Source organism: Chlorogloeopsis fritschii PCC 6912, from assembly GCF_000317285.1.
GTDB classification, from domain to species: Bacteria; Cyanobacteriota; Cyanobacteriia; order Cyanobacteriales; family Nostocaceae; genus Chlorogloeopsis; species Chlorogloeopsis fritschii.
Window position 1 is genome coordinate 57,672 of the sequence record NZ_AJLN01000040.1, and the last position, 57,671, is coordinate 115,342.

Genomic DNA, 57,671 nt, shown 5'->3' on the forward strand with positions numbered 1-57,671 from the left:
GAGCCTTGCTAGCGCCATCCCCCGTTTTAACCAGATTGCAGGCTCGTCTGATTTGATTTTAATTGCTTGGTCGTATTGAGCGATCGCCTGTTCATAGCTTTTTTCTGAAAACAGAAGTTCTGCTTGTTTAAAGTAATCATCAGCAGTTAGCGTATCTTGCACTTGGTGCGTTTCTGGCTCTGGTGCTGGTTGTGGTGCTTCTTCTATTTTTTCTTCTACTTCTGCGGTAACAGTATTTGAGGAAGAAGGGGGTGTAATCTGAGAAAGTTGTTCTAAGATGTGCTCTTTTCGTTGTTGAGCATCTGTTTGTAAATCTGAGAGTTGAGATACAAACTCAGACTCTAATCTTCCTAGCTTTTCTAAAATTAAAAGTTTTTGTTCTTGTGCATTCCACTGCAATTGCGAAAATTGTGAAGCAAATTCAGAACCAGATTTTTCCAAATTCTCAATTATCAGTTCTTTTCTTCTTTGAGCATCTACTAGTAGTTCATTTATTTGTGAGGCAAATTCTACTTGTAATTTTTCTAAACTTTCAAGAATAATTTCCTTTTGTTGTTGAGCATCCAACTGCACTCCAGACAGTTGAGATTTTACCTCAGAGATTGAATTTTCTAAATTTGTAAATACTTGTTCTTTCTGTTGTTGATTTTCTAACTGCAATTGTGCAACTTGCCTAGTAAATTCTTCTTGTAATTGTTGCAAATTTTCAAGAATTTGTTGCTTTTGCTGTTGTACTTCTGACTGCCACTCAGTCGTTTGTGAGTCAAGTTGAGAGATAAATTCCTGTTTAGTTTTTTCTAAGTCTGTAAATACTTGTTGTTTTTGTTGTTGAGTCTCTGATTGAAATTGTGCAACATATTCAGACAATTCTGCTTGGAGTTGTGAGAAGCTTTCTAAAGTTTGCTGTTGCTGTTGCTGTACTTGAGATTGCCATTCTAATAGTAGAGATTTAAATTCATGCCGCGAATTCTCTAATTCTGCAACAGCTTGCTGATTATATTGTTGGTTCCCTAATTTTAATTCAGCTATATGCTCTGCTAATTCCGCTTGCAATTTTTCCAAACTCTCAAAAGTTTGCTGCTTTTGCTGCTCGGCATCAGAATAAATTCCACAAAAGTGGGATGACAACTCAGATAATACTTGCTCTTGATTTTGTTGAGCACCTAATTGCAATTCGGCAAGTCGTAAAGAAAATTCTGTCTGCAAATTATCCAAATTCATTAAATTTTGGTCTTTGTGCTGTTGAACTTCCTCCTGCCATTGGGCGAGTTGAGATGTCCATTCCTGCCGAGAATTTTCCAAATCAGTAAATACTTGCTGCTGTTGCTTTTGGTTTTCTAATTGCAAAGCAGTAATTTGTGAGATTATTTCTGATTTTAAATTACCTAATGTGTCTAAAGTTATATGCTTTTGTTGTTGAGCATCTACTTCTAATTCAGCTAATCGAGAATTAAACTGTGATTCTAAATTTTTTAATTCTTGTTTCGATAAATTGATTTGTTTTTCTAATTCTGCTATCATTTGCGCTTTTGACTGAGATATTTCTGATGGAATCACAGAAACTATCTGTTGTCGCAAGGCTTCTGCTTGTTTTTCCAATTCATCAGTAATATTTTTAGCTTGCTGAATGTTGATTTCAGCTGTTTTTTTGACAGTATTTAGCTGGTTTTGTAAATCTTCTAGCCCTTGAAACTGTGCGATCGCACGATCGACGATTTCACGTACCACAGCTCGGCGCAGCAGCCAAAAGGAAGCAATTACCGCCACCGGAAACAGAGTTAGTATAACTACCCAAACATTAAGCAGAGTACGTGTACGTCCAAAAGCGCGATCGACTTCTGTTTGGATTAAATCTCGCGTTTGCTGTTCTGGTTGCAGTTGTGCTAATTCTTGTGGCTGCTGATTTGCTTGGGGAGATGAGGTAATTTGAGCACCAGCCTCACCAACAGATAGCAGTAAAGGAGAAAAGACTATAGCGCTTTTCAACAAGAGTGCATAGACGAATTGATGCTTGCTCTTCATAAAACCATCCTCATCTGTTGGTTAGTTTTTGAGCTACGTGCCTATCTCCAATCTACCAGCTGCTACAGTTCTCAGAATCCTTCCCAGGAATCGATATACTCACCTGAAAAGAGGGAACGGGGAACTCTTAACAGGGAACAGGTATTTTCAACCCTTAGTCGTGAACTTGAAATATAGCTTATGGCACAATCAATACCGGACAGGGGGAAAGGTTAATCACCCGGTTGGTAACACTTTCAGTCGCTCCTTCTTCCGTCAATCCCAATCCCCGACAGCCCATGACAATTAAATTTGCTTCTATTTCATCGGCAACATCGCAGATGACAAATGCAGGTATTCCTTGCCGTTCAATGGTTTCGGTTTGTATTCCTTGCTCGGCAAACATAGATTTAGCACTTTCTAGCAGTTGAGCTACTGTCTCTGGTGAAGCCATTACCTCCTCACTTGATGTATCTTTGTCGGGTTCTTCCACCACACTAATCAGCACCAAGCGGCTGCCGTACTTTTTTACGATCTCAATTACTACATCAGCCGCTTCCCGTGCTTCGCGGCTTTGATCGATTGGGAACAGAACTGTTTTGAACATGGCATTTACCTGCTGCTCTATATTTGGTGATGCAAAGTTAATCTAGAAAGATTGCTTTACTGTTTACTTCCTGCTTTTTGATTTTGGTAAGAGCATGGGAGTGATTATCCCTCCACAGGCTTAGACAAGCGAGTTGAGCGCTTCGATTTGAAACAGGACTATCTATTATTTCCCCGTATTGTTTGCATTTTCGCAATACTCCATCGAAGTAGACCAAATGAATTGAGTTAATTCTATGCAGTGTCAAGCTTTGGGAAGATATTGCCAAGAAACTCACAGCTTAACAATTCTTTGCACCCCTCACTCCGGTACAATTCTGGATGAGTCTAATTACAAAACATAACAAAAAGGCAATCAGGAGGTTTGCGCCGTGTCAAAAAAAACTTTAGCAAATTTATCTGCATCAGACTTGTCTGGAAAGCGTGCCTTCGTGCGGGTTGATTTTAACGTGCCAGTAGATGATTCAGGTAATATCACAGACGATACTCGTATCCGCGCCGCACTACCAACCATCAAGGATTTGATGCAGAAGGGAGCTAAGGTAATTTTAGCCAGCCATTTTGGGCGTCCTAAGGGTGTAGATGACAAATTGCGTCTCACTCCGGTTGCCAAACGTCTTTCTGAGTTATTAGGGCAGGAAGTAGTTAAGACTGACGACTGCATCGGCGAAGAAGTTGCAGCCAAGGTGAGCGCTCTGCAAAATGGACAAGTACTGTTACTTGAGAATGTCCGCTTTTATAAAGAAGAAGAGAAAAACGATCCAGATTTTGCCCAAAAATTGGCAGCTAATGCTGATTTGTATGTTAATGATGCTTTTGGCACTGCACACCGCGCCCATGCTTCTACTGAGGGTGTGACTCATTATTTGAGTCCTTCTGTTGCTGGATATCTGATTGAAAAGGAATTGCAGTACCTGCAAAGTGCAATTGAAAGCCCCCAACGTCCTTTAGCAGCCATTATTGGTGGTTCAAAAGTTTCTAGCAAAATTGGCGTGATTGAAACGCTCTTGGAAAAGTGCGACAAACTCATCATCGGCGGTGGAATGATTTTCACTTTCTACAAAGCCCGTGGTTTGAATGTCGGCAAATCTTTGGTGGAAGAAGACAAGCTGGAGTTGGCGAAGTCTTTAGAAGCTAAGGCGAAAGAAAAGGGTGTTACCTTCCTGTTGCCTACAGATGTGGTAGTAGCAGATAAATTTGCTGCTGATGCTAATTCTCAAACCGTCAGCATCGAAAATATTCCCGATGGTTGGATGGGTTTGGATATTGGCCCCGATTCAGTCAAATTGTTCCAAGAAGCCCTTGCTGATTGCAAGAGTATAGTTTGGAACGGGCCGATGGGTGTGTTTGAATTTGATAAGTTTGCTGTTGGTACAGAAGCGATCGCCCACACCCTCGCCGAGGTAAGCAAACAAGGTGCTACCACTATCATTGGTGGTGGTGACTCTGTAGCGGCTGTAGAAAAAGTTGGTTTAGCCGAGCAAATGAGCCACATTTCCACTGGTGGTGGTGCTAGCTTAGAGTTGCTCGAAGGTAAAGTATTGCCTGGAATTGCAGCGCTAGATGAAGCTTAAAATACTTCTTGTTTTTACTTCAATCAACTAAAAAACGGCTCTAGCTTTAATAAAAAACCCGGTCATTGCGATCGGGTTTTTTATCGTAACACGGGGACAGGGGACAAGGGGAATTGTGATTTACGTTCAACTAGCGGCGATCGCCACTAGCAACAAATGAAAGAAACACCTTCTTCCCTCATACCCGTTCCCTGTGTTTCTTGAGAGCGATCGCGCTTATGTTGCCAGAGAATGCTGAAAGTACGCGATCGCTTTTCTAAAAGTTATTGATTTGACTTAAGTGCGATCGGCTATTTTTTTAGCTTTTATAAGTTTCTTAGATATATAACTATAGAGTTTAGCGCTTATATAAAATACAATTATCCTAATTTTAAAGCAGTTATTAAATAGTAGAAAATCTATCTGTGGACTGGATTATAGAGGCATTACATTGCACAATTAAGTGTATTTTACTCAAATAAAAACAACTAGCACTAAATTTAAGAGCTACCTAATAAATAGTCACGATTTTTGCTCAAATTTTCAATTTATTGCCCGCTCATTCTCTTTGTGCCTTTGACCACTTGTATGTTTAGATGTAAAAGTTTATTCTCAGTGGCTATAGGACGAACTCTTGATGAATCAAAAAACCATTTTCAGTATTGCTTTAGGAGCCTGTGCCTTAAGCAGTGCAACAATGGCCATTTATACACCCAGCCAAGCTTATACCAAGAAGCACTTAGCGCCTTCTAATTCACAAAGTCATAGCTTTCAGATCGCACAAACTCTCAGCACCAGTGCAATAGAACAGTCAGTTCACGAGAAAATTAATGCTCACCGTGCTACCAAGGGGCTATCAGCTTTGACTCGTAACTCTTCTATTGACAGTCAGGCTAGAACTCACAGTCGGAACATGGCTAATGGTAGTGTCCCATTTGGACATCAAGGATTTTCTGATCGAGTCAAAAATACTGGTCTTTCATACAGCGCAGCAGCAGAAAATGTTGCTTACAATTGTGGATATAGCGATCCTGCTACACAAGCTGTAAAAGGCTGGCTAAATAGTTCAGGGCATCGCCGCAATATCGAGGGTAATTACAAGCTTACCGGTATTGGTGTTGCTGCCACCAGCGACGGCAAATGTTTTTACTTCACGCAGATTTTTATGCGATAGCGATAGGCGCTCTTGCTCTATTTTCTGAGTAATAACGCCGTGTCCGTAACTTTTTTATCAACACTGCATGGGGGCAATCTAGCCCCCTATACTATATTCACATTACAGCTATTAACGGAACATCAAGTGCGTACAGAAGAGGACACGGAGATGCGGTGACACGGGGAAATTTTAATGAGGTTCTTGCTCCAAGTCTTGTTGTTCTAATTTCCTCCTTCTGCCTTATTTTCAACCCAAACACCCATGTGATTAAATCACACAACAAATGATGAAAATACCTCTTGTTCCCTGTTAAGAGTTCCCTAAATCTACACCATGACTACTGTCACCATTCACTTAGTTGTTGGCATCGAGGAATTTACCTTAATAGTGTTTTATACTAAGGATGACGAATGGCAGTTTCGAGTCTTGAGCGGTGGCGGTGCAGTGTTTGGGGAGCGCAAGCTTTATTATTCTGCCCACGCAGCTGAAAAAGCAGGAAGAGAGTGGATTGCCAAGGGAAATTGATTAAAACTGCCGATATTAACTTCCGTTGGTGATTGGTATAAAATAGCGATCGCTACTGTAGTAAGTAGGTGGACATAATTAAACGTAAAATACTTATCACCAGAAAGTCAGATAGGATAAGCTTCTGCCTTCTACTTAACAACAGCTATGCAAGAAATTGGCACTAACACTCCATCATTAGGATACATTCTCGCACTGGATTTGGGTACTACAGGCAACCGCGCTTTTGTGTTTAATGCCCTTGGCAAAATAGTTGGGCAAGCATACAAAGAACTAACACAGTATTATCCTCAGCCTGGATGGGTAGAACATGACGCCTGGCAAATCTGGCAGGATACTTGCTGGGTAATGCAAACGGCAATTGAGAATGCCCAAATTACTCTCAGTGAAATAGCTGCAATTGGGCTAACTGTACAGCGAGAAACCTGTTTAATTTGGGATAAAACCACCGGACAACCACTGCATCGAGCAATTGTTTGGCAAGATCGCCGCACTGCTCCTCTATGTCAACAATTGCAGCAACAGGGATATGCTGAGGAGATTTACAATCGCACTGGTTTAGTTATTGATGCCTATTTTTCTGCTACAAAACTCAAATGGCTGTTAGATAACGTCGTAGGTGTTGAACTAAACAATGTCTTGGCAGGTACAATTGATACTTGGATACTGTGGAAATTAACAGGCGGAAAAGTACATACCACCGATCACAGTAACGCCAGCCGCACGATGTTGATGAATTTAGCTACCTGTGAATGGGATGAAACTCTTCTAAACTTAATTAAAATTCCCGCTCATATCCTACCCCAGATTCAACCTAGTCTAGGAAAATTTGGTGTTACCGATGCGACTGTAGTAGGTGCAGAAATTCCTATTACTGCTATCTTAGGCGATCAACAAGCAGCTTTATTTGGACATGGTTGCGATCGCCCCGGTTTGATGAAATGCACTTATGGCACAGGTAGCTTTTTGGTGGCTCACACTGGCTCAAATATAGTCCGTTCTCAACATCAACTGATTTCCACAGTGGCATGGACGCAAGTTAATCATAGTAGTAACTTAGACGTAGGCTATGCCTTAGAAGGCAGTATGTTTACTAGTGGAGCTTGCATCCAATGGTTGCGGGATGGCATCAAAATAATTAAAACAGCTGCCGAAACAGAAGCGATCGCCACTCAAGTTGCAGATAATGGTGGTGTATATTTTGTACCTGCGTTTAGCGGACTAGGCGCACCCCATTGGGATATGACTGCCAGGGGAGCATTTTTGGGAATTACCGCAGCAGTGCAACCCCAGCATTTAGTCAGAGCTGTCTTAGAAGCGATCGCCTACCAAGTTAAAGAAGTAGTGCAAGCAATAGATGCATCTTCTCGCACTCCAATGCAACGATTAATCGTGGATGGTGGTGCGTGTGACAACAATTTTCTGATGCAGTTCCAAGCAGACGTATTGGGTATTCCTGTAGAACGCCCGGTAATGCGCGATATAACTGTGCAAGGTATAGCGTTTGCAGCAGGATTAGCGGCTGAATTTTGGCATAGTTATGAGGCACTAGTGCAACAGCGGCAAATTGATCGTGTATTTGAACCTGGCGTGGGTAGAGAATATGCAATAGCTAACTTTGCTACCTGGCAAAAAGCGGTAGAACGGGCTAAACATTGGGTGGAATAAAAGTGGGGATAGGCGATCGCTTTCCCATGATTGTGCGATCGTGAGAAAATTTATTTTATTTATGATGCGATTTTATCTCCCAAAAACAACAACACCCAAGCTCTTAGTAGCTTAAATATTCCCTCTCCTTTGTGATGCTATCTAGGCTTGCTGATTAATAATTAATAACCAGCCACATTGCCTCTTGATACTACTAATATGAGGAAATATAAGCGTTTGTCTTGGGTGTTGCTGTTAGTTGACAAGACAGATGCTTCAACAGCGTTTTTACCTCTTAACTAAATTGAACCATTGAACTTTTGGAATCGAGGCTGTTTTATCTGCCAAGGAAGCTTATTAGCTTCTACTCTTAGATTATCACCAATAATTATGTACGGTATTTTTTGAAACTAAACTTTACTTTTGTTTTGTTTGCTTCATAAGAATATAAACACTTCTTAATACTCCTAGTGCCAATTATATTAGCACTGCTGCTCACATTTTTAGATATTTCTTTTTCGCTTTTTTGAATATTGTCTGTATATGTAATTTTGCCAGACGCATTCTTGTCAAATTTTTGATATTAGAAGAAAAGTGAGCTTTGTGGTCAAAGAAAGCGTTTAGCTCATCCAAAATTACTTGTAAACGCTTAGTAAGATTTTCAGTGCGATATTCTGCAAAAAAATCTGGATGCAACGCTGGTAGATTGACAGATGTTAGCGCTTTCAGAATTCTTTGAACATCGTACTCTTTTGAATATCCAGCAATTTTATAGCAATTAAATCCAGGATCTAAATAATCAGACAACCCACCATTGACACTAGAGAAAACCTGACAACCACAAGCAAGAGCTTCCATCGGCTGCAAACCAAATCCTTCGCTTACACCTTGTTGCGCCCAATATTCAGCAGAGTCATATAAGTAAATCTTGGTGCGATTGAATAACCCAACTAAATCTTCTACATAGGAATCAACAACAAATACTCGACACTGCTGCTGCAAAGCTGGAATTAATTCCTGCATTAAATATTCAGAAGATTTTCTCGCTTGGACTAAAACATCAATATCTCGTTCCAAATTTAAATTTTGAAATTCCTCAGATATTTGATTGGGCAAATAATAAATTAGAGAGTTGGGAGAGTTCTGTCCCCAATACCCCATTGTATTTCGGCTAACAGTAATAATTGGAATACTTGCAGGAAGTTTAAATCCATAGCCTGTACTGTGGGCATGGTAAACAACATTGTATTGCTTGAGTTTTGCTGCAAGTCGAGCTACATCAAATCCCCAGCTAACCACAAAAATAGCATCATTTAAATTTTGTGCTTGAAGTATGTCATCTAGAAAAAGCTTGCCTCCTTCCCGTTGACGGTAAGTTACAATTTCAGCACTACAAATTTTTTTAGCAAGATTTAGTGTTTTTAATTCTGCCCAAAGACCTCCACAAGCAAACTTGCCATCTGTCCCAGGAAGTAAAAAGTACAGTTTTCTCATTACGCAATTTTCCTAAATGCAAGGGATAAGGGACAGGGTGCTGGGGATTGGGGATTGGGATTTTTCATTCCTAGTCCCTAGCCCCTAATTCCTATTCCCTATTCCCGCCAGCCCACTTTCACGAAATGGGCTTCACGTCCCCACATATCTCGTGTAGGTGTGATGTTTTCTACTTCTACATTAAAGGGAATAGCTGTTGTTAAATAGCGCTGTGCCAAAGCACCCATATTAGGAGCTAATTCTGCTGCGGTTGTGGCTGCCAACCCCAAACCTATAAGTTGTTCAATTGGTCCTCGCGGTAGCAACAGATGCGTACCTACTGCAAGTCCGGCTGTTAGCAACATTGCCACTGATAAATTTGTACCACAACGGGGATGTACAGCTAAATGCCATTCTCCATTAGTAAGGCGATTGAGGGCAAGGTTGACTGCACGCCGTAAATCGCTGATATTTACCTGACCATAAAGATAAAATCCCCGTTCTGTAGATAAACCGCTCAATAGTGCGTTGTCTATCTGAAAATTGCTAGGGGTTCTTTGAAGGAAATTGGTTGTTTTTGATTCACTTAAAACCCATACAGTAGCATGTTCTAAAGCATGAACTTGCCGCAGCATGAGAATTTCTTTCAAGCCTGGAATAAAAGATAATAGCCTCAGTAACTCAGCATCTAACGTAGGTTGAGGTGCTGTCAAATCAAAATTAAAAAAATCAAAGGTAAACCCGCCAGTTTCGGCAGAAGCAGAAATATTCATAGGAAAACTGCTCCTAATGCTGATGGAGCAATATGGTTTTTTTCAAATGTACCTTTTCAACTTGGAGATTGTTGCTAATTTTTGTTGACTAGCCTAAAAATAGGGGCTAGGGGCTAGGAGCTAGGGACTAGGGCAAGGGGCATAGGGCATAGGAAAAATACAATTCCCAATGCCCGATCCCCGTTCGCGTAGCGTCTCCGTCAGGAGAATCCCCAATCCCCAATACTCTGTTACGCTTGACTTTGAACAGGTTCACACTGAACACGAGGCGTGAGGAGGGGAACAAAAGACAACCTATCAAAATTTGCTTAACAGCATACTAGTAATTTGTTGATTCTCCATTTTGATTGGGCAGAGAACAGCAGTTGACATCATCTAAGCAAACTTTGCCCCAGTGCAACGCCCAGCGAACAAGAGCTACTCGATTATCTGTCCCGGTTTTGGTGAGAATGTTGCTGATATGATTATCAACTGTACGTTTGCTAATTTCAAGTTTACCTGCAATCTCTTGGTTAGTTAAGCCAGCGGCCACCAAGTCAATTATTTGCAGTTCTCTGTCTGACAGACTAACAGGGGTCTGAGACTCGCCACCAGCCATGCGTTATTTTCTCCTCCTTGGTATATGTACTTAATGCTCTCTCTCATTCTAGAAGATTCTTTAGCTGGTAGGCATTTCCAGTATAATTAAAAGTGCTTTATGTTAATACTTTACTGCTTAACTTAAGATTGGCAGCAATACCCGATCGCGCTACAATGATTTTTTTAGTTTTGTGTAGAATTAATAGAAAATTTTACTGGTCTAAAAAGCATTATGCGCAAGCATTTTCAGCTATTTTAATTAGCAAAAAATGCTGTTGAATTGTATGAATGACTGCCGAAAAAAATAGAAAGTATTGTAGATTTTATACTGGATAATTCCTCTTCCAACATCGAAAATCAAAAATCAGATGAGTAATCCCCGTGTTTTGTGCCTGGGTGAAATTTTGTTTGATTGTTTGGCCGATCAATTAGGGCGATCGCTCTCAACAGTCGAGTCTTGGACTCCCTACCCAGGGGGAGCACCAGCTAATGTAGCCTGTGCTTTGGTAAAGCTGGGGATACCAGCAGGATTTATCGGATGTGTGGGTGAAGACGAGCCTGGTAATGAACTGGTAGAGCTATTGCAAAAAATAGGTGTAGATACGACTGGTGTACAACGACATCCTACGGCACCAACGCGGCAGGTTTATGTTGTACGCTCTTTAGAAGGCGATCGCACCTTTGCCGGATTTGGACATTATAACACCACAGAATTTGCTGACACCCGCCTACAAGCAGAACGATTACCAATCCAGCTATTTGAAGCAGCAGATTTTTTAGTTTTGGGCACTCTGGAATTAGCCTATCCAGAAAGCGGGCAAGCAGTTAAGCGTGCCTTAGAATTAGCAGAAGAATATAACCTCAAAGTTTTGTTAGATGTCAATTGGCGTCCTGTATTTTGGACTGATCCTGAGATTGCACCGCAAACTATTCGGGAATTATTCCAAAAAGTCGATTTTCTCAAACTCTCACTAGAAGAAGCTGAATGGCTGTTTGACACCAGTAAGCCCAGAGAAATTCTCAGTCGCCTCGACTCAGTTGAAGGAGTAGTAGTAACGAATGGGGAAAAGGGTTGTAGCTACTCTTTTGAAGAACACGACGGTGAGTTACCAGCCTTTGATGTTTCTGTTGTTGATACCACTGGGGCAGGAGATAGCTTTGTTGCTGGGTTTATCCATCAGTTGTTAACTCATGGAATTAAAAGCTTGAGCGATCCACAAACAGCAAAACAAGTAGTCACCTATGCTAGTGCTGTGGGGGCGCTGACGACGATGAAACCAGGAGCGATCGCTTCTCAACCAACAGCAGCGGAAGTGGAAGCTTTTTTGTTGAATGTGGGTGTAAAGGGGTAGCTCTGTAAAGGTTGATTATGGGTTTGTGCGTCGGTTTACCCAGTGTACTGCCTCAATTGCAGACGCGATCCGCAGCGGCACCCAGTAAACGCGCACTTCCCCAGTGGTGGAATTTGTCGCCTTCAGAAACTGCATGGGCTGAACATTAACTCGCTGCCTGATAATACGTAACAAACTGTATTCTTCCCAAGAGTCTATTTCAACTGTGTTGACTTTTTCCAATAGGCGTACCCACTCGCTATCATCCATTGGCTTGCGCGTGCGCTCCAGTTTAATTCGTCCGTGATCTGCGTATAGGCTATACCCATCCGCAAACGCGATCGCGGGTGCATTGTCGGCGTGAAGGTGATTGTCGCTATCAATACTTATTTTGGTTGGATGGTTGGAGATAATCGCGATATTCTCAAAAAAGAAAGTCCAGCCGCAATTCCTGACAAAATCTTCTAAAATCGCTACTTTGTCTTGAAATTGGTGGTAGTTTAAAATGTGGACGCAAAAGTCAAAATAACTACACCCTGCAATTAAACTTTCGGGCTTCCGGCACGAGGAGAATATATCTTTAATCGTGTTGCGAGCTTGTTTGCCAAGGTGCTGGCAAAAAATATCTTGCCACTGGTACTCTAACTGACGTTTTAGTAAAGAGGCATACTCATTTGCAAGATGGTTTTCAAACAAGGAATTCAAATTGGTTTGTAGAGCAATGGGTAGTCGTGCAAGCAACTGCGATTGCAAATTACTGTAGATTCTACTCCAATCCGAATTTATGATGACATCGCCCAGCATTGTATAGGAACCGAGTTGGAGTAAATTCCAGATATACTCGAACGCGGCGTTAGGGCTATCAACGATAAGTATTTCGGGTTCGCTGAGTTCGAGAACAGTATATATTGCTCGAACTGCATCAATGGCGTGTTGTTGGCTCAATTGCTCGGTAGATAAGCCGAGATGTTGCCATTTTTCTCGATAACGGGATATCAATGCGTGTTGTTCTGGTGTTAGGCGATCGGCGAACATAGCAATGATGCGATACAGTAGCTATTTTGTATTAAACCAGACTGTAGGGCTTGCTCTGTATTAACAAAGCGCGATCGCTGTTCGATGTCCTTTATTGGAAGGAAATTATTACTCTACGAGTATTTTACGGGAGTGGTGGGTGTTTTAGTGGCGAGAAAACTACTCAAAATCTTGGAGATGACGAACAAAATCAGCAAATCTGATTTTGCATCTTTAAGCTATTGTTGCTTACAGATTGTTTTTTGTATCTGCTTGCCACTTCACCCATAGTAAAAACGGAATAGCCATGAACTGGCTAAAAACAGAAAAGACAACTAGTACAGTAATCGACCAATCATATAATACTCCCATTAAAGTACTACCCAAAAACCACGCCAAGCCATAACCTGCACTGAAAATACCATAGGCAGAAGCGCGTTTATCTTTCGATACTAAACCCGCGATCGTTGCTTTTAAAATCGATTCTTGTGCGCCCATGCCCACACCCCACAAAATCATTCCTGCTAATGCCAGGTTGGTACTACCAGAAAAAGCTAAAGGCGCAAACAAGCAAGAAAGAACGACTGCAAGCATGAGAATCGAAATTCCAATGCGATCAAACAGTTTCCCAAATATCAATGCAGCTACAGCATCTACTCCCATTGCCAAGGCATAAAATAGTGGAATTGTTAGCCCAGAGGCAATCTGTTGCTTTTGAAAGTGATAGGCAATCAGAGGAAAATCTGCATAGCCTGCTGCCACAAGAGCCACAGCACCAAGATAAATCCAAAAAATTTGTGGCAATCCTTTTTCTGCATCTGCTACTGTTTCAACTTCAAAATCTTGGGGATTGGGGTAAAGCTTTTGTAACACCAACAGCATAAGCAATCCCAGTATAGCTGGCACAACCAGAATCACAAAGCCATTCTGATAACTTCCCCACCAGTAAATTACAGCTGCTACTGCCAAAGGGCCAATCACTGCACCTGTTTGATCCATTGCCTCATGCAACCCAAAGCCAAAGCCCCTACCCATTTGACTGACACCATGCGAAAGCAAGGCATCACGGGGCGGAGTACGAACTGCTTTGCCTGTACGTTCCGCAATCATTAACCCAGCAGCAACCTCCCATCTTCCTGCTAAGGCTAAAAATGGCACTACCGCTGTGTTTAAAAAATAACCTAAAGTTGTAATTCCCCAATATTTACGTGTTTGGTCACTTAAATAACCAATAACTAAGCGAAAACCATAGCCAATCAATTCTCCAAAACCCGCTATTAGACCAACTAATGTGCCGTTAGCTCCCAATACTTCTAAATAAGCACCTGTTATGCTACGCGCTCCTTCATATGTAGCATCAGCACAAAGGCTGACAAATCCTAGTAAAATAACAAACTTTAAAGCAGCAGTTTCTTGTGGCATTCCCTGTTGTTTTTTTCAATCGCTCTTTAGATTGAAGCATTGGGTAATACTAAAAAACTGCTTGCATAAAACATCAAAAATAGAGCATTCATTATCTGTCTTGTCGGTAATACCGTTTCTTTGTGAAGCTGCGCCAAATCCTAACTTTTTTTAATGCCAAGGTACGCGGAGGTTAGCGTATTAGGCGTTTCGCCTTCCCGCAGGGTAGGTACGCAGAGGTTTTCTCAAGATAATTCGCTATGTCCCAAAATAATTAGGTGCATCTTCATGGAGAATTGATACAACTATTTTGTAGATTGCTCCATTAACATCAAACGTAAAGGCTCTAATTGAACGTGCCACGGCAAGGGCTGATCTTTGAGGATTGCCCATTTCTCCTTAAATACTTCTGCTTGCAAGTGGTAATCGTGGGAATTGGTAGGAGAAGAATGCAATTTCAAAAATAGCGTCATCCGGTGTGGTGTTTCGCTGGTTCGTACCAACCAGCAAGGAAAGGTATTCTCTTGGTTGGGTTCATTAGTGAAGTTAATTTGATGAGCGCGGATACCAACGTGAGAGAAGGAGTTGGGAATTGATTCAATGACTCGTAGAGTGCAATCCCAATCAACAGCTTCTACTTGACGATCGCCTTTAAGAATTGCGGGGGAGAAGTTTTTGCAACCTGTTAATTTGGCAACGTTAACGGTAGTGGGATGCTCAAAAATCTCGTATTTGGAGCCAGATTGAACTGCTCTGCCTTGTTCCATCACCAGAAGATTTGGACAAACTCGGTAAGCTTCTTCCATGTTATGCGTTACAAACAGTGTTACACCTTGGTAATCTGCTAACGTTGCCATCATTTGTTGTTCGAGTTGGCTGCGTAAATGAGTATCGAGAGCAGAAAATGGTTCATCTAAAAGTAAAGCTTCTGGTTGAGAAGCCAAAGCTCTTGCGAGGGCAACTCGTTGCTGCTGCCCACCAGAAAGTTGATGCGGATAGCGATCGCCTAATCCTTCTAACTGCATTTGGACTAATTGCGCTTCTACTTGCTGCTTGATGGCTACTGGAGATAATCCTGGCGGTAAACCAAAGGCAATATTCTGAGCCACACTCATGTGGGGAAACAAAGCATAATTCTGGAATAAAAAACCGACACGGCGATCGCAGCTAGGAACATTAATACCCTTTTGGGAATCAAACAAAACCCTGCCATTTAAAATAATAAAGCCTCTAGTTGGTGTTTCTATCCCAGCAATACAGCGCAAAATCATACTCTTACCAGCACCAGAACCTCCCAACAATCCCAAAGGTTGTTCATCAGTGCTGAAGGAAACTTTTAAATCAAAACCAGCAAGTATTTTCTCGATATCTACTCTTAGTTCAGTTGCAGAGAATCGTGGAGGTAAGGCAGAAACCTCACTCTCTTGTTCCCTTCTCCTTCTCTCCCCTGTTCTACTTTTTTCTCTCGGCTCTTGCCAGAAGTTGACAGCAATAATGCCAGACAGAGAAATCACCATAATGGTGATCGCCCAGAACCAAGCTTCATTCATTGCTCCTGCTTCCACGGCAAAATAAATCGCCATTGGAATCGTCTGAGTTTGTCCGGGGATATTACCTGCTAGCATCAGTGTCGCACCAAATTCACCCAACGCACGGGCAAAAGCCAAAGTTGTTCCGGCTAAAATTCCAGGCAGTGCCAAAGGTAACCCGATTCGCCAAAAGATAGTTGCTTCGCTTGCACCCAAAGTTCTGGCTACCTGTAAAAGATTCCGATCAATTTGTGCAAACGCTCCTAAGGAAGTTTTGTACATCAAGGGAAAGGCTACCACCGTGGCAGCGATCGCCGCACCATACCAAGTGAAAACAATGGTAAAGTCAAAAGGTTCCAGTAGTCTTCCGATTGGGCCATTTTTACCAAAAAAGACCAGTAATATAAAGCCTACAACTGTCGGGGGTAAAATCAGAGGAGCAATAAAAATACTTTCAATCAGTGATTTCGCCTTACCCCGATACCCCAACATCCAATAGGCAGCCGCAATGCCAAGGAAAAAGGTAATAAATGTAGCCAGTAATGAAGTTTTGAGCGATATCCAAAGAGGAGATAAATCTTGTGGCATGGTTATAGAAGACAGCAGGAGATAGAAATTATCCAGCCAGCGAAAATCCTTGCTTTTCAAACACGGTTTTCGCTTGATTGCCAGATAAAAATTCCTCAACTTTTTGGCAGCTTGGATGTTACTTGAGCTACCTACCAACCAATCTATAAAAAAGTTGGTAGGTAAAAAGGTAAAAATAAAGACAGTTTTGCAAAACAGCCAAAAAATTTATTTATTTGCTGTCACCAACTGTTTTAGCCACTCAAGTGTAATTTTTTACTTCTTACGACTCCTAGCTGCTGACTAAGGCAAGACAAACCCATATTTTTTCAGTACACCCTTTGCTTGGTCGCTTGATAAAAACTTGACAAAATCCTGAGCTACTTGAGTATTTTTACTTCTTTTTAAAACTCCTACCGGATAGATAATCGGAGAATGGTACTTTTCATCAGCAGTTGCTACAACTTTTATCTTGTCAGAAATATTGGCATCAGTGATATAGACTAAGCCCGCATCAGCATTACCGCTTTCGACTGCTGCTAAAACTTGACGCACATTGTTAGCATAGACAAACTTAGGTTTGATTTGTTGGTAGATACCTAATTTTTGCAGAACTTGTTCAGCATATTGTCCGGCAGGTACGCTTCTTGGTTCGCCAATGGCAATTTTTTTAATTTTAGGATCTCGGAGATTGTTAAAGCTGCTAACACCTGTAACATTGTTCGGCACAATCAGAACCAAGCGGTTTTTTGCTAAGATACTGCGAGTATTAGCAAGTAACTGTCCTGATTGCTCCAAAGTATCCATCTGCTTGTTTGCAGCAGAGATGAAAACATCCACAGGCGCTCCCTGTTGAACCTGTTGCAATAAAGCACCAGAAGCTCCAAAGTTATACTTGATGTTGATGTTCGGTTTACTTTGCTGGTAAATTGACTTGATTTCTTCCATTGCATCTTTCAAACTAGCAGCAGCAGACACAAGCAATTCGCTGTTGGACTGTGCTACAGCAGAAGGAGCTATGAACGGCAAGCTAACTGTTAGAATCAAGCTAGAAAGCGCTATGCCAATGAAGGCAAAAAGTTGTCTTCTTTTCATCGAAAAACTACTTGTGCAGAAAATTTATAGAATTGAAGATTGGTAGTATCGTACCAAGACAACCAACAAATTACCAATTAATTTGGTAAAATCTATGCCAAGAAAAGAACAAGGGTGGATTACATTTCAAACATCAGAAGAAGAGCGGAGAATTTTAGAGGAATTCTGTCAACAGTCTCAGCGCACTAAAACAGAAATCCTCAGAGAGTTAGTCCGTAATCTCAGTCAACGCTCTTCGCCGTCACCACAGCCAATACCAACCAAGCGCAGGGATCAGAAAGATACTGATACCCCTGAGATAACAAATAATACTCAAAAAAGACCTCTCAAAGTTAGTTCTCGCAATCTTCTTAAAGGTGTAGTCACAAAAGTTGTCAAGGGAGAAGTGAGCAGCCAAGTAACGATTAAAGTCATCCACGAAGTTGAATTAACTTCGATTATTACTACAACGTCAGTGGAGGAGTTGGAGCTATATGAAGGAACAGAAGCTTATGCAGTGATCAAGTCTAATGATATTGCTATTGCTAAGGATTAGTGCCAAGCTCATCTTTGCAAATGTCTTTTAAAGCCTTACTTTGTAAAGAAGTTTTTGGTATCTTGGTTTTACATAGCTTACAGCAATTTCCATACGTAAAAATAGAATTTTAGATATCAATTTTGGCTTAATTAAATTTTAAAGAGCTAAAGCAATAATTAATTTTTCGGTATCTGTTAAGTCGCCAATCAGCTTCTTGATAGGTGGTGGAAATTCCTTTATAAGTGTAGGAATTGCAAAAATTTGGTCTTCTTCTAAACGTTCAGGTTGTTGATAAATATCAATTACCTCTAGTTCATAGCGCCCTGGCAGACGCTCTTCGCAAAGTTTTTGAATCTTTTCAAGAGCACTTAAAGACTTTTGATTATAGTTAGCAATATACAGTCGCAAGACATACTTGTCTAATTTTTGGTCAGCAAACAAATCTAATGTATCTTGGGAGTTATCTAAGAAGTCGTTCGCCTTATCCTTGTCTTCTATAGAATTATCCATAAATATCCTGATTAAATTGGCTTTTACATTCAAAACTTAAAACTATATCTATTTTTTGACCTCTATCTTAAGAAAGTGAATTTAAATCTACAGTAGGATAAAGGCGTCGTACCGTTTTATAAATAACAGTAGGAGAACCAGTGCGTTCTTGGAATCGTCGGCTCCGCTTTGTTGTAGTATCTAGTGTAGTAGGAAGCAAATCTGCAAACAGTAAATGTAGAGGGGGCAAACCTAGAGATTACTAATTTAGAAAATACAACAGTACACAGAGAAATCGCGATTCAGTTATTCAATACTGTTGTTTCACTTGTTTCACTCGTGAGTATTTTTATTTACTTTAAGTAACTTGTATGACATTACCGCAATGTTCATTAGCAGGAACTGCTTCCATCATCTTCTTCGGATTGGGTAAGTTTAAAGCAGACATTAATTCAATAAAATTTTCGCGGCTACGTCCCACGAATCGAGGATTCCAATGCTTTTCTTCTCCAATAGTAGATACTGTGTAACCACGATAATCATGCCCTGGATACACTAAAGTTTCATCTGGCAAAGTAAATAAACGCTGTGTCACGGAATCATACAGAGTTCCTGCATTGCCACTTTGAAAATCTGTACGACCACAACCTCTGATAAACAAAGCATCTCCGGTAAGTACTCGGTCATTGTTGAGTAGGTAGGCGTAATGGCTATCAGTATGACCTGGAGTAGCAATGGCTTTAATAAATACTTCCCCTAATTGTAATATTTCCCCGTCTTTAACGTAGCGGTTAGCACAGGATACATGAGAGCTATCTGGAACAATACTTAAACAATTGGTAGCGGCTCGTAATTTATCACTTCCTGTGATGTGATCTGCATGAATGTGAGTTTCTAAACAGTAACGTAGAGTCAGTCCTAGTTCTTGAAGTAATTTTAAGTCTCTTTCCACCTGTTCCAGCACCGGATCTACAATCATAGCCTCTTTGGTGTTGGGATCAGCAATCAAGTAAGTGTAAGTGTTAGATTCCGCATCAAATAATTGCCGAAATAACATTTTTACCATACTCATAAAAATAGAAAGCCTGTTTTTCTCTGGATCTAATATTTCTATATAGGAATATTCTTATATTCTAATCTATTCAATAAATTTATTTTTTAGAGAAAATGTTACAAAGCCGCAATCACTGAAATCGAGACTATTTGCAATCTAATTATGAAAATTTGTGTGCGATCGCGTCGTCATCCATTCCCGTTGATTGTAGCCAGCATAGTATTTCAGGCAAATACGATTTTTATTAACTCACTATAAATATTTGCAACACAATCTTACAAAAGGCTAAAAGTCTTTGACTTTTTCTCATACTCATTTTCTTGAGAAAGTATAGAGGGAACACCAAAAATAACTTTTTGAAAATATTAAGTTAAAAAGATAGAGTTGTCTTTGCGTAAGGATTTGAGCGATTTAAAATTCCATTTTTGAACATCCCAAACCCTTGGCTCAAACTAAATCGGTGCACTTTCCCTTTGAAAAAATAGCGAAAAGTGTTAGTCTAGCCACAGTTAATTTGCGTGTAAAATTTGATTCAGTTACAAACCAAGGAGGCGATCGCTATCAAAGTAGTATGTTTAGGTAACAAAAACGCTAGGTGAGTTGCTTGTACATCAGTATCGGTTTTGAAAGGACTTGGCGGTCGGAAAAACCAAACTGTTGATTGCAGATGCAGGCTCAACACCCAAACCCTATGGGCAATAGGTTATCACATAGGGGTAGGGAAAATGTATGCCTTTTTTTAAAGAAACTGTAAAGTAAAAAAGGCATTATCTTTACAGTCTTACCTACTCAATACTGAGTTGGATATAACTTTGAAAAAACAAATGTAAAGATGTTAACTTGACCACAGCAAGATTGAAAGAATATACTGATCCCGACAAATTTGAGGAGGTGATAAGTATCGAACCCGTATATTACAAGTAGCAAGGAAGTTAGGTGAGTCGCTTGTGCATCAGCATTGGTTTTGAAAAGACTTGGCGGTCGGAAAAACCAAACTGTTGACAGCTAATAAGCCTCACGACTCAACCCCTATTGGCAATATGTTAGCACATGGGGGCGGGGGAAGTATATGCCTTTTTTTAAAGAAACGGTAAAGAAGGCATCTGGCTCTACAGTTTCTCCCGACTCAATATCAAGTTGCAATCAAGGAGCATACGAGAACACCAAGTGAACTCTGTCTTCGTATAATCTTCACGTAAATATCAAGTTGAAGTTAAGTGAGAACTACTATCAACGCAACTTTGTATTGACTCGAAAGCGGCAAGAAAAAAGCGCGTTAGCTATTTATTAAACCGCAAATATCTAAGGGAGGAATCTCACGGCTGGGTGCCTGATATGGAGGATAACTGTCGTGAATTCAAAAAAGAAAAACAAAAGTAACGCATCTCAAGGATTTCTCGTTGCTGTCTCATGTTTGTTGGTTCGCTTCTGGAGAAATATCTGTGGTAAGAAGTTTCGGTTTGCTTTAGCTAAAAACGTGAGCAGGTGGGTAATCCTGTTTTTTGTAGTTTTTTTCGCTACTACTGCATTCGCTCAAGATACTTACTCCGTGTCTGGTAGCCGCATACTTAAAAACTGGTCGCCAACATACTGGCGAGGGGTAAATGCAATGCACGTCTTCGGAGGCGGAAGCAGCGGCATGAATAGCTGGGGAATCGATATGGTGCGTGAATTCATTGGAAATATGCGCGATAACCCGCTTACTGGCTCGGTACAGCAAATCAACGGTGAATGGCTTTATTCTCTCCAGTCAATTGCAGACAATAATCGGGCGAACGGGAAAATAACTATTTTTTGTCCCTTCGGGTGGGATGGAATGTCTTCAACACCCCTGCTTGGGAACAACCCCTCGCAAACCTGGTGGTGGGATGAATACAAAGCTCGATATCGCGAGATTGCAAACCAATTCAAAGACCAGCCTGATGTATGGTTAGAATTATGGAACGAACCTTACTGGTGGGATCGTTCGCATGGATATTCCGATGACTTATGGCTGAGTGATATGCAACAGATGGTCGATAACATTCGATCTACTGGAGCGACTAACATAATTGTTGTTCCTGGAGCTGAAACTGGGCAAGACGAGTCGGTAATTCTCGCCAAGGGAAAGAAGCTTCTAGCTGGGCGAAAAAATATTATCTTTGACATACACGCCTACGAGAATTGGCTTAAAGATTCTCAGGCAAATATCGAAGCGAGAATGCAAAAATTATCTGACTCAGGCTTTGCAGTGATATTTGGTGAGGTAGCTCCCCGCAATGCAGAGTTCATGAATCCTCTAACTTTTTTAAATGCAGCACGAAACAAGCGCGCTTCTGTCCTTGCATGGCTTTGGAAGCATAACGGAAACGATAAGAATGCACTCCTTGACAGCAGTGGCAACCCGAATGACAACAATAACTATAATTGGGGATCAACTTATAAGGCGTTCGCACAAGAAAAACGAGCTGCCAATCCTTTTACCAATTGGATAGCTGCAAATGGAAAACCCAACTCATCAATGGCAACACCTTCAAACAACGAGGAATTGAGTTTGTCGCCAGAAGCCTAACAAAAGGTATCTCAATGCAGCAAAGCGTCTTTGGGACGACTGTAGGATGTAATACTAAATCCGCCTTCACAACCACTCTTTTCCTTGGCGACTGGAAGTCGCAGCTAAACAAACCAAGTCCGCCTATGCGGACTAAAGAATAAAGAGGGTAATTTAACCTGATTTGGTATAAGGTAAAGAACTAAAATAGCAGCACTCAGAAATTTCATACAATTTCTGAGTGCTGTGTTATTAGGAGTAAAAGACAACTTCAAGCTATGTCATTTAGGTAGAATATGCTAAACAGCAGGTTTGAGATGAATTGCGAATTATCAATTATTTGACTGAACCTTGTCCAAAAAATTTGGGGGGTTCGGCAAGAGTATAAACTTGAGTTTCTTGGGCGATCGCTTGGCGCAGGTGTAGAGGCAAATTCAGCATACCCAAAAGTGCAACTCCATCTAACATCCGCAACCCACCGCTCGTTTTTTCCTGCAAAAGCTGATCTATATTTTCTGGATTTGGCCGGGTGTTAATTTCCTGCTCTGAAGTTAATATAAAACCCCAAGCTCTACCATAAGTACAGGTAGGACTGCTGTAAGATTGTACGTTGGGAAAAACTGTGGTCAAAGTTTTTGCTAACCGGGCATGAAGAACCAGTTCTCCCGGTGAAACAGGGCCTGCTTGAACAACAAAAAAACCTTGCGGTGCTAAGACTCGACGCGCTTTCTCAAAGTATTCTTTGGTAAATAATTGAAATGAGGGCCCTGACTCAATGGGATCGGAAAGGTCAGAGATAATTACATCCCATTTCTCATCAGTGGTATCCAAAAAGTTGAGTGCATCTGCTATGACTACATTTAGACGTGGATCGTCAAAAGCATTTTGATGCATTTCGCTCAGGTGTTGCTTGCAAGCTTCCACCACTTCGCCATCAATATCAATCATGACAACTTTTTCCACTGTCTGCCATCGCAATACCTCCCTAGCTGTGGCTCCTTCACCACCACCAAGAATCAGTACCTTTCGCGGTGAGCCATGAAAAATCATCGCAGGGTGGACTAGCGGTTCATGGTACAAAAATTCATCACCAGTACAAGATTGCCATTTACCATCTAGAACCAGGGCCTTGCCGTAGGTTCCAGTTTCCACAACGTACATTTCTTGATATGCGGTTTTCTGATAAGCGAGTACCTTTGTTACTCCATGAGCATAAATGTCCCAAGGAGTAATATACTCGTTCATCCAGAAATCTGCACCCACATCGCTACCTGGCATAATTTTACTCTCTCTACTTCACTTAAAAATTGCCAAATGTTATGTTTTGTTGGTGATTTTTTGTAAGGTCAGACCCGGTGATCATTATCCCCCATCTTAGACTGGCAAAAAAAAGCCCACAAATAAAAATCTGCCTCGATCTGCTTGCAGTCAAGGCAGCAGTTTTTATAGTTCATACCAAGTCTAGACTGGCAGTTTGTAGGTTGTCTTTACCCTATTAGGGAGCCAACAATATTACGTATTCACCAGCAGAGCTTCCTCCAACTGTTTGATAGTTGGTTGAATAGTTGGTGAGAATTTACCTCTAGGAAGCGTCATGAGTACGTGCGTGCTTGCTTGAAAAGCTTTTATTAGGTATTCGCAAGCTTTCTCCGGTTTTGTATGTTGACCGCAGGTAAATATATCCACTGCTATGTAGCCTGTTTCTGGCCAAGTATGAATCGAGATATGAGACTCGGCTAAAAGCGCCAGTGCAGTTACTCCATAGGGTTCAAATTGGTATGATATTTCTTTGAGTAGAGTAGACTTTGCTATTTTAGCCGCTGTTTGTAAAGCCTCTCTAATGAACCCAATATCATTGAGTAAACTTGTTGGACAGTTATACAGTTCTAGAATGCAGTGTCTGCCAACCGGAACCGAAGATAACTCTTCGGGAGGGTAAGATTGCTTTTCCAATTCTTTCACCTTTACATCAACTAGAGAAAAATCAACCCCCAGAAAAAATGGGCTACTTCTTTAAAATTTGAAGTTCGCCACAAGAGAATGTTTATGCATTTATGCACAGACCTACAATTATCACACAAATAAAGTCTTTTAAGGGGTGTGATTGAGAAAAAATTGGTGGAAATTTTCGATCAAATTTACGTATTATCTTCAAAGTTCTTCTGAACGGCGCTTTATGGGCTATTTTGTGGTGTAGATGTTGGTTCGGGTGTTGGCGTGGTTGTTTCACCAGATGTGGGTGTAGGTGTAGATGTTGGCTCGGTAGTTGGTGTAGGTGATGGAGTTGGGGTAGGATTTACCACTTTCAAGCTGAGTCTGTATTCTAGTGGTACCGATGCTCTTGACACTAGAACAAATTCATAAAATCCGCTTTCTGGGAGTTTCTGTGACAACGAGCGTTTTTGCGAATCTTCTAAAAGCTGATATTGACCGCTAGGAGAATAAATTGACCATAAAATTTTAGAATTGCCTTCTAGCTTTGCTTCCATCAACTGATCTTGGTTAAGTTCAGCAATAAAAACTTTGCCAGCCGCACCTTTAAGAGTGCCACTGACTGTTTTACTATTAGTACCAGGACTGAAAACAATTTTTTGGAATGCACTTTTGGCAACAATAGCGGTGAGTTTGTCTGCAACAAAGGCGTGCCACACTTGTCCTATGGGTTGCTCGATAAAATCTTTGCCCTCTTGGGCTGGAAATTGCTCAAAGAAAGCCGCATCTCCTAAATCATATAAGGCACGGCTGGATACGTTAAGTTTGTTGACGTCCACTTTCCAGCGATCGCGATCGGCTCCACTATAAGTACCTAGCCGCTGTCGTGCTTCGGCACTCAATAGGGTGATCGTTTGTAAAACTTGGGCAGCGGTTTTGTCCCATTGTTTGCGCAATTCGGCATCTGCGGGATCGTCTTTGAGGCTGCGTTTTTGTAAACTGGGATTTTGCTCCCAAAAAATTTGATTTACCAAGCTGACATAAAAGTTTTCATCCACACCCAAGCGTTGGCGGCGCTCTTGTAATTTTTGTTTGCGCGATCGCTCTTGGGGTGAATATTTCGCTAAGGGATCGACGGGTTGCTTGGCTGGGCTAAATGTGGGTGTTGGTTGCGGTGTAGTACCGTTACCATCATCAGGATTGGATGATATTAAGTTACTTACTCCCCAATAGCTAACGCCAGCAGCACAAGCAAAGAATAACAGCACGAGAATGATTTTTTCTGGTGTCCACCAAGATTTGGAGGAGTTGGGTGCAGGGGGAGATTGAAAGAGGGGGGAGGAGGGAGAAGGGGAGAGTGGGAGAGTGGGAGAGTGGGAGACGGGGGGAGGGGGAGAAGGGGGAGACAGGGGGAGTTGGAGCAATAGGTGGTGGCGTGAGTGCTTGCAAAACTTGACGGGCACTTTGATAGCGTTCAATCGGAGATGGAGAAAGCATTTTATCCAACACTGCCCCGAAAGCGGGACTTAAGCTAATTTCTCGTCGCCACTGCCAAGTTAGGGTGTGATTATCAATTAATTCTGATGGTTGTTTGCCTGTGAGCAAAACTAATACTGTTGCCGCCAAAGCATACAGATCGCTGTGAGGCTCTACCAATCCTCTTTGCATCTGTTCTGGGGGAGCATAACCAAACTTGCCCAGTAAAGTTGGTGGTGGCGTTGTTGCATTTACACCAGGTTGATAATACTGGGAAACGACAACTGCCGCTACTTGTTTGACACCACCAAAATCAATTAACACTGGCATACCCCCCGCAGCCCCTCCTTGATAAGGGGCGGTTTGGGGGGGATTACTAAGCATCAAGTTATCTGGAGAAATATCGCGGTGGATTACTCCTAAAGAATGGATGTATTCTAATACGGGTAAGATTTGCTGTAGTAGTTGGCGTACTTCTGCTTCTGTAAACCGCAAACCCTGTTTTAGACGAGCATCTAATAAAGAACGATAAGTTTGCCCTTCTACATAATCCTGCACCAAAAATAAGTATTCTTTACCATCTAAACTACTGCGGAATAATTCACGAAAGCGAGGTATTTGGGGATGTTTTAGTTTGTAGAGAACGGTTGCTTCTCGCTCAAACAGTTCTTCCGCTTTTTGTAAGACGTAGGCACTTTGCACTTGAGGAGAAAATTCTTTTAAAACACACAACTCTCGGAAGCGGTTGACATCTTCAGCTAAATAAGTGCGTCCAAATCCTCCTTGACCGAGTTGACGTACAATTAAATAGCGATCGCCTAAAGTTCGTCCCGGTTGAATTTCCTGACTCACCGTTGCATCTAACTTCTCACCGCAATGAAGACAAAAGCGACTACCAGAAGGATTTTCGTGCCCTTGGGAACAATAAACAGAATTCATAGTGAATTAGTTAATAGTCATTAGTCAATAGTCATTAGTGATTAGTCGGTTTTTGGTTGTTAATTGTTGTTGGTTGTTGATTGATGTCCACTAACCGCTAACTACTAACTACTGTACGGGCGGGTTTAGAAGATAAATCGTCGGTTTTAACCCAAAGATTATCAACAAAACCCGCCCCTACCAACTACTAACCACTTTCTCTGCTTGTTTAATTAGTAGATTCTAGTTTACTAACTTGATCGGCTGCGATCGCATACCAAATTTGACCAAAATTCTTTGAATCTGGTTTCTGGTTGCCACGCCGCTGTCCCGGAAATAATCGGTCAAATTTTCGATTTGTTTGTGTATTGAGCTGTTCAATTGTATAGTTCCCAAATTCTCCGGCTTGCGCTCGTCTTCTCCAAATTTCGTAATCTCTGCTGCTATAGCTGCCTAATTTTCCACGTACTGATGTACTGAGATTAGCTTGTTCTATTTTGTTCAACAAGTCTTCAGCAGTATTAAACCATTCTTTTCGCAAAGCTTCATCATTAGAATCAGAACTGAGAGAGCGCCCGCCTAGTTCAGGATGTTTAGTATAAAAAGCGTTATCTACAGTCTGAATAAAAAACCCTTCTGGAATTTGGAGTTGTTGGCGGCGATTGAAAATTTGACTGATGCGGCTTCCTTCTTGAGAATTTGATGGCTGATTGGGGGAATTGGAACCATCTGGTAATTTTGGCAATTCCGGTAATTTTGGTAGTGAGATGCTAGGAATAGTAATAGATGAGACACCTTTGATCACAGCATTAACTAGCGCCCAAGAGCCGACAAAAGTTATGGCAACTACACTTGTTCCTACCAAACTGATTGCAAAAGGACGCAGCCAGGCAGGTAAAGGAACCTTTTGGGCGATCGCTTTTGTTTGGTTATGGAATTTACTAGTAATTACTCGGATTTGCTTTCGCCCAGGTGCAACTACCATCGTCCGAATTTTGCTGATTTGAGGATTGAGAGTTTTGACAGGAACAGGAGACTGTAAATCTTTCAAAACTTGCTCTGCTGTTTGATAGCGATCGCTTGGTTTATAAGCGAGCATCTTTTTTAACACTGCTTCCAGGTTGGGACTGGTTTTGATTTCCTTGCCCCACCGCCAAGTGCCCTGATAGGAGTCGTAGAGTTGTTGCGGTTCTTTACCTGTCAGTAACACAAGCGTAGTTACTGCCAAAGAATACAAATCGCTGCTGGGAAAAGCTTTACCCTGTCGTAATTGCTCTTCTGGAGCGTAACCTTTCTTACCTAGCAAAGTGCGTATTCCACCTAATTGGGTAAACCAAAAACCCGCAGATGCAGGTAATTGTTTCACACCGCCAAAATCAATGAGCACTGGCAAATTATCAGAATGCCGCCAAATCAAATTATCAGGAGAGATATCGCGGTGAACTACATTCTGAGAGTGGATATAAGACAAAACAGGTAAAAGTTTTTGTAGGAGTGCGATCGCTTCTTCTTCGCTAAAAGTTTGTCCTTGAGCTAGGCGTTGTTCTATTAACTCAAGGTAGTTATCACCCTCTACATAGTCTTGCACCAAAAAGAAAAAATCCTTACTGCCGATTTGTGCTTGCAGTGAAGCATGAAAGCGAGGAATCTGCGGATGCTTGAGTTTTTTTAGTACACTTGCTTCTCGCTCAAATAACTCTTTTGCTTTTTTTAAATCCTGTTGTTCTTCTACTTGAGGAGCAAATTCCTTCAGCACACACTTTTGATGAGATTGTTTGATATCTTCCGCCAAATAAGTGCGCCCAAAGCCACCTTGCCCCAATAGCTTAATAATCCGATAGCGGTTGGCGATGGTCTCATCTTGATGAATGGGCAAAGGTTCACCACACTGGGTGCAAAAGCGGTGACTCCCAGGATTGGCGTGTCTTTTACTACAGTAGACCTGCATGGTGCTGAAGGAATGATAAAGGATTTTTATAAGTAGCTACAACAAAGGAAGATGTAATTACAGAAATCTAACTTCACTCTTTTAGTAGAGGAAGTAGGGGAAACTAACTATTAGGGACTAGAGGCTAGGGGCTAGGGCGTGTTTTCAAACTGTTTCGTTTAGCCTCCTAATTTTTTAGATCCCCCTAAGTCCCCCTTTTTAAGGGGGACTTTAAGAAACTCTTAGCCCCCCTTAAAAAGGGGGGTTGGGGGGATCAAAGAGTTTGAAAACACTCTCTAGGGGTTAGGAATAAAGAAATCTTAATACCCAATCACCAGTACCCAATCCCCAATCCCCAATCACCAATCCCCAGTACCCTATTTTTACAACCATATAATGTTATGAATACTGAATCACAACAGCAGCGGGCAGTAAGCGCATATACAGCTTTTTTAAACACCCCCTTAGACACGCTACTACAAGAGCATCTTCACGCTAAAGCGGAATCGGCAGTCTTGTCTTTATTTCATGATGTAGTTACTAGTGTACCTGCATACAAAAATTTCGTGGCAGAACGTGCGATCAATCCAGACTTGATCCAAACAATCGAGAATTTTCAAACACTGCCGTTGATTACTAAAGAAAATTATTTACTGCGTCATCCGCTTGCAAACCTGTGTCGCTACGGACAATTAGAAAAGTGTGACATGATTGCGGTTTCCTCTGGTTCGACGGGCAAACCGACATTTTGGCCCCGTTTTTTTACAGATGAACTGCAAATTGCCACACGCTTTGAGCAGATATTTCACGACAGTTTTGCTGCTGATACTAGACGAACTCTCGCTGTAATTTGTTTCACTTTAGGAACTTGGGTAGGGGGAATGTTTACTACAAATTGCTGTCGCTATCTTGCCAGCAAAGGTTACCCCATTACCGTGATTACTCCAGGCAATAATAAAGAAGAAATTTTACGTGTTGTACAGGAACTCGGCACAGCTTTTGATCAAGTTGTCCTGCTAGGATATCCACCATTCCTTAAAGATGTAATTGATACAGGTATAGCTCGTGGAATTGAATGGCAGCAGTATCAAATTAAATTAGTCATGGCAGGAGAAGTGTTTAGCGAAGAATGGCGAACTCTTGTGGGTGAAAGAGTTGGTTTTCAACATCCCTGCTTTGACTGTGCATCACTCTACGGTACGGCAGATGCTGGTGTATTGGGGAATGAGACTCCCTTAAGTATCTGCATTCGCCGTTTTTTAGCAGCACATCCAGATGCGGCACGTACTTTGTTTGGGGAATCCCGCTTACCAACTCTCGTACAGTACGATCCAATGAGTCGCTTTTTTGAAGTCAAAGAAGGCGCATTGCTATTTTCTGGAGATAACGGTATTCCTTTAGTGCGCTACAACATCTTGGATAGCGGCGGGATAATTTCTTACGATGCTATGCTGCAATTTTTAGCTGAGTGGGGTTTCGAGCCAGTAACGGAATTACAAGCTCATCGTGGCAGAGGTGTTCGGAATTTGCCTTTTGTTTATGTTTTTGGACGCTCTAACTTTACAGTTTCTTACTTTGGTGCCAATATTTATCCAGAAAATGTCAGCGTGGGATTAGAACAGCCAGAAATTAGAGATTGGGTAACAGGTAAGTTTGTTATGCAGGTAAAAGAAGATGCAGACAAAAACAAATTTTTATCTGTAGTTGTAGAATTAGCACCAACACAAGAAGGTAGCGAAGAAAAAAGACAAGCTATAGCATCCTCGATTTTGAGCCAACTCTTACGCCTCAACAGCGAATTTGCTAACTATGTTCCTCCTGAATATCAGATGCCACAAGTTTCGCTAACCCCAACTGGCGATCCAGAGTATTTTCCCGTAGGGGTGAAGCATCGTTATACACGTCGGTAAGTAGAAGGCAGAGGGCAGGGGGCAGTAGACACGTAGACGCGTTCGCCGTAAGGCGTTGCGTTAGCTAGCGGCTTCCAAAGGTAGTGGCGTATCCGTTGGTAGGCAGAAGGCTATATTTACCGTTGGTAACGAATGTTTTGATGTTAGCAAGAAACGTCAAAATGTTTGTTACAAGTGCTTTAATGTTTTCTATGAAGGATTGATCGTGAATAAGAAACGTCAACACGTTTGTTACAAATGATTTAATCTTCTCTATGAATGATTTAACGCTAACAAGAAACGTTAACACGTTTGGTACAAATGCTTTAATCTTCTCTATGAATGGGATAACGTTAATAAGAAACGTTAACGCGTTTGTCACAAATGGGTTAATGTTCTCTATGGATGGGTTAACGTTAATAAGAAACGTTAACGCGTTTATCACAAATGGGTTAATGTTCTCTATGGATGGGTTAACGTTAATAAGAAACGTTAACGCGTTTGCCACAAATGGGTTAATGTTCTCTATGAATGGGTTGATATTGGTAACGAAAGCTTAGTTTGCAAGTGCGATCGCTTCGATTGTTTTTGTTTTCTCTTTAACATTTGTTATTTATAAGTGGTAAAGATGAGAAATTATGGAAGCGAACAGGCCATGATTACTAAAGAAGAAATTACTATCAAAGTTCCCTTTGAGGTAGCAGAGGCATATCGCAATACCTCTGAAGAAGAACGTGAACAATTGCAACTTAAGATTGCGGCAATTATGCAGTCTCAATTTACCACTGATAGACAAGAGGCGATCGCCCGCTTGAGAAACACGATGGATAAAGCTAGCATTGAAGCACAAGAGCGAGGATTAACGCCTGAAATCTTAGAATCAATTTTGAATGATGACGAATAAACAACGGTTTGTTTTTGATACGAACGTGCTGATTAGTGCATTTTTGTTTAGTCAAAGCAAGCCACGTCAGGCATTAGATCAAGCTCAGGATATTGGCGTTCTCATATTCTCCAGTTCTGTCTTTTTAGCTGAAACCGACAGAAGCCCCACGTTTCCAGTTATGTCGTTTACGCTCGTTAAAACAGAAACCTTACTTACTCGTTGCTGCGGTGATGCGATCGCCCTCTTAACATAAATTTATAATAATAAATCATCCAAGTGGTGGATGTTTTTATACATATATTTCTCTCTTAAGGGGATTACACTTTATTGATTGGCAAAGGCAGTTTAGAGAAGGGGTGTTCGTTCCAGAGTTTTGTTGTTAACGGGATGAAAGACCTGTAACCGACTGCGTTTAAGCTTTCCAAATTGCCTTGGAGAAGCTTTTTAAAGGAGGAATATATATGAGTGATTTTTGCCCAATCAAGCGATTTGACCACCTAGAATTTTATGTTGGGAATGCTAAACAGGCAGCGCTCTTTTATTCTCAGTGTTTCGGATTTACTAACACAGCTTATCGAGGGTTAGAAACGGGTAGCCGCGAAATAGCATCCTATGTGATGCAGCAAGGCAATATCCAATTTGTTTTGAGCACAGGGTTGACTCCAGAGCATCCCATCTCCAAAAGTGTCCTTAAGCACGGCGACGGAATAGCCGTTGTTGCTCTAGAAGTACCAGATGCGGTTAGTGCTTATAAAGAGACAACTAAACGAGGTGCTACAGGTGCTATTGCTCCCACAGAAGAAGAAGATGCTTATGGGATATTGCGTTACTCTGCCATTCACGCCTATGGTGACGTTTTAATTAAGTTTGTAGAACGGAGTGATTATACAGGTGTATTTGCTCCTGGTTTTCACGCCCAAAGTAAGGCGCATCTCAAGAGTAATGGTGTGGGACTAAATACCATTGACCATATAGTTGCTAATGTAGAACTAGGTGCGATGGAGCGATGGGTACAGTTTTTTGCCGAAACAATGGGCTTTAGTCTTTTGGTGCATTTTGACGATAAAACCATCTCTACAGAATACTCTGCCTTAATGTCGAAGGTGATGCAAGATGGCACAGGTAAAATCAAATTACCAATTAACGAACCTGCTCAAGGCAAACATAAATCCCAGATAGAAGAGTACCTTGAACATAATTATGGCCCTGGTGTTCAACACGTAGCTTTGGCAAGCGAGAACATAATTGAGACAGTGACTCGTATGAAGGCAGCAGGTGTTGAGTTTCTGAGCGCCCCACAAACATATTATGAAGACTTAGAGGAGCGAGTAGGAAAAATTGATGAACCTATAGACAAACTAGCAGAATTAGGAATATTAGTAGATAGAGATCAAGACGGATATTTACTTCAAATTTTCACTCAACCCGTGCAGGATAGACCAACGCTGTTCTTTGAAGTAATTGAACGGCATGGAGCGCGGGGTTTTGGTGAAGGAAATTTCAAAGCTTTGTTTGAAGCTATTGAACGCGAACAGGCACGTCGGGGAAATCTTGTCACCGTTTAGAAACGGGGCGAATTATGACTTATTACTATAAGTTGGGAAAAATTCCACACAAGCGGCACACCCAATTTCGGCAACCCAACGGCTCTTTATATCACGAAGAGTTAATCAGTATTCGCGGCTTTTCTGGGGTGCAATCTCTGCTCTATCACTTACGTCCACCAACTCAAATTCAGAAGATATTGCCGGAGCGATCGCTCTCACTCCCTTTTGAAGAATCAGGAGGTTTACGTCCCTATCACCTGCAAACGGCAACTGTAGCAGCGGGTGGGGATGCAGTGGAAGCACGTGTTCCTCTGATGGCGAATGCAGATATCTGCATTGGTGTCGCTCGTCCCACGCAACCCATGCAGTATTGGTATCGGTTTGCTGATGGTGATGAGGTAATTTTCGTCCACGAAGGCAGTGGTGTATTGGAAAGTCAGTACGGCACTCTTCGCTATAAGAGCGGTGATTATGTAGTCATTCCTACAGGCGTGCTATGGCGAATTATTCCCGATCAAGGAATTGAACAACGAATGCTCGTAATTGAAACCTACGGACACATTGAGCCTCCAGGACGTTACCTGAATAATTACGGTCAATTCCTCGAACACTCTCCCTACTGCGAACGCGACATTCGCCCACCGGATGAACTCATTACCCATGACGAAGAAGGGGAGTTTGAGGTACGAGTTAAAGCAAGAAACCAAATTACTAGTTATATTTATAACTATCACCCCTTGGATGTAGTGGGCTGGGATGGACATCTTTGGCCTTTTGCTTTCAACATAGAGGATTTTGAACCAATCACAGGGCGCATTCACCAACCTCCGCCGGTACATCAAACTTTTGAAGGGCCGGGATTTGTTTTGTGCTCGTTTGTACCGCGTCTTTTTGATTATCACCCTCTATCAATTCCGGCTCCTTATAACCATTCCAATGTTGATTCAGATGAAGTCCTCTACTATGTTCAAGGCAACTTTATGTCGCGCAGAGGAATTGAAGTAGCATCAATCACACTTCATCCCAGGGGAATCCCTCATGGGCCGCACCCAGGAACCTATGAAGGGTCAATCGGGAAAGAACGGACTGATGAACTTGCAGTGATGATTGATACTTTTCATCCGCTCGTGCTGACAAAATATGCGCTGGCATTAGAAGACAAAGATTATCCCCACAGTTGGATTTCATCATTAAACGAACCAATTCACGGCGTACAGCCATAAATTTATTAAATAAGGTGTTAATTATGACTCAAGTTTTTATAAAAGCACCCAGTAGTTTGACAATTTCCTCTCGCATAGAAGAACGTTTGCATCGAGGTGAACTCACTCAAGCTCAAGTTGACGATTTCCGCGACTTCCTTGCTGAGGTTGAGCGTGAATTTTTGCAGCACCGAATTATTACTGATAATACTTACACTCGTTGGTTTCGTGAAGGTAAGGCTACAGACGACGAGTTACGGTATTTCATCAAACAATTCTCAGTTTTCTCTAACCAGTTCCTCATCGCAGCTTTGTTGAAAGAAATTAACTCACCCACTCTTCAGCAGTCACGAGCAAGTCGGGAGATTTTGTTAAACGAACTAGGGGTTATCTATCGCAAATCTGGACAAGTGATCGCCACTCCTATCGCTCAGACAGAGGAAGAAAAAGATAGAGAAGGCGATCCTGAACTGGTTAGTACTGAAGGTACGGTAGATGGTGGTATCTGTCGTTTCCGGGCAGCCCACTTTGAATGGTTGTTGGGTGTGGCTGAAGGGCTGGGGCTACACTATGAAGATATTGGCAAGCGCAAGCACGGCAGTTCTACGACTTTGCACTTTTGTGATGAATTGATTCGCCTTTACGGCAGTGAAGATCCAAATATAGCCGAGGGGGCTAGCTTTGCCGTCGAAAATTGGGCTGCAGCAGGCTTTTGGCAAGATTTGGAAGACGGATTAACAGAGATTAAAAAGACGCGGCATCCGCAGCTGCATTTAGCTTTCTTTAGCTGGCACAACCGCGTTGAAGGGCAGCACGCCGGACATACACTCTTAGAATTGGAGGAAGTGTATTTTCGGCCAAGCTTTGATCAAGCTAAGTTCATGCAAGGAGGGCGAGAGATTTTGGATGCGATCGCTGTTTTTTGGGATGGATTGAATAATGACAGGGAGACTCGGTGAGCAGTCCGTCCCGGAGGGGGACGCAAAGATGTGGAGATTGAAGATTAATGTCTAAAAGAATTTTGGAGAATTTGTATAATCAGGAAGAAAGCCGGAAATAGTAAGTAATCTTGCTACAGCTAACAGTCTTTTGGTCGGATGTCTGCTTGCTTCTAATCCGTCCACGTCCTTGACTAACTGCCCTTTGACCGTTACACCTTCCATCATCAGCAGAAACTTCTGAAAATTCCTCAAATAGCAAAAAAATTCGCGCTCAGTTAATTTTTGAAGACATATCTATATTAAATAGTCTTTATATGACTTTCAATAAAAAGATTACATTTAAAAATGATACACCTGCTGAATTAGCTATGAATTATCTCGAACATTGGGATTGTTGATCTAACTCTATTTACTATAATCGACAACTATTTTCAACTACTCCTCAAACGACACCAAAAGCTTACGAAGCAACTGAGTGAAAGTTTCACGTTCCGATTCTGCTAAAACGCTCAGAATACGATGTTCATTAACCACATGAGCTTCAACCGCTTTTTCAATCAAATCAAAACCTTTATCCGTTAACTCAATGAGTATCCCTCGGCGATCGCGAGGATCGGGGATACGCCTAACGAGTTCAGCTTGCTCTAAGCGATCAATACGATGTGTCATCGTCCCCGATGATACCATCAGAGTGTTAAATAACTCGGTTGGCGACAGTTGGTAGGGTTGACCAGAACGACGGAGAGCCGCTAGTACGTCAAACTCTCCAACCGTCAAGTCGAATTCTGAAAACGTCTCTTGGATGGCTCGTTCTAAATGCTTGGCTAATCGTCCCATCCGTCCAATAATGCCCATCGGAGAAACGTCCAAATCTGGGCGCTCACGCCGCCATTGCGCCAAAATTTTATCGACTGGATCAGGCTTCATCCTGAGACTTACCTCCCTATTTTCTTGATACTAAATATCTTGACATCAAAATAATTGCTATAATCTTGATATTAAGTATCTTAACTTCGAGATAAATTAGACGAGAGGTTTTAAAATGGGTGGACGGACGATTTACCTGCTAGCAGCACTTGCAGGCGGGGCAATTCTACCTGTTCAAATTGCTCTTAACACACTGCTGCGACGTTATGTCGGTGAACCCATGCAAGTTACTTTTGTTTCATACCTGGCAGGGACTTTAGCATCACTTGCAATCTGCTTCGTTGCTCGTTATCCACTCCCCGCTTCGGCTTCCCTTGCTCAAACCTCTTGGTGGATGTGGATTGGCGGTTGTTTGGGTACGTTGTATGTGTGGTCAACCATTTTCGCAACACCCAGGATTGGAGCTGCGCTTGCGCTTGCTTTGATGATCGCAGGACAGATGATCGCAGCACTGTTTTTGGATCACTACGGTGCGATCGGGCTGGCAAAGTATCCAGCCAGTCCAATCAGAATTGCGGGAGTGGTACTGGTAGTGTTGGGCGTTTCCTTCGTTGCATATACCAAGCGGTGATTGCATCATGACTTAAATTTGATGGAGTTACACGCGATCGCACAGTGACAGGCTCGCCCGACGAACCCTTGCAAAATTGACTCATACTGTTTGCGATCGCTAATCATGCAACCCAATTCTGACCTACCCAATTCTTTAAATTTTTGCCCAACCTGCAATTTCAAAATAACTTAATTTTGGAGGCTCTCAGTGGTATAGCGCTGCTGTTCAGCAGTTGGTAATTCCTCGGCATTTTCAGCACTCATCCCAAAAATCGATGAGAACAGCCGAGCTTTGTGCTTACCATCATTATGTTCTAGATTCAGGCAATAATCATGCCATTTACGAATATCAGCAATAGTATTTTCTGCATTGGGAATTAGCATCTCCACCCGCCGCTAGTGATTTCTCTAACTCAACCAGCAACCTTTATACATACGGTTGGTGTGCAAGCGGATTGTTATGCGGCGTTTCGGATTTGTTGCTACTACTGCCAAAAATGTCAGTGGTTTTCCCATATCACTTTCTCAAAAGATGCTATAACAGTGTTATGAACAAAAACAGTGTTATAGCTAAAGATAGCGTTACGAACTATCGCAGCGCTCAAGAACTCCATCAGCAGGAACTCCGCAAGGGCATCCTGGATGATACAAGCAATCTCCTAATGCGTGAGGGAGCTACCGCCCTGAGTATGAGGCGGATCGCACAACTGGTTGGTTGCTCGACAACGGTGCTTTACACCATGTTTGGCAACAAACAAGGATTGATTGATGAACTCTATCTGAGGGGCTTTGAGATGGTACGCCAAGCTCTAGAAGCTGTCCCTCGTTCAGGTGATCCACAAAACTACATTTATGCCTTGTGTTATGCCTATCGAAATTTTGCTCTCATCCACTCAACGTACTACGCCATCATGTTTCTCAAAGTCATGCCGGAGTACACTCCCTCACAAGCAAATAGTCAGTTAGGTCAAAAAAGTTTTCAACTCCTTGTTGAGGCAGTGCAAGATTGCCTTGCACCTGGATTGATTACTGAAGATGAAGCTTGGGAAATCGCTCGGATTATTTGGGCAACAGTTCATGGTCATGTGGGGCTGGAGTTAGCTGGTCATTTTGACTATCCTGGTGTGTCACCTCAACAGATGTTAGAGCGAGCCTTGCAAGCCGTTGTTAAACAACTCTTATCAACTCCTAATTGCATCCAATGAGTCAACTTGTACAACTGCCCTGGTTATTCATGGCGGGATCTGCTTGCTGCAACAGTGCTGGGTCGATTCTGCTAAAGCAATCACGTCTGGTGGCAGTAAACTCTAGCTTCCTGGAAACTTTGTTGTCTCCGTGGTTCCTTTCCGCTCTGGTTATCTATAGTACTGGACTGCTTTTATTCGCCAAAGCACTCGATCGCCTTCCTGTTTCAACGGCAGTTCCGTTCTCGACAGGATTTGGATTCATCTTAACTACAATTCTTTCCCATTATCTGTTCGGTGAACGTTTGACTGTTAACCAGCTAACCGCTGTAAGCCTGATTTTTTGCGGAGTGATCGTGATTACCCGTTGATGTCTCTATCAATCTCAAGAGGGCAAAGCAATGGCTCATTTTGGTATTCTCTGTTTAGGAGCCACTGGTCATTTGAATACGATGTTCCCGCTAGGACATGAACTGCAACAACGTGGGCACCGCGTCACTATTTTTAGTGCTCCAGATACTCAAAGCAAAGTGCAAGCAGCAGGGTTCAATTTCTACGATATTTATTTTCAGTCTGATACAACCAATAACCAGGAACAAACTTCAACAGACAAGGCAGGAGCACTGACTAATTTAATCAACATCCGACGTACCCTGAAAAAATTTGCTCAAAATGCACAGACTCGGCTCCAAAAAGCACCAGCAATTATTCGAGAACAGGGTGTAGAAGCACTGATTGTCGATCTATCTGTTTTTGAGGGAGGAACAATCGCTGACTATCTCAATCTGCCCTATGTAACGATGTGCTGTATGCTCCCCTTCTACCAAGATCCAACCATTCCTCCGATTCCAACAACCTGGCAGTATAGTCCTGCATGGTGGGCACAACTCCGAAACCGCACTGCTTACGGTCTACTCAACTTGATGGCACAGCCTGTTTTGCAGGTCGTTTCCCGCTATCGTCAGATGTGGAATCTACCCGCGTACACCCACCCTAACGATATTTTTTCCAAGCTTGCGATTATCACCCGTCACATTCCTGAATTTGAGTTTCCGCGTCAACTCCCACTCCATTTTCATTTCACTGGATCGTTCCATCAGTCGATCGCAAGACAACCGATCGCTTTTCCCTTCGAGCGATTAGACGGTAGACCGCTCATTTATGCCTCAATGGGAACAGTGCAAAACCGCTTTAGTTTTATTTTTCGCACCATTGCAGAAGCCTGTGCTAGCCCAGACACTCAACTGGTCATTTCTTTGGGAGGTAGACTTGACCCAGAAGCATTTTCAAATCTCCCTGGAAATCCTATTGTTGTGAAGTACGCTCCACAATTGGAACTTTTGCAAAGAGCTAGCCTTAACATTACCCATGCTGGACTCAACACAACTTTAGAATCACTGAGCTATGGGGTGCCAATGGTTGCAATTCCAGTCACGGATGACCAACCTGGAGTTGCAGCGCGAATTGCCTGGACAGGCACTGGTGAAATAGTCACGCTTTCTCAGTTAAGTGTTCCTAAACTACGAGGGGCGATCGAACGGGTACTCACTGAAGGATCTTATAAACAAAATGCTGTTCGATTACAAGCACTGATGCGCCAAACTAGAGGAGTCAACCGAGCAGCCGATATTATCGAACAAGCTGTCTCCACAAAAAGTCCAGTTATCTATTGAATAGGCTCGTTACTGCTCTTGATTATTTATTGTTTACTAAAGTAGAGCCTTCGTACCCTGTGACTACAACGATATAAACCGACAACTCGACCTTCTGGATCTCGCACAAATTCAAACTTATCTGCATATATATCTGCACATATAGGGTATATAAGAAAGAGGTCTTGCCCAACAATTCTGAGATGAGATGGTGAATAACCTTTGCTCTTAAAATATAATTTATTATTTGCTAAAATTATTTGAAATTCAGACTCTAATTCTGCGGAATAATAAGTACCAAGATAATCTGTCAATAAATCATTTGGAGAATCTAGCGTTTTTTCAAGAGTAGAAGTTGTAATACCATTTGCGAGTTCTACTTTCACTATCATTCGAGTCAGATCTTCAGAAAACTCAATATCATAGTCAATCTCATTATCAACAGATTGAAAATGTTTGGTATCAATTGGAGCAAGTTGAAAATACATCCATGCTAGTTTAGCCATTAATTTTTCATTTTTTATCTCTAGCTTCCATATGCTTCCAGTTGTGGAATTATAATAAAATCCAGTTTTGAGTTGTAGCTCTACTACGGGTAAATTAATAGAGCTAATAGAACACGAAATAGGTTTAACGATATCTTCAATATAATCATTTTCTAAATATATATCAGCAACTTGAAAAGCTAATTTCGTTGGGTTAATCGTACTTAAATTAGCCAGACAGATAACAGAAAATTGGCAATCGGGAAATCGAATAAAGTCACTCCGATAACCTGTCCAAGAGCCTCCATGACTAACTGTTTTCAAGCCGCCGCGATCGCCAATCTGTAAACCAAATGAACCTGATATAACTTCGCCATTATTGAGTTTGCGTGGAGTCGTTACCTCTTCAATTAAATCTTGTCCATAGCCACCTAAGATATTGTGGTAGAAGTTTCGATCCCAAAGTAGTAAATCTTCGATAGTCGTGTAAAGCTGTCCGTCTCCACAAAAATCGTGAAAAGACATATCGAGCTGGAAACCACCTCCATCTTTTGGAGCGTATCCATTGGCTCTATTTTCCACAATTTCCTTGAAGTTATCGTGAAAATGGGTGTTTTTCATCCCTAGCGGGGCAAAAATGTGTTCTTGAGCGAATATACGTAAAGATTTGCCAGAGACGCGTCTCACAATTTCTGCTAGTAAAATGTAGCCAGAATTGCAATATAATTGCTCGGTGCCAGGCTCAAAATTTAAGTTTTGTTGTCGAGCAATTAAGGCAATAATTTCTTCATTGGAATACTTATTTTCAAATATCATTCCAGCAAAGAACATCAAAGTCAAATAGTCGCGCAAACCGCTGGTGTGATCGAGCAAATGGCGAATAGTAATGGGCTGGTTATATTGAGGAATCTCTGGAATATATTTTTGCAATTCATCATCTAAGTTAAGCAAATTTTGCCTGGCTAGTAAAACAATACATATTGCTGTAAATTGCTTGGAGTTAGAAGCGATATCAAAGACAGAATTAAGAGAAATAGTAATTTCATATTCCAAGTTAGCCATACCATAACCGCGCTGGTAAATTATCTCCCCATTCTGAATAACAGCAAGAGCACATCCGGGAGAATCAGGTTTATCCCACTGGATGAATAATTCATCGACTTTAGTAATGAGCGACATTATTTGTTGACTGCTGACATATTTCCATCTGCCCAGTTTAGCGAATTCTCAATATGGACAGACAAATGTGATCGAGGGCTGGCTGCGGTAGGTATTTGAGTTGAGCATTGGAACCAGCGTACAGAGTCATGTTTACCAAAATGTATAACCAAGGCAGCGCGCCCTTGGAGGTTAACAGGAGCTTTCGGATTCTCCGGCTCCGCTCCATTGTAGCGACTGCCGTGCACCCTTTAGGGTGTTGGCTAGTTTGAAACAGGCTACATTTTGGCAGAGTTTTCCTAACTTCTCACCAATTGTTCAGCAGGCTTGGCTCTACTCCAAACAGATTGCCCTGTAATTAGTTCAGCAACATCCATACCATTACCAATTACGCCCGGTACGCTAGGATAACCTGCACTAGCTCCGACAAAAAACAAGTTCGGTAGTTCGGTTGTGTAGCCCAAGCGATTTAAACCAACCTGACGCGGCACCAATTTAGCACCATAAATGTTACCTTGCGGCTGCCCTAAATAAAATTCGCTTGTAGTTGGCGTTCCGTAAACCTTCATGCGGGCATAAGCATCCACATCCGGAATTAAATGCCGCACGCTAGCCATAAGTGCTTGATAAACCTCTCGCTTTTGGGCTTTGTAAGCTTTGAGATCTGTTTCGTGCAATTGTTTAAAAGGCTCATAGGGGCAGACAGTCGCAATTTCTAACACGTGATGTCCTTCTGGAGCCATTCCCGGTTCGCGGGATTTCATCGTTGGGCAAGATAAAAAGATCCAGGGATTTTGGAAGTTGCCTTGTAGTTGTTGCTGATATTCGTGATTGAGATCGCCTGTCGGATAATACCAGATATTCCAGTTGCCAATGCCATAGCGTTGCGGATCAAAGCGGCTGTCTAATCCTAGATAAATGTTGAAGGCGCTAGCTGAGTATTCGTAACTGGTGAGGCGATCGCGTTCTTTGGCACTTAAGGCGTTGGCATTATGCATTAACTGGACTGTTAATTTCGGATCTAGATCGCTAATATAAGCTTTTTTCGCTGCATAGGATGTTCCTAAAGCAGTGACAAATTGCACAGTGCGATCGCGCACTTCAATGTGTTCTACCGGGGTTGAGAACTTAACTACACCTCCACCAGCAGTAATAGCTTCTACAATTGTGTCCACAAAATGCTTGAAGTGATGCCTGGGATAGTAAGCACCTTCAGAATAATCCCAAACCAGAGAAGTGTGGGTAAGCAAGGCAATTTCATTTGGAGGTAGGGCATAATCACCGCTTTGCCCTGCCAGAAGTGCTTGCAATTTGGGCGATAATCCAACGTGATCGTACAGATCTTGTAACGTCCAATTGCGCCTTAAAAACAAATGCCAATACTTTGGTAACTTTAACCAATCACTCCATTTTTGATCGTACCAGCGCACCTCTCGCACCAAGTCATGAATCTGCTGATGCAAAAGTTTGATTTCGTCACAATATAGATTGATGGCTTCTGCCTCATCTGGAAAACTTGCCAAAAGGCGATCGCGCAAAACTTCCCATCCTAAAGGAATGCGAAAATCAACTTCGGGTGTGACGATGCGATCAATGCAGTTTGGATCGAGAGAGTTAAAGGGAACATTCCGTTCTATATAATTGAGAAATTGCCCAATAGTTTCCCCAGAACCGCATTGAGAAATATAGTGAACATCTGCACAAAAACGATAGTCGCCATAGTCAAAGGTGTGGCAACATCCACCTGGTAAATAATGTTTTTCTAAAACAGCAACTCGATAGCCCTGGCGTGTTAGACAAGCAGCTGCTGCAAGTCCACCTAATCCCGCCCCTAAAATCACATAATCAAAGCTTTCCATATGCAGTCTCCTTCAAGACAAACATCTAAGAGACTTGTATGGCAGGCACTGCTTGGAATTGATTATTAATGATACAGTCGATACTGGTAGAAAATGCCTACCCTACAACCTAATCGTAATCAGATGTATGCAGTTGTGCCTTACACCTTATGCATAGTTTTCTTGGCGTTGCTGAATCGCGGTATGAATTTGATGTGTAGAGACGCGATATATCGCGTCTGGGCAGGGGTTTTGGCATTACGAAAAATTATTTTCATAGCCTAAATCAGCAACGCCGTTTTCTTTATTTTATTTGCTGAATGGAAAGATGAATATTTTGATTTTAGGTGGCACTCAATTTCTGGGACGACATTTTGTTGAGATTGCTCTTAATAATGGGTATCAGATAACACTTTTTAATCGAGGACAAACTAACAACAGCCTTTACCCAAATGTGGAAAAGTTGGTAGGCGATCGCCTCAAAGGCAATCTTGCTGCTTTGCGGGGAAGAAAATGGGATATTGTGATTGATACTGCTGGCTACTTTCCAAATTTAGAGCAACTGGTTCGAGATACGGCAGAGTTATTAAAAGATTCAGTAGAATTTTACATTTTTATCTCTACAATCAGTGTTTATGCTGAACTAAAAACTAATGGTGATGAAACATTACCCCGTTATGGCATTGATCGAAATCCGCCCGAAAAGACAGACGCAGAGATATACGGCACTCATAAAGCTCTTGCAGAATCAGTGGTTCAAGAAATTTATGGTGAGCGAGGGCTAATTGTTCGACCTGGATTGATTGTTGGCCCCTATGATAATCTTGGACGCCTACCGTACTGGGTGCGGCGTGTTGCTCAAGGTGGAGAAGTTTTGACTCCAGAGTCTCCTAACTTACCAGTTCAATTCATTGATGCACGAGATTTAGTGGAATGGATTTATCGAATGGCATTAGCTCGCAAAGGAGGGGTGTATAATGCTGTTGGGCCGGATTATTCCCTTAACTTAGGTCAGGTATTAGAAACCTGTCGGCAGGTGAGCGGAAGTGACGCAAAATTTATTTGGGTTCCAGGAAAATTTTTAGAGTCGCAAGGTATAGGACACTGGCAAGAGTTACCTTTATGGTTGCCATCATCACTACAAAATACCTTTCCTTGTTTGAACAACAGGAAAGCGATCGCAGATGGTTTGAGTTTCTCCCCCTTAGCCAAAACTATTCATGATCTTTGGCAATGGGATCAACTGGAACAACCAGAATATCCTAGTGGATTGTCGCCAGAGAAAGAAAAGAATGTTCTGCAAGCATGGCGTAGAGCGGCTGAAGAAGGCATAGATCACTAGTTATGAAAAAAGTAAATTGGTTAATTGAAAAAAATATTATTGATGCCGAAGAACAGTTTTTAGAAGAGTTGAGAAGACAAGGATACATTTACAAAGAGACAAAATATCTTCACTTTCGTCCCCAAGAGGCAAATAAATATTTCCCAGATCATGATTGTGTTTTGTTTAGAGGAACCCTAAATTTAGGGCGAGATATCTTAAAAACTTCTTGGATTCCCGGAGCTTATATGGATGAGAGGAATCTTCGCTGTTCAACTTACTACACTTATTTTGGTCAATATCTACTTAATAACAAATATTTTATTCTCTCTTTGGGTGAATTAATTAGAAGAAGAGAAGAAATTCTTGAATATTTTAAATCTAAGGGCGAACTATTTGTTAGACCTGACAGTAATATGAAATCGTTTCGGGCTGGAGTTTTTAATCTGAATGTTTTAAATACCATGCAGTCTTTGGGAAGTGAATTGAGGAGAGATGAAACAACTTTAGTGCTAGTAAGTGGTAAGCGAATAATTACTAGAGAGTGGAGATTTTTTGTGTATAAAAATCAAGTTATCACCGGTTCACTCTACTTAGTGGAAGAAGAAAGAGTAGATGAAACAATTAAGGGAGGTGATCTAGAGGATTACTTGAGTGAAGTATTAAAGCAAGTGAATTGGTATCCAGAATCTCTCTATACAGTAGACATTTGTGAGTCAGAAGGAGAGCTTTACGTACTAGAGCTTGGTTCTTTTAGTTGTGCTGGAGAGTATGGTTGTGACTTGAGTTTGATTGTAGAAGCTGGTGCCAAAGCAGCTTGGGAAGATTATGAAGCTGTCAATTGTTAGCCATCACCTAATAATTATGAGTGTCTTTATTCCAAAGTTATAGTAGTCCCAATGGAATTGTGAGAAAATACATTTTCAGAATTTACTTGCATCTTAGGATGCTCAAATATTTCTTATATAAAAATTAAATTCGGGTAAACAATTTGTATGAATACTCTTTTCTTATTTCAAATTAAACAGAAAATCTGCACATTCATCACTTCTAAACTGAGGTATTCACTGCTAGGATTTTTTTTAAGTGTTTGTTTACTCTTGTCTGGTTGTCATACGACTACACCTAAGGAAAGTGGAGTAATTCATCTGACGCTATGGCAGGGAATCAATCCTCCTACAAATCGGGATGTATTTCAAAAATTAGTAGACCGATTTAATCAAACTCATCCTGATATTGAGATTGAATCGATTTATGCTGGACAACTTGAACAACAAATACCTAAAGTATTAACTGCAGTTGTTGGCAACGTTCCGCCAGATATTTTGTTTTTTAACCCACAACTAACAGGTCAACTTGTAGAGCTTGGGGCAATCTTACCTCTAGAAAATTGGTTGGACAAATCGCCACTGAAATCAGAAATTATTCCAAATTGTTTTGGCGAAATGCAATTAGGAGGTCACATTTGGTCAGTACCTTTGTGGAGTGGTAATATTGGTATATTTTACAGACCGGATTTATTTAAAGAAGCGGGAATTACTGAGTTACCAAAAACTTGGGATGAGTTGCGGCAAGTTGCGAAAAAACTGACGATAGATCGTAATGGCGATCGCCGTCTTGATCAGTTTGGGATGTTAATGCCTCTAGGAAAAGGAGAATGGACTGTCTTTACTTGGTTTCCTTTTTTATTAAGTAGTGACGGGACAGTGGTTAAAAATGATCGCCCCGATCTAGTTAATCCAGGTGCGATCGCTGCTTTGCAATTTTGGCAAGACTTGATTAAAGACGGTTCTACTAAATTCTCTGCATCGGAAAGGGGATTTGAAGAAGATGATTTCCTTGCCGGACGTGTTGCCATGCAGCTGACGGGGCCTTGGACGTTTATTATGAAAAGTAAAGTTGATTATGATGTACTTCCTATTCCTGCCAATCTTCACCCAGCAAGTGTAATTGCTGGTGGCAATCTGTTTGTGATGAAAACTACATCAGAAAAAGAACAGGCAGCGCTGAAATTTTTAGAATACGTGATCGGTGAAGAATTCCAAACCGAATGGAGTATTGGCTCTGGTTTTTTGCCCATCAATATCAAATCTGCCCAGAGCCAAGCTTATCAGGAATTTATTAAGCAAAAACCCGTCATGAAAGTTTTTCTGGATCAAATGGCTGTATCAGGAACTCGACCGATTATTCCTGGTTATAATCGCTTATCTGACAGTCTTGGGCGGGCGATCGAGGCGACAATGTTGGGAGAGTCTCCCCAAAAAGCCCTCAAAACAGCACAAAAGCGTTTAGAACTGATTTGGAATAACTAGAAGAAAGCAGCTATGCTGTCTGGAAGCATCCCAATTTTTCAAAAATACCTGGCGATTAGAAATCGCGACTACACAGACAAAGCCTGCCTATGCAGGCTACTTATGTTAGTCCGCGTAGGCGGTACTTCGTTTATATAGCCCCAGACTTCCAGTCTGCGGGGAATATGTCCTCCCATGAGGTATTTATGACTTTACAGGATGTCCCTAATCTCTGGGTTCCTTTGGCACTTTTAGGCTTAATTATCATCGCTGCTGTATTTTTCAGTCGCAGTCAGTAATTTGACACTTCAAAAGGGGATTGGGGATTGGTGATTGGGTATTGGGGAAGTTTTTCTCCCCTGCTCAGAGCTTCCCTGCTTTTTCCTAGCCCCTAGTCCCTAGTCCCTAGCCCCTAGCCCCTATTTATTCCTTCTGCCCTCTGACTTCTACTTATACGCTGGCAACGCTACGCATCAAATTGTGGGGCGCATGGATTTGCTGCCGCACCGGAAGTTCAATTACAAACTCTGTCCCTTGCCCTGGTGTGGAGTGGCAATACAGTTTGCCACCATGCTTTTCAGTGACAATTTCATAACTGATCGATAGCCCCAATCCGGTACCTTTGCCAATGGGTTTGGTAATAAAGAAGGAATCGAAAATACGCGATCGCACTTCCTCAGTCATTCCCAATCCGTTATCCGCTATATAAATGGCAATCCAATCAGCCTCAATCATCTCTGTCGAAATCCGAATCGTGCCGGGATTTGCTTTGATTTCTTGAGGCGATCGCTGGCGATTGTGTTCCTCCAATGCGTCAATGGCATTGGTAAGTAAATTCATAAATACCTGATTTAGCTGCCCCGGATAGCATTCCACGCTAGGCAATTGACCATAATTTTTGATAATCTCAATGCTTGAATGTTCTGGTTTCGCTTTCAGACGGTTTCCCAGAATCATTAAAGTGCTGTCGATGCCTTCATGAATATTTACTGCTTTGAATTCAGCTTCATCAAGGCGAGAGAAATTTCGCAACGATAACACAATTTCTTGAATACGCTCGGTTCCCACCTGCATCGACTTGAACAGTTTAATCAAATCTTCGATCAGAAAGTCCAACTCGATCGCTTCAATTTCTGCTTGGATTGCTTGAGGAGGATTGAGATAGTGTTGCTGATAGAGTTGTATCAGTCCCATTAAATCTTGCGTATACTGATGGGCATGAGTTAAGTTACCATGAATAAAATTGACTGGATTGTTAATTTCATGGGCAACTCCAGCCACTAACTGACCAAGACTTGACATTTTTTCAGCCTGAACCATCTGCGCTTGAGTAGATCGCAGTTGTGCCAAAGTTTGCTCCAGAATCTGATTTTTTTCCCTCAATAGCGTTTCAGATTGCTGAAGTGCCTCTTCTGTGCGCGTGCGCTCTGCAATCTCTTGCTGTAATTGAGCATTCAGCCGTGCTTGTTCCTGGGCGATCGCCTCAATTTGCCAGGTAGAGACAATGCTATCAGCCATCTGATTAAAAGTAGCTGCCAGTTGCCCTATCTCGTCTGCGGATAAGACTTGCGCTCGTGCCTGAAAATTACCGCCTGAGAAGGCTTGAGTAACTTGTTGCAGATGCCCGATCGGACGAGCGATCGCCCGTGCTAGCAGAGTTGCCAATAACACATCCACCGATAACGCCAATACCGCAATTCCCCCTTGTAGCAGTAAACTTTGTCTTAGTAAGGCATTCAATGCCGTCTCTGGCGTTCCTCTTACCAAAATCGCCACTGTTTCTCCAGCAAAATTTAATAATGCCCTTGCAGCCACAGTATAAGTTTGTCCTTCTACGGCAATCCTTTGGGTGACTGGCTTACCTCTTGCTTCAACAGCCGCACTCAACAACGCAGTATCGGGCAAAGACACGTAGCGAACACCTTGATTTTCTTGCCCCTGTTTGTCGGTGTTTGTGTCTTGTTCTGCTGTGGCTAAGGCAAATTCTCCATTCGGTTGACGCGAATAGACAGCACTATATCCGCCGCCGAGGGTAACAACGGTTTGATGCACAATTGGAGGTTTGTCGTTGACGATATCCCCAGAAACTAAAGCCCCCAGTACTTCTTGGGTTTGCGGGTTGCGCACAGGTGTCACAGTATAACGAATCAAAGCATCATAACCCTCTATCCCCACAGGCAAAGGCGGTTTTTCCTTAGCAAGTTCTGCCCTACTCACAATTTCACTTGTCTTAATCTGCTGGGGATTTTTGAGAACCTCACCCACCAAGTTACTGGGATTAAAGATTTCACCGATGCGATCGGCATTAGCATTAACAATAATTCGTAAATCTTTGCCAACCAAGGTTGCATACTCAATCTCCCTAGCTTTGACTTCATTTTGGAGAATCTGCTTCACTTGTCGCTGTAAAGTGGAGTCCAACCTTTGGGAATTTGCATGAGCTTTGGCTGCGGCAATGATAGCAGCATTATCAGATTGCCCCCTAAAGCCAAATCCCATTTGATTGATTTTGATGTTGTAGTTGATTTCTGTCACCGCCAACTCAGATCGGGCTTGGTTAACTAGCATCCTTCGCCCTCCAGCAATAATCAGGAATGCCCCAACCCCAACTAGCCCAACAATAGAGATAACTTCTGAGGTACATAGCGCAATTAGCTGTTTTCTGTTAATCGGAAGGTCATAAAATCGCTTTAGAAAGCTGACTTTGTGTCGCATACGGATTAGTTTGAGAGGATTTTAATTATTAGAGTTCCCCTCAACCTCACCAAAATCAAAAGCTTGCCTCTAAATTGATGTCATTTTTTAACAACCGTAAAATGGGCACTGTCCCCAACGTCAAAATCAGGGTTTGAGAAAAGTTAGCTAGTGCCCACCCTACAAAAATTGCAATCAGGCAACTGGCGCAAGATGTGAAGTCAGGAAACTTTTCGGATTCAGCTGGCGATCGCAGAAAGTTAGTAAAAGCCCGATCGCAAATTTAGGAAGAACAGGAATAGGGGATAGGGGACAGGGGATAGGGAATAAGGGACAAGGCGACAACCAGACAAGGAAATGGGGAGAACAACTAATGACTAATGACTAATGACCAATGACTAATAAATCATGACTAATGATTAATTTCTCCTGTTGAAGGGTACAATAAATGCCGATTGTCTTCCAAAGTTTTAAAGCTTCATGATCTCCAGTAACGACTTTCGACCTGGTGTCTCAATTGTTTTAGACGGATCTGTATGGCGAGTAGTGGAATTCCTCCACGTCAAGCCGGGCAAAGGTTCCGCGTTTGTGCGGACAAAATTGAAAAATGTTCAGACTGGGAGCGTAGTGGAAAGAACGTTCCGGGCAGGGGAAACTGTACCGCAAGCTACTCTCGAAAAAAGCACGATGCAGCATACCTATAAAGAGGGTGATGAATACGTCTTTATGGATATGGAAACCTATGAAGAAGGCAGATTAAGTGCAGCCCAGATTGGCGATCGCGTTAAATACCTTAAAGAAGGTATGGAAGCTAACGTCGTTCGTTGGGGCGATCAAGTGCTAGAAGTAGAACTGCCTAACTCTGTGGTATTAGAAGTGGTGCAAACAGACCCTGGTGTAAAAGGTGACACTGCAACCGGAGGCAGCAAACCTGCAACATTGGAAACTGGTGCAATTGTCATGGTTCCTCTATTTATTACCCAAGGAGAACGTATCCGCATTGATACCCGTAATGACACTTATCTTGGCAGGGAATAAATTTTAACACAAAAAAGATGGAAATCCTGATTTCCATCGCTAACGGGGATTTAGCTCCCTGCCCCGTGTAATATATTAAACACTGCCCATAATTTTATCTACTATCCGTATTGTAATTATGAGGTCATAAAAGCTGTGCCATTAGACTTTAATGAAATTCGTCAGTTATTGACGACTATTGCACAAACTGACATTACAGAAGTAACGCTTAAAAGCGACGATTTTGAAATCACAGTACGTAAAGCTACGATCGCCGCTACAGGTGCTGGAGTTAGTACGGGATTATCATCTGTTTCGCCAATTGCACCCCCAGTAGCGCCGCCTCCAACTGCGGAAGTGAGCCGCACCTATGAAGCACCAACAAGCGTAAGCACAGCGCCAGCCCCATCACCAATTGAGCAAAAAAAATATGTAGAAGTCACTTCTCCGATGGTGGGAACCTTTTACCGCGCCTCTGCACCTGGTGAAGCACCGTTTGTAGAAGTCGGCGATCGCATCCGTAGCGGACAAACAGTGTGCATCATTGAAGCGATGAAGCTGATGAATGAAATTGAAGCCGAAGTATCCGGGCAAATCATTGAAATTCTTGTTCAAAATGGCGAACCTGTAGAATATGGTCAGCCTCTGATGCGAATTAATCCAGATTAAGTATTAATCTATATAAGGAATATCCGATTGTTAAAATTTTTCTGTTCATTTGTTCCGGGACAATCCTGATGAAACAAACGTTGCCTGTACCAACAGAAGTTGTACAACAAGTGGCTGAATATTTCGGCTTGTTGAGTGAGCCAATGCGCCTGCGGTTGTTACATTTATTGCGGGATGAAGAAAAATGCGTACAAGAATTGGTAGAGGCAACCCAAACGTCTCAGGCAAATGTATCAAAACACCTGAAGGTAATGTGGCAAGCGGGAATTCTTAGCCGCCGCAGTGAGGGAACCTGTGCCTACTATCGGGTGGAAGATGAAATGATTTTTGAATTGTGCAATCGAGTTTGCGATCGCCTTGCCACCAGGTTAGAACAACAAGCCCGCAATTTTCGCGTCTTGAATGGCAAGTCATAAGTAGGTAGTCATTACTGCTGTGTCATTTGTCCTTAGTTTTTACATTGACTAATGACTAATGAACGCCAGTCGCTACAAGTCGGCAAAACCGACGGCAGTCGCTTTATGCTGGGAAACCCTTACTTTCGTTTATCCACTACCTACGGAAGCCGTACCTACCCTACCCTGCGGGAACCCCTTTCGGGGAACGGGAACAGCAAAGACTGCGGGAAGGGCTACTCTGCGAGAAGCCGCTTTGCGTCTACGCCCAACGCTGAACGGAAGCCGCTAGCTACGCAACGCCTAACGGCGAACGCGTCTACCGCGTCTACGTGTCTACGGCAGTCGCTACCTTCGGAAGTCGCTTCGCGCCTACAAGTCGGCAAAGCGCAAGGGCGCGCTGCCTCACCACCGCGCTGCCTCCCCAACGCGCTGGCTCCTAATAACTAAAGCTGATAGTCTTGATTGAAGCTTTCACGGGTGAGAGGCTGTTCTAACTCCACACCTTCACCACCCAAAACATCCAAAGGTTTGCCATTGATATCAATATAAACCTTGGCATTCGGATTTAAACTTGTAGCAGTGTAAACAACTTGCCCTACGCGACCCATCATAGAGGCGCTTCCACCCCCTTTGCTAAATTCTTCAGATAAATTGACGCGCACACTACCATTTTCTACATCTACACCTAGCAATTTAGTTCCCGATGGTATGGTAGTAGAATTATCTCCTTGTGCATTACCTTCTAGCAAGCGTTGGAATGCTGCTTCTAAAAAGCGATCGGGCTGGTTGCGATTCGCTGCAACCTGAATTTGCTGGGGAACCAATTTAAAACTTGTACCACTATCTTGCAGCCAATAGATTTGGGCTGTTTTTTCATTTCCGACTAGAGATTGAGTGGGCGTATTTGTTTGCTGTTGAGACGGTACTGTTGACTGGTTATTAGAATTCGAGACGAACCAAGCTACACCTCCTCCCACTGCCACAATCGTCGCTGAGATAGCAGCTATTAAACCTGAGGAAATACGGTTAGATCCTTGTTGTTGATTCATATTAACAACCTTCCTTAAGGCTCTTATATAGTATTTATAGAGGATAAGTCTAGCTAACGACGGTACTCACGAACGGCGAGTTTCCAAGAACTTAGAAGATGGCTCAATCCTTAAAAACGCCGCAATCTCTAATTTTGATGGCTTCATATCTAATTTTAGAATTCGTACCTGGAGTCCGTCACCTTCCAAGTTACGTAGATCCAATCTTTGATTAATGTTATTCACAACATTATTCAAAAATTGAGGCGGAAACTCCTCTCCATCAACTAACACAACTGGATCAATTAGCTGAAACTGCCTCCCAGCAACTACACTCAATCCTGATTCAACTTTAATTGCAAGTGCTTTTTCCTGGTTTTCCTCCTGTAATTCTACTTGGAAAATCAGACGATTATTAGCTAAAATTTCTACCCTGGGATTGATAAAATTGTAGACTGAAGATGATTCAGATTCTGAAGAACCTCCTATATTAAACTTCCGCAGTCGGCTGAGAAATTCCGGCGACTGTAAAAGTTTGTTGATGTCTTCTTGATTTAAGACCAAACGCACACCAGCCTGTAAAGGTTGTTTTAATTTAGGTAATTTTTGCCTAAAACTACTTGGATCTAATTCAATTTCATCAGTTTCCAATTCTAAAACAGCAATGTTAATATTCTGTTGTTTTAATTGCAAAGAACGTCCTGCAATTTGTACACTTTCTACTTTACCTTGTAGCAATTGATGAGTGGGAGCATTATCAACTCGCACTTGTAATTGTTCTGCTCTAGCGAGTTGTGAACGAATGACATTTTCAGCAGTAGTGTCAATTACTAGCCCCAAAGGGACGATTAAACCCAGCAAACCAGATACGAGGATTGTCAGAAGTTCCATATGTTTTGGAAATTAAAAGGGGACAGGGGACAGGGGACAGGGGATAGGGTACAGGGAACAGGAAAGAAATAAAGGATTCTCCTTATCTCTCCCACTCTCCTAGTCTTCTTCTGCCTCCTGCCCCCTGCCTGGTTACTGAGCGAAGTCGAAGTGCTGCCCTCTGCCTTTGTTTAATTTTTAGCCTCTATTGCTTGAACAATCCATTGCTTGATAGTAGGCACTACTTCCGCAATCGGAATTTCCTGAGAATTATGGGTAGCGCGTTCAACTACTTCGACTTTGCCATTGGCGATCGCTCGTCCAGTGACTATCCTATAAGGTATGCCAATTAAGTCCGCATCTTTAAATTTCACTCCTGCCCGTTCGTTGCGATCGTCGAGTAGAGTTTCAATTCCGGCTTGATTGAGTTCTGTATAGAGTTTCTCGGCAATTTCTACTTGTTGAGCATCGTTAATATTTGGAATTGTCACAATAGCATGATAAGGCGCGATCGCAACAGGCCAAATAATTCCATCTTTATCGTAGGATTGCTCTACTGCTGCTTGTGCCAGTCGTGAAACTCCCACACCATAACAACCCATGACTAGTGGTTTTTCTTCACCCTGTTCGTTGGTATAATTTGCTCCCATTACTTGAGAATACTCTGTCCCTAGTTGGAAAATGTGACCAACTTCAATGCCGCGAGCGCTTTTTAAAGTTTGTTCTGGGTTGTGGATTGCGCGATCGCCTGGTCTGGCTTTACGCACATCTACGATATTATCTGGTAATTTAAATTGCTCATTCCAGTTAGTACCGACTACGTGATAGCCAGATTCATTCGAGCCTGTCACAAAGTTCTTTAAATCAGTTGCAGTTTTATCTACTAAGCGCAAAAACTTAGGATGGACTGATCCCCCTCAGTTCCCCCCTTGCTAAGGGGGTAATATAGTCATCTGCAACATCAGGAGCAATATAACCTAAAGGCAAGGGTTTAGCCGCCCATTTCTTCTGCGCCTCTGCATCTGGTACGGTTAGCTTCAAAATTGTCTTAGCACCGTATTGGGAAGCGAGCTTTGTCAGTTCATTTTGCAACTTAACTTCGTTAACTTCCTGATCGCCTCGGATACTCACCAAGACTAAAACCGTTGTGGCATTATCATAAAGTGCTTGGTAAAGGACATTTTTGACTATTTGAGTTGGAGAACATTTCAAGAAAGCACAGAGTTTGTCAATTGTCTCTGTTCCGGGAGTTTCCCGTTTTTCATAACTTGTAAACGGTGAAGTTTCAGCATCTGCCGTTAAAGATACAGCTTTTTCCACATTGGCAGCATATTGTCCATCTTCGGTGTAGAGAACCTCATCTTCGCCAGCTTCCGCCAACACCATAAATTCTGTAGAACCAGAACCACCAATGGCACCAGAATCTGCTTCTACAGCACGAAAAGCCAAACCAGAGCGCCGCAGCATATTACTGTAGGCTTGGTACATATCCTGATAAGTTTTTTTTAGGCTTTCTTCGTCTTCGTGGAACGAGTAGCCATCCTTCATGATAAATTCTCGTCCGCGCATCAAACCAAAGCGGGGACGAATTTCATCGCGGAACTTAGTTTGAACTTGATACAGATGTAGTGGTAGCTGACGGTAAGAGTGGATCAGATCACGAGCGATCGTTGTGATTACTTCCTCGTGAGTTGGCCCCAATGCTAATTCTTGCTCGCGCCGATCTACAAGGGCAAACATGATACCTTCTGCTTGAGTGTAAGTATCCCATCTGCCAGATTCGCGCCATAGCTCGGCAGGTTGTAATTGGGGTAAGAGACACTCTTGCGCGCCCGTAGCATTCATCTCTTCCCTTACTATTTGGGAGACTTTTTGCAATACCCGCCACATCAGCGGGAGATAAGCATATATACCACTACCGATGCGACGAATATAACCTGCGCGGAGTAATAATTTATGACTGGGAATTTCTGCATCAGCAGGATCATCCCGGAGCGTAACAAATAACATTTGTGACAGTCGCATCGTTTGTCCCCTTTCCCGTTTCGCTAATTGCTAACTCAGTTAAAGTCTAAATGAAGGTTGAAGTATGAAGTATGAAAAAGGTATCAATAAAAACTTAAAATCCAGAACGCAAAAGTATTTATTCTGAGTTCTGAGTTCTGAGTTCTGAGTTCTTTTTCCTTCATCCTTCTTTTCAGGAGGAAACCACCTTGCCCAATCTAATTTATCAAGCACAGCCACCCCTAGAATTTATCCCGCCAGCATTCAAGCCTTGGTTTTTAGAAGCCGTTCATCTGTTGCTACCCACTTGGCTACGCTGGAAATCAGCAATTAGCCAAATTGAAGCAGATGACGTAGAAGTTTTGGTGGATCTCTATCGTCAATTTCAGGAGGGAAAGATCCGCTTTTTGATAGCATTTCGTCATCCTAAAACACAAGATCCATTTTGCCTGGGCTACTTGTTTTCCCAAATCGTGCCAAAGGTAGCACGACAGATGGGAGTATCCCTACAGCACCCAATTCATGCCCATTTTATCTACGATCGCGGCATTCCTTTGTGGGCTGGCTCACACATTGGCTGGATCGCTTCTAGCCTGGGTGGCACCCCAATCCAACGCGGTAAGGCTGATTGGACAGGTTTGCGATCAGCTCGTGACTTGTTTGCTAATGGGCGTTTCCCGATGGCAGCAGCGCCAGAAGGAGCCACTAACGGACTTTCGGAGGTAGTCAACCCACTTGAACCCGGAATCGCACAATTGGGCTTTTGGTGCGCTGAAGACTTGCACAAAGCTGGACGAGATCAACAGGTACTCATTGTACCAATTGGCATCAAATACAGTTACGTTGAAGCGCCTTGGAATGCGATCGCCAAACTTTTAAGTGAATTAGAAGCAGCTAGCGGTTTACCTGGCGATACAAAAGTATACAACAATATTTCTCCAATAGAGTCGCTCTATCCTCGCTTGTTGCGGTTATCTGAACGCTTGCTATCTTTGATGGAACAATTTTACACGCGGTTCTACCATCAAAAACTGCCAGAAGTAAAAAATCAAACCGAAGATGCGAACGAGGTAATAGCTGCTCGTCTTTACGTGCTTTTAGATGTAGTTTTACAAGTAGCAGAGCAGTATTTTGATTTACAACCAAAAGGAAATTTTAGCGATCGCTGTCGGCGTGTCGAACAGGCTGGTTGGAATTATATTTTTAGAGAAGAATACAAAGATATCAAAGCACTATCACCATTAGAAAAAGCATTAGGCGATCGCGTTGCCGAAGAAGCCAATTTGCGGATGTGGCATATGCGATTAGTAGAAAGTTTCGTTGCTGTTACAGGCAAGTACGTGCGCGAAAAACCCACAGCAGAACGATTTGCTGAGACAACTTCACTGATTCGGGATATGGTAACTAGGATTAGGGGCGGTAATCCATTTAAATCTCCGCCACTAGGTAAGCAACGGGTGAAAATTACTATAGGCGAACCGCTATCTGTTTCACAAAGGTATCCGGTTTATAAAGCCAGTCGTCAAGGAGCTAAACAAGCTGTGGCTGACTTAACGAAAGATTTGCAGCAGGCGATGGAAAGTTTAGTTGTAAAGGGAGAGTGAACTGGGCGATCGCCTCCTTCTCACTCCCTCAATCCGAAGGAATAATTTTAGGAAAAACTCTAGATAAATCCAGAACTAAATCAGGAAAATATGGCAGATTAACTGATTCATTGGGCAGAAAAATTATCTTTTTTCGATAACCAAATTTACCTTGCAAATCTTGATAAGGTTCACTGTAAGATTCTAAATAATTTGCTACTAAATTCAATATCCAATAATCAGAAATTCCCGCTTCTGCATAAAGTGGTAATTTTACCTCTTGGTCATATTTCAAAGAAGAATCAGCTATCTCAATTAACAGTAAAATATCAGCTGGAGTGGGATGAGTGCTGAGATAATCATCAGCGCGATTTTTGACAATCACTCGATCTGGTTCAGGTTCGCTGTAGTCAGGAATAATTATCGGTTGTTGTCCTCGCAGTGTCGCTCGTTCTCCTACTAACTTAAATAATTCTCGTTCTAAGCGGGTTTCACACACAGAGTGCAGCTTGCCTTTAGATACCATTGAAATAATTTCTCCGTTAATTAGCTCAACTCGGTCATCTTCATGAAAGAATCCGAGTTCTGCTAAACGGTCATATTCAGTTATAGTAAAGCGTTTAGCGGTAGCTATAGTCATAATATTTAAGGCACCGTAGAGTTAGTTGCATTGTAACCATGTTGATATTGGTATATGCTGAAGCCTTTATAAGTTGTGATGGTCACAGTAGCTTATACCAATTTAGTAAGCTGTGGAGGTGGAGTATTAACCTCGTTAACAGATGAAGTTGTATTTTGTTGAACCTTGATTACCTGTGCTAAAACTTTTGCCAAAATATCAGGTGCAAAAAGCACAGATGGCGGTTTAACCATATGGATAACTTCTGCAAATCTCCGATACACCTCAGGGTTATTTACCGCTTGCAAAATGACTCGATCCATGTAGCGGTGCATGAGTCTAGTAATTAGATCGGGCTTGCCACCCTCGGTAGTTTCCCAGCGAAAATCTTCACTGGTTGCCATCATCCAGGGAATTTCTAAAACGCGAGCAAGTTGTTTGTGGAAGCGGCGAGTTAAACCTGTGAGCCTTAGCTCTTGTAAGCAACGCTCAAGAGCTAATGCACCCAAAGCCGCAGTAGTCATACCCTGGCCATAAGCAGGATTAAAGCTACAAACTGCATCCCCTAGTGCTACCAATCCTTGTGGCATTCGAGGCAGTTGCTCGTAGTGACGCCAAAGATTTTCTGTGCGGCGATAGCCATATACGGGGGAAAGGGGTTTAGCGTTTTTAATCGCTTCATAAAGGATGGGGCTACGTAGACTGCGAACAAATTCGAGAAAACCAGCTTCATCAGTAGGTGGATAGTCTCTACCGATACCCGCTACGGTAATTACCCAGCGATCGCCTTCTACAGGATAAATTACCCCACCACGCCGCTCAA

52 protein-coding genes and 2 pseudogenes (2 of these 54 cut by a window edge) are annotated in these 57,671 nt (G+C 42.2%); 27 read left to right on the forward strand and 27 right to left on the reverse strand.

Going from position 1 to position 57,671, the window contains the following annotated elements; all coding sequences use genetic code 11:
• Together UYC_RS0103565 and UYC_RS0103570 are read right to left on the reverse strand one after the other, a co-directional pair.
• A protein-coding gene (locus tag UYC_RS0103565) for a tetratricopeptide repeat protein (protein ID WP_016873267.1) crosses the window boundary here: on the reverse strand, window positions 1-2,022 show its 5' portion. Its footprint begins 561 nt before the window's first position; 2,022 of the gene's 2,583 nt are visible here — the first part of the coding sequence; its start codon is at window positions 2,020-2,022; its stop codon lies off the left edge, out of view.
• A gap of 178 nt (window positions 2,023-2,200) precedes the next feature.
• Entirely contained in the window at window positions 2,201-2,608 is a 408-nt protein-coding gene (locus tag UYC_RS0103570; protein WP_016873268.1) for a universal stress protein, read from the reverse strand.
• 370 nt (window positions 2,609-2,978) lie between these two features.
• Between UYC_RS0103570 and UYC_RS0103575 the strand changes: the two genes are divergently transcribed.
• The 4 genes from UYC_RS0103575 (at window position 2,979) to glpK (ending at window position 7,509) form a co-directional block, all read left to right on the forward strand.
• Window positions 2,979-4,181: a phosphoglycerate kinase gene (locus tag UYC_RS0103575; RefSeq protein WP_016873269.1), complete on the forward strand. Its 1,203-nt coding sequence runs from the start codon at window positions 2,979-2,981 to the stop codon at window positions 4,179-4,181.
• Window positions 4,182-4,797: 616 nt separating this feature from the next.
• Window positions 4,798-5,334 (forward strand): CAP domain-containing protein, encoded by a 537-nt coding sequence (locus UYC_RS0103580; RefSeq protein WP_016873270.1) that lies wholly within the window; start codon window positions 4,798-4,800, stop codon window positions 5,332-5,334.
• 315 nt (window positions 5,335-5,649) lie between these two features.
• The gene (locus UYC_RS0103585) at window positions 5,650-5,841 is read left to right on the forward strand and encodes a hypothetical protein (protein ID WP_016873271.1); all 192 of its coding nucleotides are present in this window, start codon (window positions 5,650-5,652) and stop codon (window positions 5,839-5,841) included.
• A 147-nt stretch (window positions 5,842-5,988) separates the two neighbouring features.
• On the forward strand, window positions 5,989-7,509 hold the full coding sequence (gene glpK, locus UYC_RS0103590) for a glycerol kinase GlpK (RefSeq protein WP_016873272.1): 1,521 nt from the start codon (window positions 5,989-5,991) through the stop codon (window positions 7,507-7,509).
• A gap of 474 nt (window positions 7,510-7,983) precedes the next feature.
• Here glpK and UYC_RS0103595 read toward each other — a convergent pair whose 3' ends face one another.
• The 3 genes from UYC_RS0103595 to pedR all read right to left on the reverse strand — a co-directional run bounded on the left by UYC_RS0103595 (window position 7,984) and on the right by pedR (window position 10,332).
• Window positions 7,984-8,982 (reverse strand): glycosyltransferase, encoded by a 999-nt coding sequence (locus UYC_RS0103595; RefSeq protein ID WP_016873273.1) that lies wholly within the window; start codon window positions 8,980-8,982, stop codon window positions 7,984-7,986.
• A 98-nt stretch (window positions 8,983-9,080) separates the two neighbouring features.
• Window positions 9,081-9,734: a DUF6391 domain-containing protein gene (locus tag UYC_RS0103600; protein ID WP_016873274.1), complete on the reverse strand. Its 654-nt coding sequence runs from the start codon at window positions 9,732-9,734 to the stop codon at window positions 9,081-9,083.
• Window positions 9,735-10,053: 319 nt separating this feature from the next.
• Window positions 10,054-10,332, reverse strand: a complete 279-nt coding sequence (gene pedR, locus UYC_RS0103605; RefSeq protein ID WP_016873275.1) for a photosynthetic electron transport-dependent transcriptional regulator PedR — start codon at window positions 10,330-10,332, stop codon at window positions 10,054-10,056.
• Between the two features lie 349 nt (window positions 10,333-10,681).
• On the opposite strand from pedR, the gene UYC_RS0103610 reads away from it, so the two are divergent.
• Window positions 10,682-11,665: a carbohydrate kinase family protein gene (locus UYC_RS0103610; protein ID WP_016873276.1), complete on the forward strand. Its 984-nt coding sequence runs from the start codon at window positions 10,682-10,684 to the stop codon at window positions 11,663-11,665.
• A 15-nt stretch (window positions 11,666-11,680) separates the two neighbouring features.
• Here the strand turns inward: UYC_RS0103610 and UYC_RS0103615 are convergent, their stop codons facing one another.
• Window positions 11,681-12,679, reverse strand: coding sequence for a DUF6745 domain-containing protein (locus UYC_RS0103615; RefSeq protein ID WP_016873277.1), 999 nt, complete (start codon window positions 12,677-12,679; stop codon window positions 11,681-11,683).
• Window positions 12,680-12,729: 50 nt separating this feature from the next.
• Between UYC_RS0103615 and UYC_RS37470 the strand changes: the two genes are divergently transcribed.
• Entirely contained in the window at window positions 12,730-12,882 is a 153-nt protein-coding gene (locus UYC_RS37470) for a hypothetical protein (protein WP_157171205.1), read from the forward strand.
• 25 nt (window positions 12,883-12,907) lie between these two features.
• On the opposite strand, the gene UYC_RS0103620 is transcribed toward UYC_RS37470, so the two are convergent.
• The 3 genes from UYC_RS0103620 to modA form a co-directional block, all read right to left on the reverse strand.
• Complete coding sequence (locus UYC_RS0103620; protein ID WP_016873278.1) at window positions 12,908-14,080, reverse strand: MFS transporter; 1,173 nt, start codon at window positions 14,078-14,080, stop codon at window positions 12,908-12,910.
• A gap of 284 nt (window positions 14,081-14,364) precedes the next feature.
• Window positions 14,365-16,176: a molybdate ABC transporter permease subunit gene (modB, locus tag UYC_RS0103625; RefSeq protein WP_016873279.1), complete on the reverse strand. Its 1,812-nt coding sequence runs from the start codon at window positions 16,174-16,176 to the stop codon at window positions 14,365-14,367.
• Window positions 16,177-16,458: 282 nt separating this feature from the next.
• On the reverse strand, window positions 16,459-17,250 hold the full coding sequence (modA, locus tag UYC_RS0103635; RefSeq protein ID WP_016873281.1) for a molybdate ABC transporter substrate-binding protein: 792 nt from the start codon (window positions 17,248-17,250) through the stop codon (window positions 16,459-16,461).
• 94 nt (window positions 17,251-17,344) lie between these two features.
• On the opposite strand from modA, the gene UYC_RS0103640 reads away from it, so the two are divergent.
• Entirely contained in the window at window positions 17,345-17,785 is a 441-nt protein-coding gene (locus UYC_RS0103640; RefSeq protein WP_016873282.1) for a TOBE domain-containing protein, read from the forward strand.
• Between the two features lie 138 nt (window positions 17,786-17,923).
• Here UYC_RS0103640 and UYC_RS0103645 read toward each other — a convergent pair whose 3' ends face one another.
• Window positions 17,924-18,277 carry a circadian clock KaiB family protein gene (locus UYC_RS0103645; RefSeq protein ID WP_016873283.1) on the reverse strand — a complete coding sequence of 118 codons (354 nt, stop codon included), beginning with the start codon at window positions 18,275-18,277 and terminating at the stop codon, window positions 17,924-17,926.
• A 337-nt stretch (window positions 18,278-18,614) separates the two neighbouring features.
• Complete coding sequence (locus UYC_RS0103650; RefSeq protein WP_016873284.1) at window positions 18,615-19,313, reverse strand: MBL fold metallo-hydrolase; 699 nt, start codon at window positions 19,311-19,313, stop codon at window positions 18,615-18,617.
• A 1,474-nt stretch (window positions 19,314-20,787) separates the two neighbouring features.
• Between UYC_RS0103650 and UYC_RS0103655 the strand changes: the two genes are divergently transcribed.
• Window positions 20,788-21,861 (forward strand): cellulase family glycosylhydrolase, encoded by a 1,074-nt coding sequence (locus tag UYC_RS0103655; protein ID WP_235082871.1) that lies wholly within the window; start codon window positions 20,788-20,790, stop codon window positions 21,859-21,861.
• A gap of 315 nt (window positions 21,862-22,176) precedes the next feature.
• On the opposite strand, the gene UYC_RS0103660 is transcribed toward UYC_RS0103655, so the two are convergent.
• From UYC_RS0103660 to UYC_RS0103675, 4 genes and pseudogenes are all read right to left on the reverse strand, one after another.
• A complete protein-coding gene (locus UYC_RS0103660; RefSeq protein WP_016873286.1) occupies window positions 22,177-23,118 on the reverse strand; it encodes a fused MFS/spermidine synthase in 942 nt (313 codons plus the stop codon).
• A 234-nt stretch (window positions 23,119-23,352) separates the two neighbouring features.
• Window positions 23,353-23,802, reverse strand: a complete 450-nt coding sequence (gene speD / locus UYC_RS0103665; RefSeq protein ID WP_016873287.1) for an adenosylmethionine decarboxylase — start codon at window positions 23,800-23,802, stop codon at window positions 23,353-23,355.
• Window positions 23,803-24,014: 212 nt separating this feature from the next.
• Window positions 24,015-26,187: pseudogene (locus UYC_RS35290) on the reverse strand (protein kinase domain-containing protein).
• A gap of 208 nt (window positions 26,188-26,395) precedes the next feature.
• Complete coding sequence (locus tag UYC_RS0103675; RefSeq protein ID WP_016873289.1) at window positions 26,396-28,114, reverse strand: serine/threonine-protein kinase; 1,719 nt, start codon at window positions 28,112-28,114, stop codon at window positions 26,396-26,398.
• 380 nt (window positions 28,115-28,494) lie between these two features.
• On the opposite strand from UYC_RS0103675, the gene UYC_RS0103680 reads away from it, so the two are divergent.
• The 6 genes from UYC_RS0103680 to UYC_RS0103710 all read left to right on the forward strand — a co-directional run bounded on the left by UYC_RS0103680 (window position 28,495) and on the right by UYC_RS0103710 (window position 34,576).
• Entirely contained in the window at window positions 28,495-30,003 is a 1,509-nt protein-coding gene (locus UYC_RS0103680) for a phenylacetate--CoA ligase family protein (protein WP_016873290.1), read from the forward strand.
• A gap of 607 nt (window positions 30,004-30,610) precedes the next feature.
• On the forward strand, window positions 30,611-30,886 hold the full coding sequence (locus UYC_RS0103690; RefSeq protein ID WP_016873292.1) for a hypothetical protein: 276 nt from the start codon (window positions 30,611-30,613) through the stop codon (window positions 30,884-30,886).
• A complete protein-coding gene (locus UYC_RS0103695; protein WP_016873293.1) occupies window positions 30,873-31,121 on the forward strand; it encodes a PIN domain-containing protein in 249 nt (82 codons plus the stop codon). The genes UYC_RS0103690 and UYC_RS0103695 overlap by 14 nt, the downstream gene beginning before the upstream one ends.
• Before the next feature lie 208 nt (window positions 31,122-31,329).
• Window positions 31,330-32,433 (forward strand): 4-hydroxyphenylpyruvate dioxygenase, encoded by a 1,104-nt coding sequence (hppD, locus tag UYC_RS0103700; RefSeq protein WP_016873294.1) that lies wholly within the window; start codon window positions 31,330-31,332, stop codon window positions 32,431-32,433.
• Between the two features lie 14 nt (window positions 32,434-32,447).
• Window positions 32,448-33,638 carry a homogentisate 1,2-dioxygenase gene (locus tag UYC_RS0103705; RefSeq protein WP_016873295.1) on the forward strand — a complete coding sequence of 397 codons (1,191 nt, stop codon included), beginning with the start codon at window positions 32,448-32,450 and terminating at the stop codon, window positions 33,636-33,638.
• A gap of 23 nt (window positions 33,639-33,661) precedes the next feature.
• The gene (locus tag UYC_RS0103710; RefSeq protein WP_016873296.1) at window positions 33,662-34,576 is read left to right on the forward strand and encodes a hypothetical protein; all 915 of its coding nucleotides are present in this window, start codon (window positions 33,662-33,664) and stop codon (window positions 34,574-34,576) included.
• A gap of 79 nt (window positions 34,577-34,655) precedes the next feature.
• Here UYC_RS0103710 and UYC_RS39315 read toward each other — a convergent pair whose 3' ends face one another.
• Both UYC_RS39315 and UYC_RS0103720 read right to left on the reverse strand, forming a co-directional pair.
• On the reverse strand, window positions 34,656-34,817 hold the full coding sequence (locus UYC_RS39315; protein WP_162140481.1) for a hypothetical protein: 162 nt from the start codon (window positions 34,815-34,817) through the stop codon (window positions 34,656-34,658).
• Window positions 34,818-34,993: 176 nt separating this feature from the next.
• Complete coding sequence (locus UYC_RS0103720) at window positions 34,994-35,485, reverse strand: MarR family winged helix-turn-helix transcriptional regulator (RefSeq protein ID WP_016873298.1); 492 nt, start codon at window positions 35,483-35,485, stop codon at window positions 34,994-34,996.
• Window positions 35,486-35,600: 115 nt separating this feature from the next.
• On the opposite strand from UYC_RS0103720, the gene UYC_RS0103725 reads away from it, so the two are divergent.
• The gene (locus UYC_RS0103725; RefSeq protein WP_016873299.1) at window positions 35,601-36,056 is read left to right on the forward strand and encodes a DMT family transporter; all 456 of its coding nucleotides are present in this window, start codon (window positions 35,601-35,603) and stop codon (window positions 36,054-36,056) included.
• Between the two features lie 5 nt (window positions 36,057-36,061).
• Here UYC_RS0103725 and UYC_RS37480 read toward each other — a convergent pair whose 3' ends face one another.
• On the reverse strand, window positions 36,062-36,220 hold the full coding sequence (locus UYC_RS37480) for a hypothetical protein (protein WP_157171207.1): 159 nt from the start codon (window positions 36,218-36,220) through the stop codon (window positions 36,062-36,064).
• Between the two features lie 6 nt (window positions 36,221-36,226).
• Window positions 36,227-36,421: a DUF6883 domain-containing protein gene (locus UYC_RS0103730; protein WP_016873300.1), complete on the reverse strand. Its 195-nt coding sequence runs from the start codon at window positions 36,419-36,421 to the stop codon at window positions 36,227-36,229.
• A 164-nt stretch (window positions 36,422-36,585) separates the two neighbouring features.
• Here UYC_RS0103730 and UYC_RS0103735 point away from each other — a divergent pair, with 164 nt between their 5' ends.
• Genes UYC_RS0103735 through UYC_RS0103745 form a run of 3 tightly spaced genes read left to right on the forward strand, consistent with a single transcriptional unit; the run spans window position 36,586 to window position 38,894 of the window.
• Window positions 36,586-37,242 carry a TetR/AcrR family transcriptional regulator gene (locus UYC_RS0103735; RefSeq protein WP_016873301.1) on the forward strand — a complete coding sequence of 219 codons (657 nt, stop codon included), beginning with the start codon at window positions 36,586-36,588 and terminating at the stop codon, window positions 37,240-37,242.
• On the forward strand, window positions 37,239-37,592 hold the full coding sequence (locus UYC_RS0103740) for a DMT family transporter (protein WP_016873302.1): 354 nt from the start codon (window positions 37,239-37,241) through the stop codon (window positions 37,590-37,592). Before UYC_RS0103735 ends, UYC_RS0103740 begins: the two co-directional genes overlap by 4 nt.
• A gap of 30 nt (window positions 37,593-37,622) precedes the next feature.
• Window positions 37,623-38,894, forward strand: coding sequence for a glycosyltransferase (locus UYC_RS0103745; RefSeq protein ID WP_016873303.1), 1,272 nt, complete (start codon window positions 37,623-37,625; stop codon window positions 38,892-38,894).
• 26 nt (window positions 38,895-38,920) lie between these two features.
• Here the strand turns inward: UYC_RS0103745 and UYC_RS0103750 are convergent, their stop codons facing one another.
• Window positions 38,921-40,537, reverse strand: coding sequence for a serine hydrolase domain-containing protein (locus UYC_RS0103750; RefSeq protein ID WP_016873304.1), 1,617 nt, complete (start codon window positions 40,535-40,537; stop codon window positions 38,921-38,923).
• Window positions 40,538-40,815: 278 nt separating this feature from the next.
• Window positions 40,816-42,375, reverse strand: a complete 1,560-nt coding sequence (locus tag UYC_RS0103755) for a phytoene desaturase family protein (RefSeq protein ID WP_016873305.1) — start codon at window positions 42,373-42,375, stop codon at window positions 40,816-40,818.
• Window positions 42,376-42,682: 307 nt separating this feature from the next.
• Here UYC_RS0103755 and UYC_RS0103760 point away from each other — a divergent pair, with 307 nt between their 5' ends.
• From UYC_RS0103760 to UYC_RS37490, 4 genes are all read left to right on the forward strand, one after another.
• Complete coding sequence (locus tag UYC_RS0103760; RefSeq protein ID WP_016873306.1) at window positions 42,683-43,696, forward strand: SDR family oxidoreductase; 1,014 nt, start codon at window positions 42,683-42,685, stop codon at window positions 43,694-43,696.
• Between the two features lie 2 nt (window positions 43,697-43,698).
• Window positions 43,699-44,523 (forward strand): ATP-grasp domain-containing protein, encoded by an 825-nt coding sequence (locus tag UYC_RS0103765; RefSeq protein WP_016873307.1) that lies wholly within the window; start codon window positions 43,699-43,701, stop codon window positions 44,521-44,523.
• Window positions 44,524-44,670: 147 nt separating this feature from the next.
• On the forward strand, window positions 44,671-45,987 hold the full coding sequence (locus UYC_RS0103770; protein ID WP_016873308.1) for an ABC transporter substrate-binding protein: 1,317 nt from the start codon (window positions 44,671-44,673) through the stop codon (window positions 45,985-45,987).
• Window positions 45,988-46,076: 89 nt separating this feature from the next.
• On the forward strand, window positions 46,077-46,265 hold the full coding sequence (locus UYC_RS37490) for a hypothetical protein (protein WP_127011307.1): 189 nt from the start codon (window positions 46,077-46,079) through the stop codon (window positions 46,263-46,265).
• 151 nt (window positions 46,266-46,416) lie between these two features.
• Here the strand turns inward: UYC_RS37490 and UYC_RS0103775 are convergent, their stop codons facing one another.
• Entirely contained in the window at window positions 46,417-48,681 is a 2,265-nt protein-coding gene (locus UYC_RS0103775; protein ID WP_016873309.1) for a sensor histidine kinase, read from the reverse strand.
• Between the two features lie 459 nt (window positions 48,682-49,140).
• On the opposite strand from UYC_RS0103775, the gene efp reads away from it, so the two are divergent.
• The 4 genes from efp (at window position 49,141) to UYC_RS37495 (ending at window position 51,033) form a co-directional block, all read left to right on the forward strand.
• Window positions 49,141-49,698: an elongation factor P gene (efp, locus tag UYC_RS0103780; RefSeq protein ID WP_016873310.1), complete on the forward strand. Its 558-nt coding sequence runs from the start codon at window positions 49,141-49,143 to the stop codon at window positions 49,696-49,698.
• A 135-nt stretch (window positions 49,699-49,833) separates the two neighbouring features.
• Complete coding sequence (gene accB / locus UYC_RS0103785; RefSeq protein WP_016873311.1) at window positions 49,834-50,346, forward strand: acetyl-CoA carboxylase biotin carboxyl carrier protein; 513 nt, start codon at window positions 49,834-49,836, stop codon at window positions 50,344-50,346.
• 68 nt (window positions 50,347-50,414) lie between these two features.
• Complete coding sequence (locus UYC_RS0103790; protein ID WP_016873312.1) at window positions 50,415-50,762, forward strand: ArsR/SmtB family transcription factor; 348 nt, start codon at window positions 50,415-50,417, stop codon at window positions 50,760-50,762.
• A gap of 58 nt (window positions 50,763-50,820) precedes the next feature.
• Window positions 50,821-51,033 carry a hypothetical protein gene (locus UYC_RS37495; RefSeq protein ID WP_157171209.1) on the forward strand — a complete coding sequence of 71 codons (213 nt, stop codon included), beginning with the start codon at window positions 50,821-50,823 and terminating at the stop codon, window positions 51,031-51,033.
• A gap of 154 nt (window positions 51,034-51,187) precedes the next feature.
• On the opposite strand, the gene UYC_RS0103795 is transcribed toward UYC_RS37495, so the two are convergent.
• The 3 genes and pseudogenes from UYC_RS0103795 to proS form a co-directional block, all read right to left on the reverse strand.
• Entirely contained in the window at window positions 51,188-51,793 is a 606-nt protein-coding gene (locus UYC_RS0103795; RefSeq protein ID WP_016873313.1) for a GerMN domain-containing protein, read from the reverse strand.
• A 66-nt stretch (window positions 51,794-51,859) separates the two neighbouring features.
• Entirely contained in the window at window positions 51,860-52,663 is an 804-nt protein-coding gene (locus UYC_RS0103800; protein ID WP_016873314.1) for an LmeA family phospholipid-binding protein, read from the reverse strand.
• 170 nt (window positions 52,664-52,833) lie between these two features.
• Window positions 52,834-54,667: pseudogene (proS, locus tag UYC_RS35295) on the reverse strand (proline--tRNA ligase).
• A 188-nt stretch (window positions 54,668-54,855) separates the two neighbouring features.
• On the opposite strand from proS, the gene UYC_RS0103810 reads away from it, so the two are divergent.
• Window positions 54,856-56,250 carry a lysophospholipid acyltransferase family protein gene (locus UYC_RS0103810; RefSeq protein ID WP_016873316.1) on the forward strand — a complete coding sequence of 465 codons (1,395 nt, stop codon included), beginning with the start codon at window positions 54,856-54,858 and terminating at the stop codon, window positions 56,248-56,250.
• Between the two features lie 28 nt (window positions 56,251-56,278).
• Here the strand turns inward: UYC_RS0103810 and UYC_RS0103815 are convergent, their stop codons facing one another.
• A complete protein-coding gene (locus tag UYC_RS0103815; RefSeq protein ID WP_016873317.1) occupies window positions 56,279-56,869 on the reverse strand; it encodes a Uma2 family endonuclease in 591 nt (196 codons plus the stop codon).
• Between the two features lie 92 nt (window positions 56,870-56,961).
• Window positions 56,962-57,671, reverse strand: the 3' portion of a protein-coding gene (locus UYC_RS0103820) for an FAD-dependent oxidoreductase (protein ID WP_016873318.1). Its footprint extends 706 nt past the window's final position; the window shows 710 of its 1,416 coding nt (coding positions 707-1,416); its start codon lies beyond the right edge, outside the window; it ends in the stop codon at window positions 56,962-56,964.

Coding starts and splice junctions, on each gene's coding strand:
- UYC_RS0103720 (WP_016873298.1), bottom strand. CDS start 35,485: ATGAAGCCTGATCCAGTCGATAAAATTTTGGCGCAATGGCGGCGTGAG.
- modA (WP_016873281.1), bottom strand. CDS start 17,250: ATGAAAAGAAGACAACTTTTTGCCTTCATTGGCATAGCGCTTTCTAGC.
- UYC_RS0103760 (WP_016873306.1), top strand. CDS start 42,683: ATGAATATTTTGATTTTAGGTGGCACTCAATTTCTGGGACGACATTTT.
- UYC_RS0103705 (WP_016873295.1), top strand. CDS start 32,448: ATGACTTATTACTATAAGTTGGGAAAAATTCCACACAAGCGGCACACC.
- UYC_RS37495 (WP_157171209.1), top strand. CDS start 50,821: ATGAACGCCAGTCGCTACAAGTCGGCAAAACCGACGGCAGTCGCTTTA.
- UYC_RS0103800 (WP_016873314.1), bottom strand. CDS start 52,663: ATGGAACTTCTGACAATCCTCGTATCTGGTTTGCTGGGTTTAATCGTC.
- modB (WP_016873279.1), bottom strand. CDS start 16,176: ATGCCACAAGATTTATCTCCTCTTTGGATATCGCTCAAAACTTCATTA.
- UYC_RS37490 (WP_127011307.1), top strand. CDS start 46,077: ATGCAGGCTACTTATGTTAGTCCGCGTAGGCGGTACTTCGTTTATATA.
- UYC_RS0103600 (WP_016873274.1), bottom strand. CDS start 9,734: ATGAATATTTCTGCTTCTGCCGAAACTGGCGGGTTTACCTTTGATTTT.
- UYC_RS0103790 (WP_016873312.1), top strand. CDS start 50,415: ATGAAACAAACGTTGCCTGTACCAACAGAAGTTGTACAACAAGTGGCT.
- UYC_RS0103580 (WP_016873270.1), top strand. CDS start 4,798: ATGAATCAAAAAACCATTTTCAGTATTGCTTTAGGAGCCTGTGCCTTA.
- UYC_RS0103675 (WP_016873289.1), bottom strand. CDS start 28,114: ATGCAGGTCTACTGTAGTAAAAGACACGCCAATCCTGGGAGTCACCGC.
- UYC_RS0103710 (WP_016873296.1), top strand. CDS start 33,662: ATGACTCAAGTTTTTATAAAAGCACCCAGTAGTTTGACAATTTCCTCT.
- UYC_RS0103695 (WP_016873293.1), top strand. CDS start 30,873: ATGATGACGAATAAACAACGGTTTGTTTTTGATACGAACGTGCTGATT.
- UYC_RS0103745 (WP_016873303.1), top strand. CDS start 37,623: ATGGCTCATTTTGGTATTCTCTGTTTAGGAGCCACTGGTCATTTGAAT.
- hppD (WP_016873294.1), top strand. CDS start 31,330: ATGAGTGATTTTTGCCCAATCAAGCGATTTGACCACCTAGAATTTTAT.
- UYC_RS0103735 (WP_016873301.1), top strand. CDS start 36,586: ATGAACAAAAACAGTGTTATAGCTAAAGATAGCGTTACGAACTATCGC.
- UYC_RS0103740 (WP_016873302.1), top strand. CDS start 37,239: ATGAGTCAACTTGTACAACTGCCCTGGTTATTCATGGCGGGATCTGCT.
- UYC_RS0103690 (WP_016873292.1), top strand. CDS start 30,611: ATGAGAAATTATGGAAGCGAACAGGCCATGATTACTAAAGAAGAAATT.
- UYC_RS0103765 (WP_016873307.1), top strand. CDS start 43,699: ATGAAAAAAGTAAATTGGTTAATTGAAAAAAATATTATTGATGCCGAA.
- efp (WP_016873310.1), top strand. CDS start 49,141: ATGATCTCCAGTAACGACTTTCGACCTGGTGTCTCAATTGTTTTAGAC.
- UYC_RS0103815 (WP_016873317.1), bottom strand. CDS start 56,869: ATGACTATAGCTACCGCTAAACGCTTTACTATAACTGAATATGACCGT.
- UYC_RS0103795 (WP_016873313.1), bottom strand. CDS start 51,793: ATGAATCAACAACAAGGATCTAACCGTATTTCCTCAGGTTTAATAGCT.
- UYC_RS0103570 (WP_016873268.1), bottom strand. CDS start 2,608: ATGTTCAAAACAGTTCTGTTCCCAATCGATCAAAGCCGCGAAGCACGG.
- glpK (WP_016873272.1), top strand. CDS start 5,989: ATGCAAGAAATTGGCACTAACACTCCATCATTAGGATACATTCTCGCA.
- UYC_RS0103730 (WP_016873300.1), bottom strand. CDS start 36,421: ATGCTAATTCCCAATGCAGAAAATACTATTGCTGATATTCGTAAATGG.
- UYC_RS0103750 (WP_016873304.1), bottom strand. CDS start 40,537: ATGTCGCTCATTACTAAAGTCGATGAATTATTCATCCAGTGGGATAAA.
- UYC_RS0103610 (WP_016873276.1), top strand. CDS start 10,682: ATGAGTAATCCCCGTGTTTTGTGCCTGGGTGAAATTTTGTTTGATTGT.
- UYC_RS0103645 (WP_016873283.1), bottom strand. CDS start 18,277: ATGGATAATTCTATAGAAGACAAGGATAAGGCGAACGACTTCTTAGAT.
- UYC_RS0103775 (WP_016873309.1), bottom strand. CDS start 48,681: ATGCGACACAAAGTCAGCTTTCTAAAGCGATTTTATGACCTTCCGATT.
- UYC_RS0103595 (WP_016873273.1), bottom strand. CDS start 8,982: ATGAGAAAACTGTACTTTTTACTTCCTGGGACAGATGGCAAGTTTGCT.
- UYC_RS0103585 (WP_016873271.1), top strand. CDS start 5,650: ATGACTACTGTCACCATTCACTTAGTTGTTGGCATCGAGGAATTTACC.
- UYC_RS0103725 (WP_016873299.1), top strand. CDS start 35,601: ATGGGTGGACGGACGATTTACCTGCTAGCAGCACTTGCAGGCGGGGCA.
- UYC_RS0103620 (WP_016873278.1), bottom strand. CDS start 14,080: ATGCCACAAGAAACTGCTGCTTTAAAGTTTGTTATTTTACTAGGATTT.
- UYC_RS0103660 (WP_016873286.1), bottom strand. CDS start 23,118: ATGCCAGGTAGCGATGTGGGTGCAGATTTCTGGATGAACGAGTATATT.
- UYC_RS0103650 (WP_016873284.1), bottom strand. CDS start 19,313: ATGTTATTTCGGCAATTATTTGATGCGGAATCTAACACTTACACTTAC.
- UYC_RS0103680 (WP_016873290.1), top strand. CDS start 28,495: ATGAATACTGAATCACAACAGCAGCGGGCAGTAAGCGCATATACAGCT.
- UYC_RS0103615 (WP_016873277.1), bottom strand. CDS start 12,679: ATGTTCGCCGATCGCCTAACACCAGAACAACACGCATTGATATCCCGT.
- UYC_RS0103770 (WP_016873308.1), top strand. CDS start 44,671: ATGAATACTCTTTTCTTATTTCAAATTAAACAGAAAATCTGCACATTC.
- pedR (WP_016873275.1), bottom strand. CDS start 10,332: ATGGCTGGTGGCGAGTCTCAGACCCCTGTTAGTCTGTCAGACAGAGAA.
- UYC_RS0103640 (WP_016873282.1), top strand. CDS start 17,345: ATGCCAAGAAAAGAACAAGGGTGGATTACATTTCAAACATCAGAAGAA.
- UYC_RS0103755 (WP_016873305.1), bottom strand. CDS start 42,375: ATGGAAAGCTTTGATTATGTGATTTTAGGGGCGGGATTAGGTGGACTT.